This is a genomic window from Paenibacillus sp. FSL E2-0190 (assembly GCF_037992965.1).
GTDB lineage: Bacteria > Bacillota > Bacilli > Paenibacillales > Paenibacillaceae > Paenibacillus_AQ > Paenibacillus_AQ odorifer.
The window spans coordinates 6,747,066-6,804,736 of record NZ_CP150306.1 but is presented as its reverse complement, the minus strand read 5'-3'; the positions used below and the strand labels follow the sequence as shown (position 1 = coordinate 6,804,736).

Here is a 57,671-nt window from a genome sequence, read left to right as displayed (position 1 = left end):
GCAATAATAGCAACAAATGCAGCACGCCAGCCGAGTTGTTGGCCAAGGAACGTACCTAGCGGAACGCCAGTAACAGTAGCTACTGTAAGTCCAGTGAACATGATGGCAATGGCACTGGCCTTACGATCCTCAGGCACGAGGTCGGCGGCAATAGTCGAAGCAATCGACATGAACAAGCCATGGGCCAGAGCGGAAATTACTCTCGCGATTAACAGCAATGTAATTCCGTCCGCAGCCGCCGCAAGACTATTGCCGATAATAAAGACGATCATAATGCTTAGCAGTAAGGTTTTGCGCGATATCGACGTGGTTAGCGACGTTAAGATGGGTGCGCCAAAAGTTACTCCTAAAGCGTATAAAGTAACGGTCAACCCGGCTGTGGTTACCGGTATATGCAGATCCGTGGCGATTAAAGGCAGCAGCCCCACACTGATAAACTCAGTGGTACCAATCGCAAAGGCACTAATGGCTAGAGCTAAGAGCGCCAAGGTGCTTCTTTTTTTATCTAAGGACATTTCTTTCACTCCTACGCTGTGTTAATCACCGGCCGGTAAGTGCTATTATGAAGAGATCTGTCCATTTAGTATAGTACGTACTTTAAAGTGCTATAGGTACTAAAAAGTACCTATAGCGCAACTCGCCAAACCGCAAAAAGCATGGGCACCCTGATCTCGTCAGGTTTGTCCATGCTTTTTTGCTATGCTTGTTATATAGTCCCAATAGGGTTAACGAGACCGTTGTTTAAGGTGGCGCCGTTTAGTTGTGCCTTTGTTAGTGGCGTGCCCACCCGATCCTCCACCAACCGCCTGCTGCTGTCTTGTTCCTGGGCTTTCAATAGCGGAGTTTGTTCCACCGGTGCTGAACGTTCCGCCTCCGCTTGCTACCTGAGTTGCGGAGGCATTCTGGCTCCGTTTAGGCAGTTTAACCGTCTGGGTATTGATAACGACCACAACTTCTTTGCGATACGGATATAATAAGAGGGGTTTAGCTTTGCCGCGTTTGTTGCCCCCACTGCCTAGGTTAGTCGCATCGCCGCCTGCGCCGACACTTTGTTGTTGGCGTGTATAGGGAGAAGCAATGGCGGCATTATTGCCGCTTGCGCTGCTGCGCCCTGCACCGCTTGCAATTTGTGTAGTGTTGGGGGCGTTCGTATATTGATTGTTGATGACAAAGACTAATCTGTCCACTCCGTGGAGTGGGGTCCTTGTAATTATGCGCCGTTTTCCTTTTTGAATAATGACAACGATCCGGTCTCTTTTATAGGCCACCCATATTCACTCTCCCATACTTTGACTTCATTAACATTAATGCAGATGGGGGGAATAAGTGATGAATACGGGCGATCTACCTCGAAAAACAATCATTTGCCTAAGTTAGCTGCCTACTAAACGGTTTATTTATTCAAAGCTATATTTGATCCCCCATTGCTCCCGGACATTGCTCATAATGTCCATGACATCCAAGGAGAGGTTGAGGGTCTCTTTATGGCTTTTATCTGCAATATACCGCTGCATATCTTCAATCTCGTATTGCAAAGCTTTGGCTGTATCTCCAGCTTCAATCGTCTCTACTGTGCCATCCAAATATTGAATGGTGGCTTTGCTGGCCCGCGGGAAATTGTCTACGGTAATAAATCCGAGCTCTCCTGCAACCACCCCCCGTTTAGGCATTTTGGAGCGCATTGTAAGGGAGATTACCGCCATTTCATCTGCCGCATTGTTAAGAATAATACCGGATTGCTCGTCCACTCCTGTCTCGAATTGTTTTACCGTAGTAAGAATCTCATGGGGCTGTTTGGACAGGAAGAATCTTGTGAAGGACAGCGCATATGTCCCAATATCCAGCAGTGCTCCGCCCGCCAGATCTTTGCTGAAGAAACGGTTGTTCACATCATATTCTTTATGGCTGCCAAAGGAGACCTGCACCATTTTGAGGCGCCCGATGATGCCGTCATCAATGAGCTGCCGCAGTTTCTTATACAGTGGCATATGGTAGATGGTCATAGCTTCGGCCACAACCAGATCCTTTTCAGCGGCAAGTCGGGTGACTTCTTGAAGTTGTTTGCTGTTCACCGTGATTGCTTTTTCGCAGAGAACATGTTTGTTATTCTGTAAGCTTTCAATGATGTATTCATAATGATTGCTATGTGGCGTAGAGATGTACACTACATCAATTGCAGGATCTTGCAGCATTTCACTGTAACTGCCATAAGCTTTCGTGGCTCCATATTGATTAGCGAATTGTTGTGCTTTCTCCAAGCTTCGCGACCCAACCGCATACAACGTTCCTCCCGTTTCATTCAGCGCAGTCGCAAATTCGGCAGCTATACTTCCTGGACCGACAATTGCCCACTTTAAAGGGTTCATTTCCAGCACCTCACTTGTTTGATTTTTTGTTTTTATTTAGAGATACCTTGATTCCATCTGAACCATTCATCTTCATAAAAGTTTTGATATTAAGCACATTTGTGCAATATAATAATAAATGTGCAAAACAATCGTCTACAGTATAGCGGGGGGGTCTAAATCCGTCAAACTGTTGAATACGCGGGGGCGTTGTAACATGGATCGAAAAGAAGATAAGAAGCTGCTTATTAAAATAGCACAAATGTATTATGAACAGAATTTAACGCAGAGTGAAATCTCCAGCCAACTTGGTATATATCGTACCACCATCAGCAGGATGCTAAAGAGGGTACGTGAAGAAGGGATCGTTACAATAACTATTAATTACGATACTGGCGATCATTTTACATTGGAGCAGGAGCTGAAGGAGCGGTTCGGGCTACGGGAAGCCGTTGTTGTGGAGGTAGATCCTGCACAGTCCAGCACGATTAAACGCAAAGCTATAGGACAAGCCTGTGCGAGATGGCTCGAGCAAGTGCTTCTCCCGAAAGATACGATTGGATTTTCTTGGGGAAGCAGCTTAGCTGCCGTCGTAGATAGCCTAACACAAGCCCAGAGACCATTTGTAACCTGTGTACCTACGGTCGGCGGCCCATCAGGAAAGATGGAGAGCGGGTACCATGTAAATAACATCTGTTATCAAGCTGCTCTAAAATGGGGTGCGCGCTCGTTAATGATTGATGTTCCAGCGATCACGGAGCAAAAGGAAACTAGAGATCAACTGATGAATTCGCAGTATTATCAGACCATTGCCAAGGCGTGGGACCATCTGGATATCGCTGTGTTCGGCATCGGATCGCCGGAAATGAAAGGGGAAGAGGCGTGGCGCGGTTTTTATGGTGATGCAGTGATTGCTGAGCTGGAGAATGGAAAGGTCGCTGGTGATATCTGTTCACGATTCTATGATGGCAACGGGATTCCCGTGCATACCGGAATATCGGATCGAACACTGACCATTGAGCTGGAGCAAATTAAGCAAGCACGGTATTCAATTGGTGTAGCGGAGTCACTTGAGAAGGTAACGGGGATCCTTGGGGCACTAAATGGGGGTTATATGAATGTACTTGTAACGACCCAAGAAACAGCGCAGAAGATATTGGAGTAGTAACTACTAAATGTAAACAATTGAATTTCGTGAAAATAACCTGAAAATGGCATGCAAATTGCTTAAAATTTTGCTTGTAAGCACCAGACAGAGCGTGTAAGATATACAAGGTATTCATATTGAACATTTATAAAAATATAAGTTTCACATTATACATTATCCTTATATTTGCTTGTCAACTCATATAATCTTGGGAATATGGCCCATAAGTTTCTACCGGATAACCAATGTAATTATCCGACTATGAGTGAAATAGCGCATCTAGGGTTCCGCTTCCTGACTATGGAAGGACTGGACCGAGCGATGCGGACACTATGCAGTGTTACACCACTAAGGGACAAAAACCCAGAAGGACAAATTCACTTGAGAGAAACGACTCAAGGGATTTGTCCTTTTTTTGTTTTTAATTCAGAAGGAGAGATCAAGTTTACTATGAAGGTACTTCAAGAGCGCATCAGACAAGAGGGTCTTATTTTATCAGATACGGTACTAAAGGTAGATTCATTTCTGAATCATCAGGTGGATACGGAGCTTGCCTTACAAATTGGACAGGAGTTCAAGCGGTTGTTCGGACATTTGCCTATCACTAAAATCATCACTATTGAAGCGAGTGGCATTCAATTTGCCATGGCTACGGCCATCGCCTTAGGCGTACCGTTTGTATATGCGAAGAAAAAGAAAGCAGTGACCTTATCTGAAGCGGTCTATTCCGCGCCGGTACATTCTTTTACACGCAAAGAGGATTATATGGTTAGTGTCTCGCAAAAATATATCGGACCAAGTGATAAGGTGCTTATTGTAGATGACTTTTTGGCTACTGGTGCTGCTCTTGTTGGACTGGTTGATATCGTGAAAGAGGCTGGCGCTGAACTCCTTGGCGTTGGTTGTGTGATTGAAAAATGCTTCCAAGAAGGCCGGAGTCTACTCGAGGATAGAGGGATAGAAGTCCATGCTTTAGCCCGGATTACATCTATGTCACCAGGTGAAATTCACTTCATTGATAATGAAAGTTCAAAAGAGCCAATCAAGGAGAGTGCGAGATGTTAAGCAAGAAAAAAGTATTTGCGTTAGGATTTCAGCATGTACTGGCGATGTATGCCGGAGCAGTTGTTGTTCCGCTGATCGTAGGGAACGCGCTGAACCTGAATGCCACCCAAATGGCCTATCTTATCGCAGCTGATTTGTTTACTTGCGGGTTAGCTACTTTGCTGCAGATTATGGGCACTAAGTATTTTGGCAGCAGGCTGCCGGTTATTCTTGGATGTACCTTTACGGCAGTAGGGCCGATTATCGCTATCGGCAGTGCCAACAATTTGGCGACGGTGTACGGAGCAATTATTTTATCTGGTTTATTCGTGGTACTGGCGGCCCCCCTTTATGGGAAGCTACTGAGGTTTTTCCCAACGATAGTAACGGGCTCAGTCGTGACCATTATTGGGTTATCTCTTATTCCTGTAGCTATGAATAGCGTAGCTGGCGGAGAAGGCAGCGCTGATTTTGGGAATCCCCGCAATTTGTTGCTTGCACTGATCACGCTGCTGGTCATTTTAGCGGTTAACCGTTTTACTACAGGATTTCTTCGCTCGGTCTCTGTCTTGATAGGTCTTTTAGTGGGTACAATTATTGCTTATGGAATGGGCATTGTTAGTTTCTCTACAGTAGGTGAAGCCTCTTGGGTAAGTGTTGCACAGCCTTTCTACTTCGGATGGCCTCAGTTCAATCTTACGGCTATTTTCACTATGATCATTGTTAATATTGTTAGTATGGTGGAGTCCACAGGTGTTTACTTTGCGATTGGTAAAGTGACGGATCAGAAAGTGGAACAAAAGCAGATCGTAAACGGGCTGCGTTCGGAAGGTTTGGCGATTATGCTGGGCGGGATCTTTAATGCATTTCCGTACACAGCATTTTCGCAAAATGTAGGTCTGGTCTCGCTGACTCGGGTCAAAACTCGGAATGTTATTTTTGCAGCCGGCGGGATTATGGTTGTGCTTGGACTACTGCCTAAATTGGCGGCTCTGACAACAGTTATTCCCAATGCCGTACTGGGCGGAGCGATGATCGTGATGTTCGGATCGGTTGCTGTTTCCGGGATGTCGATTCTGTCAGAGGTAGATCTGCGCAAGGATGGTAATCTGCTGATTGCCGCTTGTAGTATCGCTGTTGGATTGGGTTCGGCAACAGTACCTGCAATGTTCGATCAATTGCCTGAATTCGCTCGGATGCTGCTGCAAAACGGTATCGTATCCGGTTCCCTTACAGCGATTGTGCTGAATATCTTCCTCTCCAAGACAAAGGATAATGTTCTGGCAGAAGATCCTGCTGCCCCTGTTCTAACGAAAGAAACTCAAGTTTCTTAATACGTCTAATTCATGTTAAAAGACCAAGCTCTGGTGTGCTGAAACCTAAGCTTGGTCTTTTTCTCATGCTCAGAGCTTGTGCATATGCACAAAAAAATAGGTTGTCCCGTCAATATTATTGGGTTTGTAAGCGCAGTATACTCAGTTTAGAAAGCGTTATCAAATTACACACTGTATAGTGTCAAATTCTTATACTAGGGGGCAACTAGAGATGGAAGGCACAGTAATTAACTGGATGGGCGCGATTGCGGGATTGATTCTGGCCGTCGTATTGATTTTCAAAAAGGTTAACCCGGTCTACGCACTTTTTTTAGGCGCGATTGCCGGAGGAATATTAGGCGGGGCATCCATTGCAGAGACAGTACAATATGTCATCGACGGAACGAATAGTGTTATGGGTGCAGTTGTACGTGTTCTCGCAGCTGGTGTGCTGGCCGGGGTATTGATTGAATCAGGGGCAGCCGAACGAATGGCCGAGACCATAGTAGATAAGCTTGGCGAAAAGAAAGCGTTATTATCTATAGCGCTGGCAACTATGATTATTACAGCGGTAGGCGTATTCATCACAGTCGCTATCATTATTGTCGCTCCAATCGCTTTGTCCGTAGGTAAGAAGATCGGCATTTCCAAAACCGCTTTGCTGCTCGCACTGGTCGGTGGCGGTAAAGCCGGTAACATTATTTCACCGAACCCGAACACCATTGCCGTAGCTAAAGGCTTTGATGTAGATTTGGCTCAGGTCATGATTCATGGATTCATCCCAGCCATTGCGGGTCTGATTGTCACTGTTATTATTGCTAATCTGCTGGTCAACAAAGGTGTGAAAATTGCAGAGGGCGACGTTGTAACTAAAGAGGAAGACAGTACTAAGGTTAAACCTAGCTTTGGCCGTGCCATCGTCGCTCCAGTTTTCGCTATTTTACTTCTAGCCATTAACCCAATCGGAAATATTCTAAATATTGAATTGCTGAAATCATTTAAAGTCGATTCTATGATCATCTTGCCTCTTGCCGGCATTATTGGATTGATTGCTATGAAACAAACGAAGAACATCATTTCTTTTACAACCTCAGGGTTAAATAAAATGACAGGTACAGCCATTATCCTGATTGGTGCTGGTGCTATCGCTGGTATTATCTCGAAATCGGATTTGAGTGCTACTGTTGTAGATGCAATAACGGCTATGGGGATTTCCGGAACGTTCCTTGCGCCAATTGCAGGGATCCTGATGGCGGCTGCTACAGCATCAACCTCTACGGCTTCTATCGTGGCTGCCGGATCATTTGGTCCCGCTATTCTTTCGATGGGCACAGCGCCGCTAAATGCAGCAATTATGGTGCACACCGGGGCTACAGTTATTGACCATCTGCCACACGGTAACTTCTTCCACGTGACCGCTGATTCCGTTAAGATGAACATTAAGGACCGGATGTCACTGATTCCTTATGAAAGTCTCGTGGGTCTGACGATGGCTATCGTCGCCACTATATTATACGGCTTCATCCTATAATTTATATTTGCAACTAGAAGGGACGGATATTCTATGAATAAAGACTTTGTCATCGTATTGGCACCGGATTCTTTCAAGGAAAGCATGACAGCCAAAGAAGCTTGTGAAGCCATGGAAAAAGGCATTCACAAAGTAAATTCTAATATTACTTGTATTCATGTACCCATGGCAGATGGCGGCGAAGGAACGATGCAGTCCTTGGTCGATGCAACGGAAGGTACAGTATATATAACAAAAGTTAAAGGGCCACTGGGCAATGAAGTTAGCGCATCCTACGGAATCACAGGAGACGGGCTGACAGGGGTGCTGGAAATGGCTAGTGCGAGTGGTATTCAGCTGGTATCCCCTGAGACACGTAACCCGTTGATTACAACCACCTACGGGACAGGACAATTAATCAAAGCATGTCTGGATCGTGGGGTCAGCAAGCTGCTGATCGGTATCGGTGGCAGTGCCACCAATGACGGAGGCGCCGGGATGGTGCAGGCATTAGGCGGCAGGCTGCTGGATGCCGAAGGCAATGAGCTGTTGTTTGGTGGTGGTGAGCTCGGCAGATTAGCCCGTATTGATCTGAGTGGATTTGACCCTCGCCTTAAGGAAGTACAGGTTGAAGTGGCTTGCGACGTTACGAATCCATTATGTGGTCCGACCGGGGCCTCCAATGTATTTGGTCCGCAAAAAGGGGCTACTTCGGATATGATCAAACAGCTGGACAGCAATCTGCATCATTATGCGAGTGTCATCAAAGAGCAATTGGGTTTCGATATTATAGATATGCCTGGTGCTGGTGCAGCGGGTGGCCTTGGGGCAGGACTGGTGGTGTTCTTAAACGGAATATTAAAAAAAGGCATTGAGCTTGTGATCGACTATACTGGACTTGAAGAAAAAGTGCAGCAGGCGGACATGGTGTGGACCGGGGAAGGAAGCATCGATTTCCAGACCCAATATGGCAAGACTCCGCTTGGCGTTGCTGAGGTAGCTAAGAAATATAATAAACCTGTGCTGGCTTTTGCGGGACGGATCGGCGATCAGACGGAAGTGCTGTATGATAAAGGGATTGATGCTATTTTTGGGATCATGCCAGGTGCAGCTTCATTGGAGGATGCCTTGAATAAAGGGCAAGAGAATCTGGAAAGAACGGCTGAGAATGTGGCTAGGTTAGTCATGTTGAACCAAGGAAGCTGATTGAATTATACAAAGTGATAGAGGGGCTGACTGAACGGAGTCAGCCCCTTTTTCTTTTTTAAGGTAGAAGCTTTCTGAGTAGAATATAAAGGGACAGGAGGTACAGACATGAAGATATCGAAATCACTTGCAGGACAAATAGCACAAGAAATGATGAGCGTAGTTCCTTATAACATTAATGTTATGGATGAGAGCGGCTTTATTGTGGGGAGCGGAGATCTGAAACGGGTCGGAACCTTACATGAGGGAGCGAGAATAGCCATTCAAAGTGGGCATGTCTTTGAAGTGTACGAGGATGGCAGCGGCATGAAGCCGGGGGTGAATGAACCCATTATTATAGATCATAAAGTTTTGGGTGTGGTAGGTATTACGGGACATCCAGATGAGGTTAGGCCGTTTAGTAAGCTGGTCAGAGTCACTACTATATTACTTATTGAGCAGGAAGCAAGGAACAAGCTGGAACAGGATGAGCGAGTAAAACGTGTGAAATTTTATCATGAATTGTCTTATCGTAAAGAAGCATATGATCTTGAGTTTCTGGAACGGGCGGGCAGCTATGGGCTTGATCTTAAGAAAAAATGCTGGGCGATCCTAGTGGAAGGCGATGTGAACGGAAAAGAATTCAAAAATGTATTTAGGTCCTATCCACATTACTGGAATTTGGAGAATGATAAGGCGGTTTTTTTTATAACGGATGTTTTTCTTTATAAAGAGCTCATAGGAAAACTAAATTCATGTGCGAATGTGGGGCGAATAGGTTCTGGCGAAGCAGAGGAGTTAGCTGCTTATTCACTTGAACAGGCCCAGGCGGCGATTAGTGTTGGTAGTAGAGTCGACCCGCTCAAGATACTGTACACTTATGAAGAACTAAGATTCTTAATTCATCTCTCCTATGACGGGGCAGAACGGCCCGGGACGATTTATGCTCTACTGGATCAGTCGGGCGATAAGACAGGCCTGATTGAAACACTGCAAGTATTTATTGCTGAGAATGGGGACCATAATCGTACTGTACAGAAGCTGAATATTCACCGAAATACACTGAACTACCGGCTTAATCGCATTCATACATTAACGGGCAAAAATCCACGCAACTACATGGAGTTGTTTGAATTGTTGTGCGGATTGATGTGGCGTAAGTAGTCTAAATCCCCCTATTCCAATTGCCATCCTGATTTTATAGGCATAAACTTAGATAAGCTTGTATAGATAAATTAGGACAGGGATGGATAGGAATGAATGAGAAAGTAGTAATGAATGATAAAGTAGTCATGCCATTATGGACCATGTGCCTTTTTATCGTAGTGATGAACACAACGATGTTTAATGTATCACTTCCAACCATTATTCAGGATCTCCAAATTTCTGCTGATCTAGGTTCATGGGTAATTTCGAGCTATTCGATTGGATATGCTTTATCGACGGTTATTTATAGCCGCTTATCAGACGTGGTGCCGATTCGGAGACTTTTGACCGTTGGCTTAATTACTCTCGGGTTGGCCTCAGTGTTTGGATTATTTGCGCATGACTTTAATACATTATTGATAACGAGAATAGTACAATCTGCTGGCGCGGGTGCGATGGCTGGATTGGGTCTCGTACTGGCTAGCCGTTATGTGCCTATTGAAAGACGTGGTGCGGCTATCGCCATGATCTCCGCAGGGAGTGCAATGGCCTTTGGTTTGGGCCCGATTTTTGGTGGTGTCATCAGTCAGTATTTTGGCTGGAACGGGTTATTCGGAATTACTTGCCTTGTGCTTGTTGTATTGCCAGTACTGCTGCGGTTATTACCTAAGGAACAGCCGAAGCCTGCAAGCTTTGACGTTATTGGGGCGGCGCTGACCGTTGTAAATGCAGCAAGTCTGCTGGTAGCAGTAACCACCCAATCTCTGGTATGGTTGGCAGTGGGCGTAGTGTCTATTATCGTGCACGCTTGGTATTTGAAGAAGGCGAAGGAATCCTTTATTAACCCGCAGCTGCTAAAAATGCCGGGATACTTGAAGCTAGTTACCATAGGCTTTTGTATTCTGGTGCTGAACTTGGGGAATTTGTTCCTGATGCCGCTTGTGCTCGCTAATCTGTTTGGTAAATCCGCGTTGATGATTGGTTTGTTTATCGCACCAGGTGCGTTATTATCCGCATTTCTTACCCGTTTTGTTGGACGTTTTATTGACCGGTATGGCAACTTGCGCTTCTTAATCATAGGGCATTGTATTCTTGCCGCTGTTATGGCTGCATTTGCGCTGAACCTTTCTGTATCTCCTGTAGTTCTTCTGCTTGGTTATCTTTGCTTCTCTCCGGCCTTCTCGGCGACAATGGCATCCTTAAATAATGAAGCTTCTCGGGTTCTTCCGCGAACTTGGATTGGTTCAGGTATGGGGCTTTTACAACTGATTCAGTTCTTTGGAGGTTCTGTATCTGTTGCGGTCTGTGGGCTGTTGCTGCATGCTCAGCGTGATCTTGCGCCGGCAAAAGCCTATGAGCATGTATACGGACTGTTGCTCCTTGTCAGCTTGTGTTCGTTAGGAGTTCTCCTTTTATATAGACGTTCTTATTCCAAAAGTAATGCTGGGCAATCTATACAAGCTTAGAACTGAAACGAAAAGGTGATAAAAACGTATCAGATGCTATAGCAGATATAAGGAAGGAATGGTAATAATGGATAACGGGATGAGTGTAGTTTTAATCGAAAAAATGCCAGAAGGTGATCTACGAGTGATTGAAGAGCGTACGTGGAGCATGAATATGATAACTGCACTTGAACATGTCAATTATATAGTGGTGGGCAGTAAGGAATATGAGGCGGTTGAAGGACGACTGAATGTGGATGAGGGCAAGCTGGAGCTTTTGCTTGTTCCGATGCACACTGAGGGATAGAAGATCATCAGGGAAGGAGAACCTTACGATGGCTAAAGAAGAAAGGGATAAGGAATTGCCTGCATCAAAATTATTTACCGCAGATGGCAAACCCATCCGTGTATTATCAACATCGCTAGGCATAGCCTTATTAGCGAATGCTATGTTTATTCCTGGCGGAGCGGGGGCTAGCGCGAATACTTCTGCGGGCGAACCACAGCTAGTCTCTTGGTCTAATGAAGAGGTTAAAGCTTATTTTGATAAAAATGTGGATTGGAATATTCCCTACCCCGAAGAAGGTACGAAAGAGGTAGAGGAGCAAGGCCAAGGCGTAGTAACTTCAAACGGAACAACGGTAGTGAATAACTATGGCGGTTATCATTCAGGTTTTGGCTGGACGGATTTGCTTCTGTATCACATGTTGTTTAACAGCGGTGCCAATTACTCCTCCAGAGGATGGGCTAAGGACCGTCCTACCTATTATGGAGGCACGAGAACCACTTATAAACCACCTACTTATAGCAGCGAAAAGTTCCAGAATAAAAAGGTGCCCGGTTCTGTAGTGAAACCTAAAACCTCAACCTCATCCACGGGTTCCATCACGAGAAGAGGTTCCTCTTCAAAGAACGGAATCGGTGGCACTTCCAGTGGCTTAAACTCTTCGAAGAACTCTAAATCAAGCTCAGGCTCGAAATCTTCATCGAGATCTGGTTCCAGCAAGAGTGGTTTCGGCGGATGAGTGATCAGCAGAGCGTGTTTGAGATTCTGGATTTGTCTGATCTGGAGCGGGGCCCACGGGTACAAGCGCTGCATGAGCTTGGGTTCACTTGGGCAGATCTAGAGGAAGAAGAGTACTGGATGGATGCAATAGCTGTGATGCGCAGCGACATTTATAAAGAGCTTGAGGAAGCCTCCGCAAAGCTGTGGGCTATCCTCGATAAAGCGGTTCGGTATATACATCTAAAACGCGATTTGTATGAGCTGCTGGGCATTCCTCCTGTTCTTTGGGAGATGCTTGATGGGTTTCCTATTCCGGAAGAAGGTCTAATCAGTCGGTATGCAAGGTTCGATTTTGCGATAGCTAATGATGGAACCATCAAGCTTCTGGAACTGAATGCCGATACACCTACAGGTTATGTGGAGGCTTCCATAGCAACACCTTGGATCTGTGAACAGGCGGGTGTGACTAGTCCAAATCATGCGATGAAGGAACAACTTGCCGCAGCCTGGCAGATAGAACGACCAGATACCGCAGCTTGTGTTGCTTATGGCTCTCATCTTGAAGATTCGGGTACGATTGAAGCCTTGGCCAGACATAGCGGGCTTACTATTCAGTGTGTGGACTGTCTCGACCTGTGGGTCGATGAGGGCATTCTGAAGGACGGGGAGGACCGGGTGATAAAGCGGATGTTCGCCCTATATCCTAAAGAGTGGATGGCCGTCGATGAGGGTGGAGATGCACTTGCCTATGCTGTTGAACAGGGAAATCTTCAGCTTTTTAATGGACCGCACAGTATCCTGTTGCAGTCTAAGGGATTGATTGCAGCTGTGTGGGGAATGTATGAGCTTGGCTTATTATTTGACAATGAAGAGCGTGAGGCGATCTCACGTTATATTTTGCCTACTTATAATAAGCCTGTGTTCTCTGGCAGCTTTGTGTCCAAATCTGTATTTGGCCGCGAAGGCGGTTCTGTACGTCTCTTTGACGATAGTGGAACTCTAGAAATTGAGGACGAAGAGGGTTATGATAGCAGTCAGCTTTTTCCCTCTGTATATCAAAAAAGAGCTGAACTAGCCCGAATACACACCGCCGAAGGTGAATTCCACCTACTGACAGGCATGTTCGTCATTAATGGGAAGCCGTGTGGGCTGCTCGGCCGGGCTGGCGGACTGATTACGGGCAATGCCAGTCATTTTATCGCGTTGGGAGTGAGATAGTTGGATAAAAGTAAGGCTATAAACAAGTCGTCTACCAGATTAGTAAAGGCCCGGATCGGGGCTTTATGTATGATGCTTCTAACGGTATTGCTGCTTAGTGCATGTTCCAGTAATCAGGGGAGTGTGTTTGATTCAGGCACTGCTGAAACTTCTGACAGTGTTGCACGGGTACCTTGGGATTACCGGGTTGTGGAGAGTACTGTAGGTGATCTAATTGGTAGCGATATGACGGTGTTGCCGGATAATGAGCTGCTGCCGAATGATGAGAATTATGCTACTGGCGATAAAATATGGACACTGCAGTTCATGGACGCTGAGCTGATCACAGATGCCGACCAACGCAATGAAGTCCGCCTCTCTTCCTGGACGACCATTAAATCGTATCCCGATGAAAAAACAGCAGTCGAGGATCTTACCAACCTTAAGGTATCGGTAACTACAGATGTTGATCTTGTAGGAGTATACAAGACAAAATATAATGAGAAGACAAGAAACTTTGCCGTCCTCGAGCTGCCTTCCGGCAACCGGATCAAGCAGCCGATAGACGATGAGCGTTATGCAGCATTAGAGAAAGAAAAGACCGCTTCCGTAGTCCTTGAGGAAGTACATGATTTCGCCGATTATGACTCGGCATATGCGAAATTTCGGGGGTGGGCAAAGTGACGATTGTTGTTAATTTAATAGTCAGTATATTTGTGATTATTCTTCTGCAATTGTTGGGTATGGTTATCTTTGGCTTGATGACCCCGTTCAAGGATATGGAAGAGCTGAAAAAAGGGAATGTGGCTGTAGCTCTAGCGCTTGGCGGCAAATTTCTCGCTACAGCAATTATCATTGGAGTAGCGGCGTATACGAATACCTCTATTCTGCATATGATCATTTGGTTTGCTGTCGGTTATGTATGCCTCATCGCTGCTTACTGGATTTTTGAATTGGCGACCCCAAGCTTTAAAATTTCAGAACATCTGGAAAAAGGCAATGTGGCAGTAGGCACTATGCTCTGCTTGGTGTTTATCGGCACAGCATTTGCAGTCAGCAGTTTGATTGTTTAGTTCACAAATCGCAGATGGACATTAATAAGGCTGCCCTCAGTAATAACCTCGAGAGGCAGCTTTATTAATGTGAGGAAGGGATGGCAGATGCATTTTTTTCTGAGAATATCCACCAGGATGATGCGTTTACGCAAACGGTCGATCGGTCTGATTATTTTGATCTTTATAATTCTTAGCGCATCGATAGCTTACCTGCTTGAACCGAGTACATTCCACAACTGGTTTAATGCCTTCTATTGGGTCATGACAACGATGGCCACCGTTGGGTATGGGGATTATTTTGCCGAGACGGTAGTTGGTAAGCTATTCACCATGTTTCTATATATTTTTGGGATTGGTCTTCTCAGCTTGGTTATTGGCAAGGTTATTGACTCTATTGCAGAGGTGCAGAGAAGGAGAGGAGCAGGAACATTGAGCTTCCGGGGAAAGGATCATGTGATATTAATCAATTGGAGTAAGAAAGCGCAAGCTGCGGTAGATGAGGTGTTATGCTATTCACCTAAATGTCATATCGTCATCATTGATGAGATAGGACGGCATCCGCTGGAGCATATGGAACAGGTCCACTTTGTAAGCGGTGATGCTTCCAGCGATGAGATTCTCCTTAAAGCTAACATACACGAAGCCAGGGCAGCCATTGTGTTCGGAGACACACGGATTGATGAAGCATCGCTAATTGACGGGAAATCTCTGCTTATCGCCTCCAGCATTGAGCGCATAGCGCCACAAGTACATACTACCGTAGAAATTATGCAGGAGAAGAATATACAGAATTTCAGGCATGTTCAGGTCAATGAATTCGTTCTGTCGCATGATGCCATTTCTAGATTGGCAGTCCGATCCGCTCTGCAAGAGGGGAATTCAGAGGTGATTACGCAGCTGCTGAGCCGCCAGTATGGGGATGATATTTATGAGATTCCAGTGAATAGTGCATGGAAGACCTATGGGCAGGCGTTTCAGGAATTGCTCCTTCAAGGTGCAACTTTACTCTCGGATCGTAGTGACCTTAGCATCAATCGCAAGCTGGACCAGCCTATTCCTAAAGAGGCTAGATTATATATTGTTTCGGATGAAGAGACGTATCGGAGAATTAAAGGTTAGGTCAGTGATAAGCGAGTAAAGCGGATTTTCGGGAGAATGGCTTCTCGGAATTCCGCTTCTTTTTGTTTGCCGTTCCTTCCTTAAGGGTAAGAGATGAATATTATCGTTACTCTACCTTTCGGAAGGAGCCATTGTTAATGAGTGAACAGCAAAAAGTGAACGGAAATAGCAAAAATGAGCAACTGGAACAGTTTCGCAGTAAGGACGAAGGTCACGCTTTAACAACCAATCAGGGATTGAAAGTGTCCGAGGATGAGTTCTCCCTAAAAGCCGGTGACCGGGGGCCAACCTTGCTGGAGGATTTTCATTTTCGGGAAAAAATGACCCATTTCGATCACGAGCGGATTCCTGAGCGGATCGTGCATGCACGCGGATTTGCCGCCCACGGGGAGTTTGAAGTATATAAATCGTTGAAAGAATATACGAAGGCGAAATTCCTTCAAGATCCGTCCGTGAAGACCCCGGTGTTTGTCAGGTTCTCAACGGTAGCAGGATCACGGGGTTCGGCCGAAACTGTGCGGGATGCCCGGGGCTTCTCGACCAAATTTTATACCGAAGAAGGCAATTATGATTTGGTAGGCAATAATATGCCGGTCTTTTTTATACAGGATGCGATTAAGTTCCCTGATTTAGTGCATGCGCTTAAGCCGGAGCCGCATAATGAAATGCCTCAGGCAGCATCAGCCCATGATACCTTCTGGGATTTCATCGCCAATAATCAGGAATCGGCCCATATGGCGATGTGGCTGATGTCTGACCGCGCCATTCCGCGAAGCTTCCGGATGATGGAAGGGTTTGGAGTTCACACCTTCCGTCTGATCAATGAACAGGGGAAAGCGCATTTTGTTAAATTCCATTGGAAACCAGTACTTGGTGTACATTCTTTGGTGTGGGACGAAGCACAGAAAATATCTGGAGCGGACCCTGACTTTCACCGCCGTGATCTATGGGAATCGATTGAAGCCGGCAACTTTCCGGAATACGAGCTGGGCATTCAGCTTCTTAGTGAAGAAGACGAATTCAAGTTTGATTTCGATGTGCTGGACCCTACAAAGCTATGGCCAGAGGAAGACGTGCCCGTGCAGATCGTTGGGAAAATGACCTTGAACCGCAACGTGGATAATGTTTTTGCCGAAACGGAGCAGGTGGCTTTCCACCCTGGACATGTAGTGCCAGGGATTGATTTCACCAATGACCCGCTACTTCAGGGCAGATTGTTCTCTTATACGGATACCCAGCTGATTCGGCTTGGGGGTCCTAACTTTCATGAACTGCCGATTAATAGACCGGTGTGTCCTTTCCACAACAACCAGCGTGACGGATATGGGCGGCAGACGATTAATCAGGGCACTGTGAGTTATCATAATAATTCTCTGGCCCAAAACACGCCGAGACCTGTCCCAGAGGCTGAAGGCGGTTATGTGCATTATCAAGAAAAGGTTGAGGGCCGTAAGGTACGGAGCCGGAGTAAAAGCTTTGAGGATCATTTTTCACAAGCCAAGTTATTCTGGAATAGTATGAGCCCTCCGGAACAATTGCATATTATCGAAGCTTATTCTTTTGAGCTTGGAAAGGTTAAGAGTAAGTCGGTCCGACAGCAGGTCGTAAATATGCTTGCTAACATTACCTCCGAGCTTGCTGTACCTGTGGCAGAAGCCATTGGAGTAGCGGCTCCAGAAGTTGGCGGTTCCGAGGTCACTCAAGCTTCCCCTGCCTTAAGTCAGGCTAATACGAAAAAACATCCCAACACGCGGAAAGTAGGCGTGATTATCGGAGATGGTTTTGATGAAGCTGCGGTAATGCCTGTGTTGGACACGCTTATGGGAGCTGGGATACAACCGGAGCTAATCAGTGATAAGCTTGGATTTATTAAAGGCTCAAGCGGCACAGAGCTTGAAGTCATCCATACCTTGTCCACTACAGATTCGGTGCTCTTCGATGCGATTTATGCGGCTGGTGGAAATGCGGAACGCAAGAAATTCCATAAAGATGCAGCGTTATTCCTCAACCAAGCCTATGCACATTTTAAACCTATCGCGATGACGACAATACTTGCTGAGCTGCTTGCAACAGATGAACATAGAAGCAGTCCGGGAGTCATAATAGGCGATGGTGGGGAAGTTTTCGCGGCTAGCTTCGTTGCAGCCATTACTGCCCATCGTTTTTGGGAACGTATGGAATAAAGTAAGTAGATGACAGAAAAAGGAGGATCTGCTCGTCAGAAGGCGTGTGGATGCCTCTTTTTTTTCATCTAATGGTTTCATAAATTTAACATTTGGATTAAGGATGTGATGTATATTACCGTTATAGATAATACTAGGCAATATAAGCAGATGCTTAGAGAGGTGATTTTTTGAGGAAAGAGATAGCTGTTGCTATAGTGGTACTTACAGGTTTTACAGCATTAACAGCATGCGAGCAAACAGCAATGCCGGCATCAACACCCTCGCCCTCCGCGAATGTTCATACAACAGAGCCACCGAATCCTACGGGTTCGGCTAATAATGATATGGGGGACCCTTCACAGGAATTGGATGCTTTAGAGCAATTTATTGTTACGAAGCTTACCAGCTCGTCCGGTGTTTATACGAATTTAATTGAAACAGAGCAATCCGGGGAAGCAGCAAGCGGCCATGAGATTCTAAGTGAGTCTGCCTCTCTGAGGATGCTGGCAGCCGTACGGAGTGGTGAGAAAGAGCGATTTGCAGAAGAATGGGCGCTGGCTAAGCAAACCTTTGATATGAAGGGTGGTTTTAGCTACCGATATAGCCCTAAACAGCAGAAATTATATCCTGTGAATGCTGCCGTTGATGACTTACGTATCATTCGTGCGCTTTATGAAGCGGGGGATACGTTTAGAGATAAACAGTATACAGAAGAAGCGGCTAAGTATGGTGAGAGGTTTTATAACTATAATGTAAAAAATGGATATATGTATGACTTCTATGATGAAAATTACAAAAAAACCAACACATTCGTTACTTTATGTTATATTGATTTAGGTACAATGCAAAAATTGTCGGTTTCTGGAGAATCTCGTGACTTTTTGTTGAATAATATGAGCGTTATTCTGAAAGATGGATATTTATCAGATGAGTTTCCCTTCTATGAAACAAGGTTTAATTATGAGAGTGGAACCTATAGTTCGGAGAATATCAATACAGTAGAATCGCTACTGTCTATTCTGGCTTTGGCAGAGGTAGACCAGCAGAAATCCTCCAGCATTAATTTTATCAAGCAGCAGGTCGAGGCTGGCACATTATATGGACAATATTCGCGTGAGGGAAAGCCGCTTAACGATATTCGCTCAACAGCCATTTACGCCATTACGGCTATGATTGGTGCCGAGACCGGAGACGATGCACTCTATCGCAAAAGCATTGAAAGAATGAACGAGTTCAGAATAACCGATGCCGGCAGCTCACTGTATGGAGGCTTCGGCGATGTAGCTAGTGGCCAAGCCTATTCCTTTGACAATCTGATGGCATCATTGGCCTATGTCTATTAATTTAAACCTATAGTAACGAAGGTGAATCTGCATGATAAACAACACGGTGAAATCACCTCTGAGGCAGGGGATGTCACTCGCTAACCTACCGTTGCCATTGTCCCCGGCTTTTATCACTGCTTTTGGAGTGTTGCTTATAACCATCATCGCCTTATTTACCGCCCCGTATGTCGGAATGGCGGATAATGGTGATTTTTTTCGCAGCATCTATAGTAACGGAATTTATTTCAATCTGCCGGATTATGACGAGCAATACTTTGGTTATTTTGTAAAGCAATATGGAATCTTTCAGTATTTTAATGAGAATGGCGCGACATTATTTTCTTCACAGTCCCTATTTATTCAGCTGGCCATTGGACTTAATAAGCTGTTTTTTAGCAGCGAGGTTTTCGATATCCGGTTTCAAGCAGTCATTTACACGATTTTATATGCTGCGGCGATCTACTTATTAATAGAGGCTATTACATGGGGGATGACCCGCAAGCAGGGATGGGTCACTGCAGGTATTGCTATTTTTATATTTGGAGATACCGGGTATACCGCTTATTTCAACTCCTTTTACGGCGAGAGCGTCGTGATGATCACGATGATTACTATGTTCGCAGCTTGGTTGTTGTTATATCAAAAAAGATACAATGACTACGTGCTGCTGGCCCTGTTCTTGATCAGTACGATTATCCTGACTACTTCCAAGCAGCAAAATGCGCCAGTGGGTATAATCATTGCGGTTCTGGGGTGTTCAATCCTTTGGATTCGCAGGGATAAGATCTTTCGTATTCTGACCCTGGTTTCCCTTGCTTTGATCCTGTTCGCAGGTGTGTTCACTTATTTGAATATCTCGGATGAGTTCGTGAATATTAACCAGTTCCATGCCATGACCCGAGGGGTGCTGAAGGATTCCTCCGATCCGGAGAAGGCACTGAAGTCATTCGATATTGATGAACAATATGCCATCTTGAAAAATAGCATTTACTACGAGAAATACGGAACTATTGATGTGAATTCGCCGATCCTCCAAGAGAACTTTTACAGTCGTTACGGATTTGTTTCGATCCTTAAATACTATATATCGAATCCGGATCAGCTTAACTCGATTCTTAATGTAGCTGCTCAAAGTGCATTCTCGATTAAACCAGCGGCGATGGGCAATTACGAGCAATCTGTTGGGAAGGAATTTCGAGCACAGAGTCACTTTTTTACTGGATACAGTCAGCTGAAAAAGGCTTTAGCACCACGAACGATAGGTTTTATCTTCCTTTGGACAGTGCTTGTCATCGGTCTGTATATGCCTTCCTTCGTAACAGCCATTAAGGCACGCAATTTTAGAGGATTGCAGCGGATGGTATTGATTGTCGCTACGATAGGCATTGGTCTTTCAGGCATTTTTGTATCGATTATCGGTGCCGGTGATGCCGACATTTCCAAGCATGAATTCTTGTTCACCTTATCTTTTGATTTGGTGACCTTTTTGACAGTATCTAGTGTGATCGGACGCAGATTCTCCAAAAATCGCAAAAAGCCGGTTAACGAGAGCCCCACCATGTCTAGTCCATTTACAAAGCCTCAAAAGGATGTGAGTGTTTGAAGCGCAGAGGGATCTTATACTGTATATTGCTGCTGACGCTGAGCTTAACCATCCTATTGCTGCCCGCCACTCCTGTTCAATCTGCTGCATCGCCACAACAAGTCTTACTACTCTATGACAGCCTTGCCAAGGGGACCTTTAAGGATGGAAATGTGACTGAACTTCAACGTCTGCTGGCAGCTTACTCGACAAAGGTTACACTTCGAAGCCTAGATCAATACGAGCAGGGGATGCTGAAAAATTACTCCAGAGTGATCATGGTCCGTAACGAAGCGGATATTTCGATCACGAATAAATCCTATATAGAGGATTGGGAGTATTATCAGGGGCAGTATTTGCATATCGGGTACAACCCACCCGCTAGTCTAACGAAGGCGTTACAGCTAACCACTGATGTGATCTATGACGGGAGTGCTGAGCTCGAAATCGGACAGTTCTCCGGAATTCAAGTTAAGGTGCAGGATATGCCTTATATTGTAGCGAGTCAGGCGGTCAAATCCCTTGGGAAACTCTCTTTTGCGGAGGAGGGTCTGCAAGCACCGTACGCTGTGAGTAAGGGGAATGATACATATGCCCCATATTTTGAACAAGGGAATGTCAGTACGCTGGGGATGGCGTATGTTCTGAAGGATTGGCTCCATATCACTGCTGCTCCTAAAATGTACTTTGCGATCAAAGAAATCTATCCTTTCTCCGATCTGCAACTGCTGGCAGAAACGGGTGAGCGGCTGTATCAACTGGGGATTCCGTTTCTTGCAAGTGTGCGGCCTGTGTTCAGCAATACCGATTATCCGGCCATGCAGCGTTATTTAGTGGCTATGAAAAGTGTGCAATCCAGCAATGGAAGCATTCTGGTCAATGCCCCAGTGGTGATGCCAACGATAAGCTCCAGTGACCATACGCTTAAAGGAAAGATGAATGATTTCATCAATCTGTTGGCCGAAAACGGGCTTGGGCCGCTTGGAGTCGGAGCGGAAATGCATTGGTCGTATGACAAAGAGTATTCAGAAGCGGGGATGAGCTTTTTTGATTCTGTGGTGTTATATCCGGATGAACAGATTGATTATATGGAGCAGAGCGACACCTCTAAATCCTTTCCATCCTCTTTATATAGCGTTCCGCTGGAATTTCTTCAAGCTTTGCATACATCCAATAAAGTGATACCGCAATTGCCGATGGATACTGTAATCACCGTCGACATGCCCGAGGATGAGCGTCAGCTTGAAGAAATGCTGCAAAGTCTGGAACGGAATTGGGTTTCTTTTGCCGATTATAAGCAAGAAGAGCATCAGGTCGTTACTGATCAGAACACAATCTCCTCATTAGATGGAATGATTTCTATTAATGGACAACCTCTAAGCCTGGACTATACACCGGAAACAGTGGATAGCGATTATCGCTACACAGAGGAGCAGCAAAAGAGCTTCACCCGACTTTTTAATATTCAGAATCAATTTTTTATTGTTGTGATCATGATTTCTCTGCTGCTGTTTGGCGGATTGTTAATGATCGGATACCGGTTATATCGCAGAAAGTTTTTGAAATGAGACAACTAATCGTGATTTGGAGGACCCTATGACGATTTCAGACGTGCTGATGGTGATTGCGGTGATCTGTATTTGGTCTCTGCTGCTGGTGAATGTGACCCTCATTATCGCGGGCTATCTATATTACATTAAATCCGAAAATGAGGATATACCAGAGATAGAGGGCGAATATCCTTTTGTTTCAATTATGGTTCCCGCTCACAATGAGGGGGTAGTGATTTGTAAGACGGTTGAATCTCTGCTGGCGCTGGATTATCCGCAAGATCGGTATGAGATTATTGTGATTAATGATAACTCCTCTGATAACAGTGCCGAGCTGCTTGCGGGCATACAATCCCGAAATCCGGGGCGTCAGCTGGTAGTCATTAATACGGATGCAGTTACAGGAGGCAAAGGCAAATCCAATGCCTTGAATATAGGCTTTACCAGCTGTAAAGGGGAGCTAATCGCCATTTATGATGCCGACAATACTCCGGAGAAAACAGCTTTGCGTTATCTGGTTGCTGAGATCATGCATGATTCCAGCCTCGGTGCGGTGATTGGGAAGTTCCGGACCCGTAATCGTGATGCAAGTTTACTGACCCGGTTCATTAATATTGAGACCTTATCCTTTCAATGGATGGCTCAAGCGGGACGCTGGAAGCTGTTCAAGCTTTGCACTATTCCGGGAACCAATTTCATTATGCGCAGGTCAATTGTGGAAAGCATCGGTGGTTGGGATGTTAAAGCGATAGCCGAGGATACAGAAATCAGCTTCCGGATTTATATGATGGGTTACCAAATCAAGTTCCAGCCGAAATCCGTCACGTGGGAGCAGGAACCACAGACCTTGAAGGTCTGGTTCAAGCAGCGAACCCGCTGGGCGAAGGGCAATATTTATGTCATTGTCAAAAATATTCCGCTGCTGTTCAATAAATCGGCCGCAAAGGTCCGGTTCGATATTCTTTATTTTCTATCCATTTACTTCTTGTTGCTGCTGTCGTTAATCACCTCAGATGTGCTGCTGATCCTGCATGCTTTGGGTTATGTGCATACTACTATTGCAGGTCTTAGTAATTTCTTATGGCTGCTCGCTATTATTCTTTTCGTTGTGGGGACCTTCATCACGCTAACGACAGAAAAGGGCGAGATGAGCTTGTCCAATCTAGGGATTGTAATGTTGATGTATGTGTCTTATTGCCAGCTGTGGATGGTTGTCGCGGCTAACGGATTATATCTATATCTGAAAGACCTCATCTTCAAAAGAGAAGCCAAATGGTATAAGACGGAGCGCTACTAACGAGGCACCAAAAAGTCATATGAGAAAAATGTAATCACAGGAGAAACAGAACATGAAGATAAAAAAACAGCTGGTTATACTGTTAACCTGCCTCTCCCTTTTGTTAATTCCAATCCATCCTGCTGCCGCAGAGACGTTGCCGCAGGATCATAAGTCCACTTACACAACCTCATTTACGGGAACGGACTCGTCCTTAACAGGTTCGAGTGCCCAGCAGCAATATTTTGAGGTTCTGGATTATTGGAATGTGGATCAAGTAAAGATCAAACTGCATTTTCAAATTTCACAAATTACCGAAGAGCAGATTTCTAGTGTTACCTTAACGCTAAACGGCAGCCCGTTCTATACGTTTCGTCCGTCACTACAAGACAACGGCGAACAGCTGTTGACCCTTGTGGCGCCCAAGGGGTTTCTGAAAAAAGGGACGAATACGCTGGGCATTCAGGGCTATTTAAAGACAGATCGTCAAGATGACCTCTTTTGTTCGGTCGATGAAACGTCGGATAATTGGCTGCATCTGTTCAATACGTCCAGTATTAACGTGATTTATACCGCAAAGCCCTTGAGTGGAGGGATCAGTGACTTCAGCGAGCGATTCGCCGGGATAGATACCTTAACGAAGAATCAGAGTATTCTGACTGTACCGGACAAAAGCACAGCGGCAGAAATGGAAGCAGCCACTTATGCTCTCTCCGGGCTTGTTAAGGGGATTACGTTAAATGATAAGACTATTCCCTTGCTTCCCTACCGGTCAGACACTGTGCAGAATAAGGCCGCAGTTGTACTGGTAGCTATGTATGACAGAGTACCAAGCGGGCTGAAAGCTCAGCTAAGCTCCACTGAAGATTTGGGTACGCACGCGCTGCTCCAGCTAGTGAATAAGGATACCCAGCCCACCTTGGTTGTAACCTCGAAGGATGAGAACTTGCTGATTAAAGCGGGTCGTTTGATTGCTAATCCAGAGCTGATCGGGCAGATCACTAGTGATCTGAAAACAGTAACGGATGCTACAGAAGTATCAGCACCTGCGCTTTCGATTAGCTCTAACATCACGTTCACTGAGACAGGTGATAAACTGACCGGGGCACATCATCAGGAGCAGACGTATTTTATTTCATTGCCAGCGAACCGCTCGATTGCCGATTCCGGTAAAATCAGCCTGGATTTCCGTTATGCACAGAATTTGGATTTTACTCGTTCATTGGTTACCGTGAGCATCAACAATACTCCGATTGGCAGTAAGAAGCTGACTAAGGAACTGGCGAATGGCGATATTCTTAATCTCTCGGTGCCTCAGAACTTGAATATCTCCGGAAATTTCTCGGTGACAGTGGCTTTTGATTTGGAGATCGAAGGAGCCAGATGTATTATCGATCGGGACCAAATGCCGTGGGCTTATATCAGTAAAGATTCTGTAATGCAGCTGAATACGAAGGATCGCACGGATCTCTTATTTAATAACTATCCATATCCGTTCATTCGCGATGGGATCTATAATCATGTGGCGGTTGTACTGCCCGAACAAATGGATGATTACGCCTATTTAAGTGTATCGAATATCTTTAATCTGCTTGGTAAATATGCCAGCGGAAATATAGGGAATATCCAGTTCTATACCGATTCTGTCAGCGCCGATCATTTGAAAAATAATAATATCATCGCTATTGGTGCTTATAAGAATAATAAGGTGATCCGTGATCAGAATACTAAGCTTTATTTTCAATATAACGGAGATGGAACCACAATTCGCTCCAATGAGAAAATGAGTATTGAAGAGCAATACGGCGCACGAATCGGAACACTGCAGCTGATTGATTCGCCATTTGAGGCGGGACGTGCATTGCTCGCGGTTACAGGGGTCAGCTCGGAAGAGTATTACTTAGGATCTAAACTGCTCGCTACAGAACGGGACAAGTGGAAGGTGTTTGGCGATGGTGCAATCGTTGATAAAGACGGTAATGTCAGCGCACACCGCTTCAAAACAATCACTGGAGCAGCCGAGGACTCTGTGGCCCAGAAAATAATGGAACGGTCGGATGTACTCAGTTTTATCATCGTGATTTTACTGGTGCTGACGCTGGTAGTTCTATCGCTGATCCTGCTGCTTCGCAAACACATGAAGAAACGTGGTGATAAGCGTGAGACGTAATCGCAGCTTAGTGTCGGACATCGCTCTCTTATCATTCCTGGTGTTATCGTTCCTCTGTATCGTCTTTATTGCAGGTGCACCGGATGATTACCTCCAGAATATTATCATTTTAACGGTGGCTTTTATTCTGGCCATTGTTACGTATTTTACGACGGTCACTGCGGGTCTGGTCTTGAATCTGGTGTTTATCTTTGCTTACGGATTCTACACGATGTACCAGACGATAACGCTGGGGGAAACGATTAGCCTAAATACTTATTTCTGGTTAATTATGACTCCGCTATTAACGGTCGTTCTATGGGTATTCACTTTAAGCAGCCGTGATTTGCAGGTGGAGAATGAGCAGCTACGCAAAAAGACTGCCAATATGGCTATCGTCGATGAAAACACAAATTTGCGGAACAGTATTTCTTTTCAGACGGATGCTACATTATTTACAAGCATTTCGACTCGCTATCAGATTCCGCTCACCCTGCTAGTGGTGAAGGTGAAGTATTGGAAAGAGATCAGACGGATCATTCCTGAAGATCAGCTGGCAGAAGCTATCTATGACGTGTCTCAGCTTAGTCAGGCGAGTATTCGTACCAATGATGCACTCTATCTGCTAGATAAGGATGAAGCAACATGGGGCCTGCTGCTGTTCACGGACAGCGATGGGGCGAAGATTGTGATCGAGCGGATTAAGCTCAAGCTTCAGGAGTTGAATGACAATAATTTCTCCAGAAAATATAAGGTCAGCCTGGGTCTTAAGATTGGGGCGGTCGAATACCAAGCCGGCACGATTGAGAATCCGCTGGATTTCATTGTTCAGGCCAAAAAACAGCTGGAGTACGACGTGTAGACCAGCTTAAAAATCAACAGTTTCACTATCAGCCTCTGTATGGATGGCGATGAGCACGCTTGCCGGCTCATCGCCTTTATTTATGACCAGATGTGGCACACAGGCATTCCAGCTAAAGGAATCCCCCGCTTGGAACATCCCGAAATCTTCACCTTGCTCCGCATAAACCTCACCTTTTATTACTAAATGGACCTCTTTGCCTTCGTGCGTCTGCGGAGTTTCACCCGTAGAAGTACCCGGAGGGAAATGGACAAGCACCATTCGTACACCACCTGCCGAGCTTAAATGCTCAACTTGCAGTCGATCACTTCCGCTACTGGTGATTTGCCGCTCCTCGGATCGTACCACCTGCATCCGCTCTTCCTTTTTTAACAGCAAATAAGCCAACGGAACGTTCAGCGCATCCGCAATCAGGCTAAGGGTTGCGATCGAGGGAGAGGTCTTATTAGTCTCAACCTGGCTCATAAAACCCTGTGACAGGCCAGTAGTTTCACAGATTTGGGCAATCGTTATATGTTTTCTTTTACGGATTGTACGAATGTTTGAACCTATATTCATTAGTAAAGCTCCTTTTAATATTAGTAATAACAAATATATTTTTATATTAACAAATTATTAATTGACATACTAGCCAGAGGTTTATAATATTATTCTTACAAATATTATTTTTGTATTACAAATATTTTGAAGGAGTGTTTAGTATGAAGGCACCTTATATATATGATGTCAGTCTACCTTCCGGTTACGATGAGAATCGGGTTTATCCGGTTATCTTCACCTTGCATGGCAAAGGTTCCAATGAGAAGAATATGTTCGGGCTTGTTGAGTCCTTGTCTGAAGAGTTTATTATTATCGGGATTCGGGGAAATATGATTTTAGGGGCAGGATTTCAATATTATGATCTCAAAAGTCTAGGTCATCCCATCCGCGAGCAGTTTGATCAGGTTGTATCGCAATTGCAGCAGTTTATCGAATACGCCACCGACAAATACCCTATAGATGCTAAACACCGTTATCTGCTTGGCTTCAGTCAAGGAGCCATTTTGTCCATGACTCTCGCGCTTACAATGGGGAATTTGCTTCGGGGAATTGTAGCGCTGAACGGTTATGTTCCGGGGTTTGTGAAGACGGATTATGAGCTGAAGAGTGTGCAGGAGTTATCGGTCTTCATCTCGCATGGTGAATATGACTCTGTATTTCCAATTTCAGTGGGGACAGAAACAGCCGCTTATTTCGAAGGTCTAACCCCATTATTAACCTTTAAAGCTTATCCTTCGGATCATGGGGTATTACCGCAGAATCAGCAGGACCTGATCGCTTGGTTACGGCAGAACTTAGGGAGTGATAAACTATGATACCTTCTTACTTTATTGCCCATGGTGCTCCTTCTCTGGTACTTGATAACAATGCATATACGAAATTTCTTGGGGAGCTCGCTGAGAGGAATGTCAAACCGAAAGCGATTGTTGTATTTTCTGCACATTTCGAAGAACACACACAATCGGTTGGAGTTATGGAGACTTTCGACACCATCTATGATTTCTATGGCTTCCCAGATGAGATGTATCGAATGACTTATCCTGCCAAAGGGGACAATGAGGTTGCACAGCAAATTATGTCTTTGTTCCACAAGAATGGGATTGTCAGCAAATTTAATACAGAGCGTGGACTAGATCACGGAGCTTGGGCTATTCTTAAATTAATCTATCCGAATGCAGATATTCCTGTCGTGTCTTTGTCAGTTAATCGAGAGCTGTCCAATGAACAGCAATATTTAATGGGTAAGGCTTTATCTGAGCTGCGTGAGCAGGATATTATGATTATTGGCAGCGGTGGAACCGTCCATAATTTGCGTAGCGTGAAGTGGGGAATGGAGAACGTCGAGAAATGGGCGGAGACATTCGATGACTGGCTGCAGCACAGGTTGGAAGCTTGGGATACAGAGTCGCTATTTAACTATCAGGAGCTTGCTCCTTATGGCGTTGATGCAGTGCCGACTAATGAGCACTTTATCCCTCTGATAATAGCTATGGGAGCTGGCGATAAAGGGAAAGAAGCGAAGCTGCTGCACCGAAGTTATCAGTATGGCAATTTAAGTCTTAGCTGTTGGGAGTTTAATTAAGAAGGAGGCATTAATGATGGACTTGGGACTTCGTGGGAAATCAGTTTTTGTAGCCGCAGCAAGTAAAGGATTAGGACTCGCAACTGCGCTGGAGTATGCCCGTGAGGGAGCGAAGGTAATGATCGCCAGCAGGAGTATGGAGCAGCTTGTAGACGCACAGAAAGAGATTCAGGCAGCCACAGGACAGCAGGTGAACATGGTTCAGATGGATGTGACTGTCCCAGAGGATATCGTACATGCTATTCAAACGGCTGTAGCCCTAAACGGTGGGCTTGATATTGTAGTGACCAATGCGGGGGGGCCTCATGGCGGAGGTTTCGCTGATATGGAAGACGCGGATTGGAACCAGGGGTTTGAGCTCACACTGATGAGCACTATTCGTTTGATCCGTGAATCACTGCCGCATCTGCGCTCTTCTGGGGCAGGGCGAATCGTTAATATAAGCTCGATTTCTATCAAGCAGCCTATTGAGGGGTTAATTCTTTCCAATGTTTTTCGCGCTGGCGTGTATGCCTTGACCAAGAGCTTGGCTACTGAGCTGGCTGCGGACCGCATTTTAATTAATACGATAGCACCAGGGCGTATTGCAACCGACCGGATTCTTCAACTAGACGGCAAACGTGCACAAGCAGAGGGGATCCCTATGGAGCAGATTCAAGAGGAAGCGCTGCTGCAAATCCCGTTAGGAAGATTGGGCACGCCCGAAGAATTCGGCAAGGCTGCTGTTTTTCTAGGCTCTTTTGCGAATACTTATGTTACGGGACAATCTCTTTTAGTCGATGGAGGAATGGTGAAATCGCTCTAACCTCCGGCATTATGGGTAGGCTTTGAAAGATTATGGAAAAATTAGTAATTTGAATATTAGTTGCTTTGTGCTCTAAATAAGCGTATGATGGAGCGGTGGTCTAAATCGTAAGATTTACGAATTTTCCTACGTTTATTAGGTTATTCTATATATAAACCTACAGATCATTTGGATAATTTACCATAAAGGCTCCACGAATTTATTCAGAAGGAGGACGATCAGAATGAGAGAAGGCATACATCCTAAGTACAACCAAGTGATTTTCTTGGATGCAAGCGTAGGCTTCAAATTCTTGAGTGCATCTACTAAATCATCCAATGAAACTATGGAATGGGAAGACGGCAACACTTACCCAGTGCTCCGTGTGGACGCAAGTTCCGCATCCCACCCATTTTACACTGGTAAACAAAGAGATACAGAACAAGGCGGCCGTGTTGACAAGTTCAAACAACGTCTTGCACAAAAGAAATAAGAATCCTTACGGATTGAAGAGGGACAACCCATGTAGAAGCAATCGCTTCGGGGATGTCCCTTTTTTGTGTTCAGGCATGTTAAAATGAGATGAATTTAAAAATATACATGGCGTCGAGGGAGCGATCAGTGATGGAAAATGTAATAAAAGTAGATACAGTCCTAAAGAGTGAAGACGTTCAGGAGTTTAACTTATGGTTCAGCTTGAATAGCCGGATTATACTCAACTCTTTTAGCGTAGTCGCTTACTTTATGATTTTGTTATTAATTACTAAGGATTACAGTACTCAAAGCATCTCAATCCTGGCTGTGACTGCTATAATTCTTGCCGCTGTCTTATGGTATATGACCAAGGCAAGCTTGATCAAAAAATCGAAAAAGGCGTTCAAAACAGATAACCTAATTCAGCAACCGCAAAATTATACGATTTCAGATGAAGGCATATCTTATCTTTCCGAAGCGGGCACTGGGCAAGTGAAGTGGGAAGAGATACATAAGATAGGTGAAACTACGAACTTGTTTGTGTTTTTTGTGTCCACACAGAGAGCGCTGATTATCCCTAAACGTTTCTTTGAATCGGCACAAGATAAAATAACATTTAAGGATTTAGCCAGAAAATATATGTTCTCCAATCGGGTGAAATTTAAAGCATAAGATGTGCTGTTATTGTTGATTCATTTGTACCAAGGATTAGGCTATAATGATAGGAGCGACTTGAAAAATAGGAGAAATATGGCATGCCATGGATTCAGGGATATCCGTATTACTTATTAATGGGCAGTGTTCTAAGTCTGTACATGGGCGTCAGCTCCTATCGGCACCGTAAGTTAGCAGGGAGACGCTATTTGTGGATCTTAATGCTGTTAGTCAGCCTTATATTTGTTGCAACGGCGGGAGAGATTATGTCACCCTCTTTTCAGTCTAAGTTGTGGTGGAAGAATGTACAGCAGGCTCCGCTTTTTTTTAGTGCGCTCTTTACTTATGCTGTGGTAAAAGAATACGTATCTCCTTCCACAGGGCGCCTGCCCGTGAAGCTTGCCATCTTCTCTATCCCTATTGTTATGGATGTACTTCTTATTTTTACGGATAGCTATCATCATCTGATGCGCAGTGAAGTGTCCGTCCTGACGGTCGCGGGTGTTAGTGGAATTGCTGTAAAGCCTACGCTCCTTAGTATGGCTTTTATTGCGTATGATCAGCTTTTTGGGCTATATGCGGTCTGCTTGCTGGCAGTTTCCCTACTGAATACCCCGAGAGTTTATTTGCGGACTAATATCCTGCTGTTGGCGGGTTTGCTGGTTCCGGTTATTTCCGTCTTTTTACTTCCCCTCTTGAAGATTACCATTACAGGTTTTACGGCGTTTACTTATTTGCCTGCGATTATAGCGGCTTATTTCGCACTTTTTGTTAGCTCCAAATTAACCATCTTCCCTCTAACCAAAAACAAAATTCTAGAGCACATGAAAGACGGCGTAGTTCTGACTGACCGTTATGATAATATCATTGGCATAAACGATGCGGCGACTGCTATTTTATACGACATTACCCGAATAGCGAACGATAACTGGATGGGAAAAAATATTGATCTTTTTATGAAATCTCACAAAGACATTGCAGCTCATTACAATCAGAGGACGGAAGGACAGTTTGAGGTAGTTTGTTCTGGCGCAGAGGAGCTCTGTTATGGGGTTTCTTTAATTGCTACGGAACATGCGGCAACAGAGAATAAGGGTATGCTTATTGTGTTTAGTGATCATAGTGAGAAAAAGCGATATGAGCGTGAACTGGTCTATCAGGCAACGGTTGACGATCTGACAGGGCTTTATAATCGCAGGCATTTCATGCAAAGGGTCCAGAATCAAACGATCCCGGATGGATTAGGGTTGGCTCTGCTGCTATTTGACATCGATGATTTTAAATTAATTAATGATACTTATGGTCATTTAGCGGGCGATCAGGCGTTAGTTGATTTCTCGAATAAAATCCTTCAGGTATACCAGAATAAAGGTATTGCTGGAAGAGTGGGTGGCGAGGAGTTTGCCGTATGCTTTTTCGCTGAAGATAAAAGTGCAGCCTTAAAAGAAGCAGAGGATTTTCGTACAATGATGAGTGATTACACGATAATCTTGAATGAACAGGATAGCATTCATCTTACCGCAAGTATCGGAATCTCTTTTACGGAGCGTAGAGAGGTGACTTTTGAAGATTTATATCGGGAAGCGGATGAAGCATTATATCACTCTAAGAATACAGGGAAGAACAGAGTTACGTTAGGTCGTGAACCGATCATAAGAGAAACAGTAAAGGGATAAGAACATTGAAGATAAAGGAGTGTCCTAATGAATCTGACTGTTGATGAAGTGATGAGCAAGCTTGAGGAGATGGGTACAGAGCAGACGAAACATACCTTCTTACGACATGGCGCAGTGGAACCTTTATTTGGAGTAAAGGTAGGGGATATGAAGAAGCTGGTTAAGGATGTGAAAAAAGATCAGAGTCTGGCAAGGGCTTTGTATCAGACAGGCAATTACGATGCAATGTATTTGGCTGGGCTAACGGTCAATCCTAAGACTATGACGAAGGAAGAGCTTCAAAGCTGGGCTTCGGCGGCCAGTTGGCATGCGGTAGTGGAATATATAGTATCCCCTCTCGCCGCAGAGAGTCCATATGGATTGGAACTTGCGAGAGAGTGGATTCGTTCCTCGGATGAACTAATAGCCATTTGCGGCTGGAGCACTTATGCCAATTACATTTCAATTACACCGGATGATAAGCTGGACATCGCTGAAATTAGGGAGTTGTTACAACAAGTAGGCGCTACTATTCATCGGGAGCGGAATCGTGTCCGTTATACGATGAATACTTTCTTAATTATGGTGGGCAGCAGTATCACAGAACTGCATGAGGAGGCAGCAAAGATCGCAGCAGGTATAGGTAAGGTCCAGGTGAACATGGGACAAACCGCTTGTAAAGTTCCTATGGCTGTTGATTATATTGCTAAGATTGAACAAGCTGGGAAGCTTGGTGTGAAGAAGAAAACTTGTATTTGCTAAGTTAGATATTTAGGTAACCCTTCAAGGTGAAAGGCACTTGTGGGGTTTTTTTTATTCCGGGAAAAACAAGTGTTTCAACCCTGCGGAAATTGTTTAAATTAGCAGCAGTCAAAATTTACATAGAAGAATTAATGAAGCCTTATTCAAGTAATCTTTTACAATGATGTAGAATAGAAAGGGGTTTATAGTTAGAAGACAGGACGGAGGCTAGTTGTGAACAAACGCCGATTCACTTTGCAGTATAAAATACTGTCAATTACAGTTTTAATCGTGATCTGTCTATTAGGATTCGTTTTTGTCATGCATGGAAGAATCAATGCTCTACAGCGGGAAACCAGCTTCATCTCTCATCAGGATCGAGAGATTACTAATTTAGCTAATCTAATTGAGAAGAATATTTTGGATATGGAAACCGGACAACGCGGATATGTCATCACCGGCGATAACAAGTATCTGGAGCCCTACAATTTGGGTAAGGCTGAATGGGAGGCTAATTATGATAAGCTCTACGTGCTGACTGCTAATGATTCTTTACAGCTACAGCGTCTGTTGGGTATTGAAAGTAAAATTAAGCAATGGATCGAACAGTCCGGAAATTATGTGATCCAGTTGAAAAAAGAGGGACAGGACGTTGAGCTCCTAAGATACTTTAATTCCGACGATGGCAAAGATCAAATGGATCGGATTCGTAATCAGATCAGCACTTACCGCGAGACGATGAAAGAGAACACCAACAGTCTGATAGCTAGACAAGCAGACAAGAATAAATTATTGCTAGAGCTTCTTTATATTGCTTGGGCAATTATAGCGGTTACCGCGATGGTCGCTTCGTGGATCAATTCACGCTCCATCGTTAGTACGGTTCGTAAAGTTACCCATACGATTGCAGAATTGAAATCTGACGAAGATATGAAGACAAGGATAGAGATCACCACGAATGATGAGATCAGGGATCTGAGCGTAGCTACGAATCATCTGATAGACACGCAACAAGAACGGATATGGATTCAGGCTAACGCAAACGAACTGTTGGCGAGGTATCAGGGCATCACACATATCTCGCAACTGGGCGATATTTTTCTTGGCAAAACCGCAGAAGTGATCAATTATCCATATGGATCCTTATATGTTCGAACACAGGATCATGATCGGGATTTCTTTAAGAGAGTCTCTATTTTTGGCGGAAGCAGTAACATTCCAGATCAGCGGGCATTCCAGACCGGAGAAGGTCTAGTTGGACAATGTGCTAAAGAGGCGCGTTTGATGCAAATACAGGATCTGCCGGAGGATTATATTAGCATACAGTCTGGGCTGGGTGTTTCTGCGCCGAAGGCGCTTCTGTTAATGCCGATTTCTTTTTCGGGTGAGGTAGTTGCTGTGGTGGAAATCGCCGCCTTTGCTCCACTTACGGAATTGCAGGTTAAGTTCCTAGGGTCTATTTCGAATGCCTTTGGCTCTGCAATTAACAGCACGATTAACAGTATGAAGATTGACCAACTTCTGGCACAATCTCAGCGTCTAAACGAAGAACTACAGGTATATACCGAGGAACTACAGACTCAGTCTGAGGAGCTGCAGATCCAAACGGAGTCACTGCATGCAACAAATAGAAAGCTGGAGGATAAGAATCTGCTGGCGGAACAAAAGTCATTGGAGGCGGAAAGAGCTCAAATGGAGCTTAGTGAATACACAGAGTTATTGCAGCAAAGCTCACAATATAAATCTGAGTTTCTGGCTAATATGTCTCATGAACTGCGAACTCCGCTGAACGGCATTCTGCTGCTCTCCGAATTTCTTATGGAGAACCAGTCGGGAGCTCTAAGCGAAGAGGATATTGAATTCTCAAAAGCCATTCATTCTTCGGGACAAGATCTGCTGGCGCTGATTAACGACATTCTGGATTTGTCCAAGGTTGAGGCAGGAAAGCTGAATATTGAAATTGAAGCGATAAATATATCGGAGATTCCGGAGGCAATGATCCAGAACTTCAGTCAGCTTTCCCGCAAAAAAGAGATTCCTTTGCAAATACAGCTCGGAGAGGACTTACCCCCGCTGTTTTATTCGGATGCTCAAAGAGTACGGCAAATTATTATAAATTTGCTGTCCAATGCGTTTAAGTTTACAGCGGAAGGCGCAGTCACTCTGGAAATCCGTTTAGCAACTAAGGACGAGTTGCTGGATTTGGCAGGTTCGTATACAGGGGAATTTATTGCCTTCGCCATCAAAGATACTGGAATTGGGATTTCAGAAGACAAACAGTCAATTATCTTCGAAGCATTTCAACAGGCGAATGGAAATACAGAACGTCAATATGGGGGAACTGGGCTTGGTTTATCCATATCCAGAGAGCTGGCAACATTACTTGGTGGTAGAATTACGCTGGAGAGCCAAGAGGGTGTGGGCAGTGTCTTTACAGTGTATTTGCCTTTGCAGCTTGAGGCTCCAAGCCTTGAGGAAGTGGCTGATCAAGCGACTGTTATTCAAGAGATCGGGAGTGGAGTGGTACTTGCCGCTACAACGGCTGAGGATACACGTACTGACTTCACTTCTCTGAATCAAAAGCATGTACTTATCGTGGATGATGATGAACGGAATTTGTTCGCTTTATCAAATACCCTAAGAAAGCGCGGGCTGCATGTAACTACAGCTACTAACGGAGAGAGCGGCCTGTATGAACTGGAGCAAGCGGCTTCTATAGATATCGTTCTTATGGATATTATGATGCCAGTGATGAACGGGTATGAGGCAATCAATCGGATCAGACAAATGCCCGCAAAGAAGGATATTCCCATCATTGCACTGACTGCAAAAGCGATGAAGGAAGATAAGGCTAAAATCCTACAGGCTGGGGCAACAGATTATCTCAGTAAGCCTGTTAACTTGGAGCGTTTATTAGCGTTGATGCAATTGATACTGGCTAGCGATTCATGAGCTAGACCTCCAACTTCGGACAACTCGAGTGAAGTTGCGCGAACGAAGTAACTATAATCTGCTCTGCTATCGGACACAGCTGACCGTTAACGCAGCTTTTTACCACATTTGTAATTCTAACGGACCCCACTGACGCTATTGGCATAAAAAACATCGAATATGCCCCTCTTTTTAATGAATAGTGGCGCTGGAGTCCGAAACGCTGCTCTGAAGGCAGAAAATTCGCAAATAAAGTCAGCTGGGTCCGTAAGGCTCGCGATTATGATCATCCCAAACTCTGCAGCAAGGCAAGTAAAAGTGTGACCAAGCGTTCAGCCGGCTTTCGTTTACCTCACAAATCGGCTGAAGCGAGTCAGCCAACCTATAGTCTATAACGCAAAACAGCGATCCTCCCATAACGGAAGGATCGCTGTTTTAATGTCTCTTTGGAATCTTTTTAATAAGATTCCAGTCTCTCTCTTATTGTTGTGCAGAATCTACTACAACTTTGACAGCTGTGCCGATGGGTGGCAGGCTTCTGGTCAGCACTGGGCTGTAGAATCCGATAACTTTTGTGCCTTTAACAAGCTCGCTGCTTTTAACAGCTTCGCCGTCTTTGTTAATGAGCACTGTGTCTTCGCTAATGCGCAGTACTACTTCTTTTTGTGACAATTCGCTCAGGCCACTACCTTTAACAGTGATACTGATATTTCCCTTATCGTCTTTTTGAACTTCTTCAATAGTACCAGCAGTACCTAGAAGATCATCTTGTTTTTGCTTATCCAGAACGGTGATTTTGTAAGTTGGTGTTTGTGGCGGAAGACTCATAGTCATGACCATGGAGTGTTCTGCTTTTACTGTCATCCCGATATGGAGATCTTTGAGTGCAATTTTAGTGCCGTCAGCCATCTCAATAGCCGTATCTTCCCCTACATTTAATACGATTCCATCCGTACCTACACCTTGGATTTGAACGGATTGGTATTTACCACCATCATAGACTGCTGTAATCACACCAGTCTTAGTCATGTGCTGCTCGGCGGCCTTTGTGTTGATCACAATGGAATCTCCCTTCACAGTCATGTTTTGATGAATTACTTCGCTTAAAAAGGAAGCTGGGACATACAAAGTGGAGTCAACCAATTGTGGTGCAGTTCCAAGTGTTGTATTCATTTTGTTGATACTATAACGATCTTCTCCAGCTTTCACTGTAGTGAATACAGCGCCATTGATAAGTTCAACGGATTTATTCTGTGCATTCCAGGTTAATTCAAATCCAAGGGCTTCAGTAATTGAACGTAGTGGTACCATCGGCTCTTTACCGCTTGTGCTTTGGAAGCCTGTTTCTTTAATAGTCGATCCGTTGATTTCAATCGCAAACGTCTTTTGATTAACGCTAGCGGAGGTTTGTTTAGCCTCATTTTTAGCAGAAGTTGTGGTGGGTGCAGCATAAGCTGCTCCTGTAGAAAGTGCTAGGGACAAAGTTAAAAGAACTGTACTTGTTTTTAAAATGTTGTTCATGGTTGTGAGCTCCTTTTAAAATCTTTTGTTAGTGTTGTTATTATTCTGACGGGACACCCCTCCAAAATGTTGCAGTTTTTTTGCATCCCGATTGTAATCTTCATTCACTGCAAATATAAAAAAAGCATAAGACCCCCCAGCTATATGTAGTAATATGTAAGTATTAACAATCGCTCACATAAGGAGGCGCTATGGAGTCATTCAAAGATCGACTGAGATTCATGAAGGTACAGCAGGACGGGCTGATTAAGGAATATGAGGCTCTGATCGCGGAATATGAAAGTCACGATCTGGTCAACGAGAATGAATACTTGAAGAAGCAATATGAGAAGCATAAGCTCGCTTTGGTCGAGCTAAAGACTCAGGTAGGTAAGCTTCAAGAAGAGAATACTGAGCTAAGAGTTGCGCTAACGGAACAAATTTTAGATGAAAAGCTGGGCATTCTTAAAGTGTCGAGGCAGAAGCTGCAGACTTATTTTGCCTCTAGAAGCCACGCTCATACGGATCGGCTGACGGCTTTTGAAGTGGAGACGAAACGCCATATTCAGCAGCTGTACCACACAGCCTCCAGGCAGCTGGGTGAGGAACAAGCAGAGATATCCAGTCGACTCGGGGCGTTGGCGGCAGAATTAAATGAGCGTGTGCTGGCACAGCGGCAGAGACTGAGGGAAGCGGAGCTTCGCCTCAACTCGGGCATGGATAATGGATTACATGATTTTGCTTCGGAAGAGATCAGTGAAGAGGTGCTTAAGCGCCGAAGAAAACAAAATCAGATCGAAATGAAGATTGGACTAAGCTGGATTAACAAGCTGGGCATTCTGCTGTTGATTTTGGCGGTGGGGGCAGGCTTCCGGTATACCTATTCCAACTGGTTCACAGGTTATATGAAGGGAAGCGCTTTTTTTCTACTGGGGTTATTGATGCTGGGAGGCGGGGAGTGGCTATACCGCAAAGGAAAAGGCACCTTCGCTTTAGGGCTGCTTGGCGGCGGGATTTCGGTGCTGTATGGCTCTATTTTTTATAGCTATTTTCTGCTTGATATTATTAGTATATATGTAGGGTTATCCTTGTCTGTACTCGTTACTTTAACTGCGGTACTCCTGTCTTTAAGGTATGAATCACGGAGTATTTGTGCGCTGGGCTTAATCGGAGGATATCTGCCCTTATACTCTTATCTGGGGGCGTTTGGCCTTTCGGGCAACGCGGTTTATGTGGCTATGGGTTACTTGTTTCTATTGAATTTATTCATCTTATTGATTTCTTTCCGCAAACGCTGGAACGTTGTCAATTATATCAGCTACTTATTTAATACACCCTCCATGCTCATATTAATAGCTTTGTCGGATAGCAACGGAATTAATATGTGTTATGCTGTTTTGACTTTTGCGATGTATCTGGGAATTACCTTGTGGTACCCGTTCAAATATCGTTCCAAGCTGTCCTGGTGGGATTTCTCTCTCTTAGGATGTAATACGTTTATTAGCTGTCTCACCTTGTATATTTTATTTATGGATGCAGGACTGAAGGATTACAATGGTGCACTGGCGTTGCTTTTCTGCCTGCTGTATCTCGGTCTGGGTCGAGGGCTTGAGAAGCTGATGCCACAGGAAAAAGAAAGCATGCTGCTGTTCTATGCCACTTCACTGACCTTCGGCATATTGATGATTCCATTTCAATTTGGAGCGGCTTGGTGGTCCATCGGTTGGCTGATTGAGGGCGTCGTTCTTACGCTGTATGGCAATCTGAACCGCTTTAAGGGGATGGAAAGGGCGGGCTGGGGCATTATGATGCTCTGCCTTGTAGTATTCTTCTGTCTAAATGTACCGACGCAGTGGGTTGCAGACTATCAATGGACGAATTTTAGTGATGTCTACTTCCCGCTAAAATATGTCTTTATCACAGCAGGCATGCTGATTGTCGCGGTGTTGTATGCTGTTCAGCATAACCGTAAGGATGCTCTTCAGCGCAGCGAACCTTATGAAATCACCTTAGCGTTGTGGTTCAAATATGCGGCGTTATTAAATTTCTGGATCTACGGCTTGTATGAATCGGGAAGATTGTATCATCTGGTTGTACCGGAGGATTTTGCGCATAGAACCTTCTATAATTTGCTGCTGTCCGCTGTATGGACCTTGGTTCTGGCTTACGTGCTGCCAAAGGTGAAGGTGCTGTATGACACGATTGTTAAATATTTTGTGAGACTTCTGTTTGGGATTGGCTACGTCATTTGTATAGTGATTACAGTAGGACTGCCAAGTCTGCAAAATAATTTCGCGCAAAATACAGCAGCTGATTATATCGCACTGGCCGTACTGATTATCTTTAATATCTTTGTTTGGTTTAGCGGACGTGATCTGCTGATTGCAGCGCTGAATCGTCAGTTTAAGAGTATGGAGATCTATCCTGTTTTCATGGCGATTTATTTACTTGGCATTATCACCGCTTTCTTAGGAGTGCAATTGCAATTGAGTGATGCAGGGTTAATTTTTAGTCTCATTTATCTACTGTTAGCCGTTCTATTTATCATGTATGGCTTCCGCAAAAGGTATGTGTACATCCGGCGCTTCGGCCTTGGATTAACGCTGCTGGCCACGGGCAAGCTGCTGCTCTATGATTTGGGTCTGCTGAATACTGGCAGCAAAATCATAGCCTATGCCAGCTTTGGTATCTGCTTGCTCGGCATCTCCTATCTCTATCAAAAGGTGTCAAACCGGATGGAGGAGGGCCAGACAACCACCGACAATGGCAATGGCAATGGTACTAAGGGATAAAACACAGAGAGAATAATAGGAAGGAAGACGGTGGATGTACGAGACTTATATTTTCGACCTGTATGGCACATTAATCGATATTCAGACAGATGAGGAGAAGCAGGAGGTATGGGATCGATTATCGCTCCATTTCGGATATCAGGGGATGTCCATAACAGGAAGTGAGCTACAGGCACAATTTCTGCGGGAGAGGGATTTACAGCTCGCCGAAGCCGCACGGAATTGTCAGTATCCAGATTTCGTAATGGAGGATGTGTTTCGTTCTGTGGCCCGTCAATTGGGTGGGGAACCGGATCAAGCGTGGTTACATGAAACGGTTAGATGGCTGCGGACATTATCGATGATCCATATCTCACTTTATGAGGGTGTGGTTGAAATTCTGCAAACATTAAGAGAACGTGGCAAAAAGGTGTTTTTGCTCTCCAATGGCCAGAAAACCTTTATAGAAGCAGAATTAATGATGCTGGGTATTCTTCCTTTATTCGATGGCATTGCCATTTCCTCCGAAGCAGGAGTGAGTAAGCCGGATCCGCTATTTTATCGTTATTTAGTTGAACATTATGGAGCGGATTTGCGTTCAGCCATCATGATCGGGAATGATCCCCGTACCGATATTGCAGGGGCGCTAACGATAGGAATAGATTCCTGTTACATTCGTACGGCTTCTTCACCCCACGATACGACTGTGGAGAGTACTCAATCGATTTGGGACGGGGATTTGCGGAAGATCCCCGGATGGAACGCTTAGACACACAAAAAGTCCCCGTAACCGGATTCTTGCTGACCGGTTACGGGGACTTTTGTATGTCGGGCGTTCGTGACTAGAGCGCCGGTAATTTATTTAGATTACACCTTCAGCCAGCATAGCGTCGGCCACTTTTTTGAATCCAGCGATGTTCGCTCCTGCAACAAGGTTGCCGGACTGTCCATATTGCTCGGATGCATTTACAGATTGTTCGTAGATGGAAACCATGATTTCATGCAGCTTCGTATCTACTTCTTCAAAGCTCCAGGACAACCGCATGCTGTTTTGTGCCATTTCAAGCGCAGAGACAGCTACGCCGCCAGCATTAGCAGCTTTAGCAGGTGCGAATAGTACGCCAGCTTGTTGGAACTGATGAATAGCTTCAAGGGTGGACGGCATATTGGCACCTTCGCCTACTGCTTTTACACCATTCTCAATCAGTTTCAATGCCATGGCTTCATCAATCTCATTCTGAGTAGCACTCGGAAGGGCGATATCACAAGGAATGGTCCAAATTTGCGTGGAATCTTCAGTATACACAGCGTTAGGATGTTCATTCACATATTCACTAATCCGTTTTCTTTCGACTTCTTTCAGGCGGCGGACAGTTTCGAGGTTAATCCCATTTTCGTCATAGATATATCCGGCGGAATCACTACAAGCTACGACTTTAGCGCCTAGCTGTACAGCTTTTTCGATCGCATAGATCGCTACGTTACCAGAACCGGAAACAACAACGCGGCTTCCTTCAAAGGAAAGGCCTTTTGCTTTCAGCATCTCGTTTACGAAATAAACTGTACCGTAACCAGTAGCCTCTGTCCGAGCCTGACTTCCGCCGTAACCAATACCTTTACCAGTCAATACGCCAGCCGGATATCCTCCGCGGATCCGCTTGTATTGTCCGTACATGTAGCCGATCTCACGACCACCTACACCGATATCTCCTGCAGGAACGTCTTGGTCAGGACCGATGTAATTTTGCAATTCAGTCATGAAGCTTTGTGCAAAACGCATGATTTCGCCTTCGGATTTACCTTTAGGATCAAAGTCGGATCCGCCTTTACCTCCGCCGATGTGTTGGCCGGTAAGAGCATTTTTGAAGATTTGCTCGAAACCAAGGAATTTGATAATACTAGCATTAACGGATGGGTGAAAACGAAGTCCACCTTTGTAAGGTCCAATTGCACTGCTGAACTGTACACGATATCCACGGTTAACTCTGACCTTACCTTGATCGTCTGTCCAAGGAACACGGAACATAATCAAACGTTCTGGCTCAACCAATCTTTCCAGAATGGCATTTTCCTGATACTTAGGTTCAGCAGCGAGGATTGGAAGCAAAGATTCAAGGATTTCCTTTACGGCCTGATGAAATTCGGGCTCAAAAGGATTACGCGCAACAACCTGTGCGTATACGTCTTCGATATAACGATGTGCCTTGTTGCTGTTTGTGTCTAATTGCTGGGTAGATACAGAGCTCATGAATTCAACCGCCTTTTCTAGTATTCATTTGGTCCAACACTTTTTTTATATTTTGGCACAAGTCAATGTTCCTCACAACTGTTTTTATTAAATAACTTACTTCAAGTGGAACGTTATAGACGCTGGGATGATAAGAAAAGTGTGAATAAACCGCGGTATACTTCGCGTAATGACGCGTTAAAGCGCGAAATATGCTACAATGATTGTGTAATAATTGTAAGGAGATGAAATTTAAAAAATGAGTGACAAAGTAAATGAGCAGGAGCTAGTAAATGTATTATCTGCCAAAACCAAAGTGGATCCGCAAATCATCCGCTTAGTATTGAAGCATGAACAGACCTTTATCAATAAGGCCAAGGCGAACGCCAAGGGTGAGGTAGACATCGACAGCGATGATCTGGTCGACTATGTCACTGCCCAACGTGATGTGAAGCTGGATGAAATCACAGTAGAGACCATTCTTGATGCAGAAATGGATTACTTGATGGATAAAGGATTGGCAGGTTATATCGACTAACATGGGTGTTCGTCCGGCTCGGCTGCTGCTGTTTATAGGCAATAAGAGCCGGAGTGAAAATTAAATAGGCATACGCATTGCTTTTAGTGATTTAGTGTGGTACAATGAAATCAATCATAAATTTAACCCTTAATTCACATATTGTAAAAGGTTATCATTTGTGCGTATGAGTCCTTTTCCAATGTGTGAATTTTTATTTGTTCGTACACTACGTAGGAATAAAAGGACATGTGTTAAATAAAATATTGGAGGTAATATCATGCAAACAGGTACAGTGAAATGGTTTAACGCAGACAAAGGATTCGGTTTTATCGAGGTTGAAGGTGGAAGCGACGTATTCGTACACTTCTCCGCAATCACAGGCGACGGATTTAAATCTTTGGACGAAGGCCAACGCGTTGAGTTCAACGTAACTCAAGGCGCTCGTGGACCACAAGCCGAAAACGTTGTAAAACTGTAGTTTAAAAATCAGGCTGCCCTTAACACAAGTTGAGGGCAGCTTTTTTTATTTTCATAGTATGAATCTGCCCCTAATAGGGTAGCGATATCGTCTCGATTCGATCCAAGGAGGGGTACTTATGTATTTTCGTAAAAAAGCACTGGAGGAACTTCCGCAAGAAGACACAGCTATTTGGTCCTGTACCAAGGAAGGTTGCACAGGTTGGATGCGCGATAATTTCGCCTTTCAATATGTACCTACCTGCTGGCAATGCAACTCTCCCATGACTAGAAGTATGAAGATACTGCCAACGCTTGTGAATACGAATGCAGACATGAAGGCCATGAAGAAGGGCATTTCGATTAAGTAATCGAAGAAGCTAATATACTCAAACAGCTGGACCCTTGGACGGGAGCAGCTGTTTTTTTGTTTGAGTATTTTATTTACTGTGCAGTAATTTCTCCCATTCCGTTAAGGTTATGTTCTCTGAAATAGGCTTCAGATGTTCAGGAACCTCTACGTGGCACATAAATTCCAAGCTGTTGCCGTCAGGGTCGTTGAAGTAGACAGAAGCATTTCCTTGATAAGCCCGGATAAAAGGCTCAACAGAAGTCCGGTTGCGGAACGGAACAGCCTCTACCCCAATCGATTCCAGCCATTGCAGTGATTGCTTCAAGTCCTCGTAAGTGATACGGAAGGCAATATGCCGCAAGGACGGATGGTATGGGGTTTGAACCTCCTGGCCTTCCCAAAGACCAATCCAGCTCCGACCTTCCTCGATCCAGAAGAATACAGTTTCTTCATCCCGCCAAGCCATTTTCAGACCTAATTTCTCATAAAATTCGATGGATACTTCAAGATTGCTTACTGGTAAATGTGCTTCATATAGTCCTTTGATCATTGGATAGCACCTGCCGGTCTGCCGATTTTGCGGGCTAAGTTCAGGAATGCTTCTAATACTAGGTGGATGCGATCTTCGATTTCTTGCCCACCCTCGTATCCGTCGTACCCGACCTCGAACCGCTTGCGTTGCAGTCCACCGATGGAGATCCAGTCTGGTGTATTGATGCCGTGCAGGTTGCGTACGATGGCTTGCAATTGAAGTAATGAGCTTATCCCTACCGCTCCCCCGGCTGAACTGGCGGATAACACAACTTTACCATTGAAATGCGCCTGGCCTAGATGATCAATCGCATTTTTTAATACGCCACTTACCGAGCCGTGATATTCCGGAGTAACCAAGATTACTGCATCCGCTGCTAACATCTCTTGTTTAAGCTCGTTTAAATGTTCATGCTCTGTGTAAATCTCGTCTGGTGAATAAAAGGGAAGTGGGCGTTTGTAGAGATCAAACACGGTAACCTTTTCCCCATGCTGACTAATGAAATGGGCAGCATGTTCTGCCAGCTTCGTGCTGGTTGCTTCTTTTCGATTACTGCCTGTCAGGATCATCACTTTCATCTGTATCCACTCCTATGTGAGGTCAATTGCTATAAACCAATGATAGTTGAATCGGCCTCTGTTAACATCAGCACATGGAATGAACATACATAATAAAAACGCTCAGCCATTGTGCTGAGCGTCTAAGGCTAAAGTTGTAGAGGAGTTTTGATTCTAGGCGTTATAGCCGCCTTTCAATGCGAAAATGGCAGCCTGAGTCCGATCCGCTAAGTTTAGCTTTCCGAGAACGTGGCTGACATGGGTCTTAACGGTTTTTTCGGTGATGACCAGCTTGCTGGCAATCTCTTTGTTACTCATACCGAGCGCAATCAGGTCTAATACTTCTTGCTCGCGTGGGGTAAGAAGCTCTAATCCGGTGATCGCAGCAGGTGTTGTGTTTGGGCCGTTCGGATCGGAAGTATTAAGTTCCATTTGCTCTAGTGTAGAAGTCGCCATTAGATTCATCAGTTGGCTGGCAGCCTCGGAATGTAGCTCCACTTGCCCGTTATGTACCTTACGGATCGCAACTACTAGCGCTTCTGGTTCTATATCTTTAAGCAAATAGCCTTTGATTCCTACGCGGATAGCCGGGAGTACATGATCCTGATCCGAAAAGGAGGTCAATACAATGACCTTGACCTGCGGGTGGGAGATCCTCAGCGCTTGAGCGGTCTCAATGCCGTCCATAATGGGCATATGCAAATCCATTAATACGACATCCGGGTTCAATTCGGCTGTTCTTTCCAGTGCCTCGCGGCCGTTGGAGGCCTCCCCGATAACCTTGATATCGGGTTGTGTGGAGAGAAATACTTGCAGCCCACGGCGTACCATTGCATGGTCGTCTACTAATAATAAGCTTATCGTCATTTATGATCACCCGACTTCATGTAGATTGGATGGGCAGAGGTATGGTTGCCTCAACCGTTGTGCCCTGATTTTCCACACTGTGGATATGAATACGACCGGAGAGAGCTTCTGCTCTTTCCTTCATAATATGCAGACCAAGAGATTCATTAGTGTCTGTGTTAGAACGCCGTTTGGCTCCGCCTTTACCTTGGTCGGCAACGCTCAGTACCACCTCGGCTGCATTCAGATGCAGAGATACCTCCGCTTTAGAGGTTCCGGAATGCTTTCGTACATTATTGAGCGCTTCTTGGCCGATGCGCCACAGCCCTTCCTCCACGTTGCGGGGAAGTTCGTGAACACCACTCCGTTGCGTCTGTATCAGCAGCCCTAGCTGCTGGCCATGAGCCTGCAGCGCAGTCAATAAACCGGCTTCCAGTCCGGCAGGCCGAAGCTGCATAATTAATGCACGCATTTCTTTGAGTGCAGACTGGGATAAAGCTTGAATATCGCGGACAGCCTCAGTAGCAGGATGGGAGATATGCTCCTGCTTCAGCATACTTTCCACGCCTTTGGCGGTCATTGAGAGGGAGAAGAGGATCTGGTTCACGGAGTCGTGCAGGTCACGGGCCAGACGATTCCGCTCGTCAAGACGCGCAATTTCGCGGCGTTTCTCTCCAAGCTGAGCACTTTCCAATGTAGCGGAAATATGCTCAGCGACAGCCTCAAGCACCTCTCCATCCGCAGTTGCGGAAGCTAGTGCTTTGGGTGAGGTGATCAGTAGAATTCCTGCACCTTGTGCGGCAATCTGCCGAAAGGGCACAGCGAGCATCACGACACGCTCCGCGACAGGTTGTTCAGAACAGCAGGACTTCGTAATTTCCTGCTCTTCATCAGGGGTTAATGTCGCAAAGCGTTGTCCTTTTGTGATATCTCCTAGACGTACTTTAAAAGAATCCGAGAGCTCGAAGGGAACTATTTCCGGCGTTATATTAGCCGCATAGGCAGCATGGACTTCGAATTGTCCCTCATGCTGCCCGATAATCGCTGCAAAGGGCCAATCGAAAAAGTCGCCAATCAGGGCGGCGCTTTTCTCGATCAGAATACTGGGCGAGATACATTGGTTGGCGGTTAGATTTAAAGCTGCGCTGAATTCGCCTAATTTGGCGTACAGATTCGCGCGGCGCTGCTCGGTGCTATATAACTGCATCCGTTCTATAGCACTGCCAATTTGCAAAGCCACGGATTGCAGCAAAGCCAGCTCGCTGTCGGCGTAATGTGCTTTGCCTGGTGCGGCCACATTCATAAGTCCCAAGTAACGCTCACCTGAATGCAGCGGGACGGTGGCGTGGTGGGTGATGCCCAGCGTGTCGCCCCAGTTATACTGCCTGGCGTTACTCAGCCGCTTGCAGCTTAGAATGTTAACGGCATGCTCGAGCCGACCGTCCCATAGGCGGCTTAGGCACCAGCAGCTTCCGCACTGCATTGGTTGTTTATTGTCGCGCTGTAGTGCAGGTGGCAGGCCTCGATCAGCGGCACACTCATATTCCATGTATTCTTCGCTCAGGAAGATCCAGCCTGCAGTGTTTCCGGTTAACTCAAGCAGCTTGCCCATGACTGTGTCGAGCATGGGTCTGAGCTCATTGGAACTGTTTAAAGTCTCCGCAATCGTTTTGAGCGTCAGTAACTCATGGATTCCGGTTTCCTCCGGCATGAAGTTCTCTCCTTTAGCTTTGTGAATTATGTTCTATCTATTGTAACGTAGAATGGTTCCTTCATTCTCAAATTTTATGTAATGTTGGCGTAAATAAATAGAAGGTTCCTTAAGATCTGATATGACCTTAAAGAACCCTCTGTATATACATATTAATTTACAGCTGCAGGAGTAGCGGAAGGTGTACAGTGTTCTGGAGCTTCGTGTTCGATAAGTCCATGTTTCTCCCAAGCTCGGCTCTTCCAGCGGAAATACATAATGACGGCTCTTACCCACTCATCGACCGCAGTAGCAATCCACACGCCGGCTAACCCGAGATCAAGTTGGAACACCAGGAAATAACCAAGAGGTAAGCTCATGCAGACCATGGAGATCAGTCCCATATATACAGGGAATTTGGCATCGCCCGAGGCGCGTAAAGAGTTAATGATAACCAGATTGGTTGTGCGCCCGGTTTCCAGGAAGAAGCTAAGCAATATGACCTGCGCCCCCATCCTAATGATGTTCTCATTGTCTGTGAAAAGCCCGAATAGCGGTACCCGGAAGAAAATCACCACAGCATCTATTATTACGGTAACCAGCAACGCCCACTTTACACTGGTGAATACACGCTTATAGGCTTCATCAGGTCGTCTAGCTCCCACGAGATGTCCTACAACGATGGAAGTTCCCATAGAGACAGCTACACTGAATAAATAAATATAATTGGAAATATTAAGCGCGTACTGGCGGGTAGCCATAGCTTCAGCGCCTAAATAAGTAATATACAGTGTGAATACAAGCTGGCACGACTGATAAGTGATGGATTCAAAAGCGGACGGGATGCCGATTTTGAGAATTTGCAGCACGTATTTTTTAGAAAGATGAATGTAATAGGTTACTTTCACCCGTACCTCCATCACTCTGTAGAGCAGCAGGAAGAATAGGATCAGGCAGATAAAGCGACTCATCACTGTTGAGATAGCCGCACCCTCCACACCTAACGCCGGAAGTCCGAAATGACCATAAATGAGCAGGTAGTTGCCCACCACGTGAATGATATTCATCAGCAAGGATACGACCATCGTCTGTTTGGTGAAACCGTGAGTACGGATAGTAGTCGCCAGAGCATTAATTAATGCTTGCAGAAAAATACCGCCTCCAACAATATTCATATAGGCTTTGGCGTAAATGAGGATATCCCCTTTTACATTCAGCGCAGTCAGTAGCGACCCTCCGAATATCAGCAAAAACGTACTTAGGAGAATGCCGACTAACAGGTTTAGGGTAATGGCATTGCCGGTCACTTGAGCGGCTTCCAGAGGTTTTTTGGAACCGAGATATTGGGAGACCACAATAGCTGCGCCGTTACCAATTACACTGAGGACTAAAATTGCTATCGCAATGATCTGATTCGCTGCGCCGACACCAGACACGGCATCGTCCGACACTGAACTGATCATAAAAGTATCCACACTGCCCATGAGCATAAAGAGGAATAGCTCGAGGAAAATCGGCCAGGTCAGTTTGACCAGGTTGAATTCCTGGTGATTATTTTGCTTCATTGTGCACCTTCTTATATTATGATGTACTTCCTAAAATTTCATAAACAAACTGTAATATTAGCACAGCTTTCATGGAAATGCAGTATTTTTACAGAAAAATGACAAAACGTTTTTAATTTAAGTCGAAAAGAGCCCTTTAACCGCACATTAGTATCCTCCAGGTAACTACATCACAATAAAGTGCCTACTTCCCTAAAGGGATGTAAGGAACTACAATTTGTACATGACTTACTAAAATATATTAATAAGGAGTGCAAATAAATATGAAATTACAATTAGCGTTAGATTTAGTGGACATTGCGGGAGCGAAAGAGGTTGTCTCAAAAGTTGCCGAATTTATAGATATCGTTGAAATTGGAACACCTATCGTTATAAATGAAGGGTTACATGCAGTGAAGGCAATCAAAGAGGCTTTTCCAGCTTTGACTGTGTTGGCGGATTTGAAAATCATGGACGCAGGTGGATATGAAGTGATGAAGGCTGTGGAAGCGGGCGCGGATATCGTTACTGTACTTGGTGTTTCTGATGATTCTACCATTAGAGGTGCAGTGGAGGAAGCGAAGAAAACCAATAAAGAGATTCTAGTTGATCTGATTAATGTGAAGGATATCCAAACAAGAGCGGCTGAAGTAGACGCACTTGGCGTAGACTATATCTGTGTACACTCTGGATATGACCATCAAGCGGAAGGTAAAAATTCTTTTGCAGATTTAAATGCGATTAAGAGTGTGGTTAAGCAGGCCAAAACAGCTATCGCTGGAGGGATCAAGCTAAGCACACTTCCAGAAGTGATCGCCGCGAACCCTGATCTTGTCATCGTTGGCGGAGGCATCACAGGTGAAGCGGATCAAAAGGCTGCCGCAGCAGAAATGAAACGTCTAGTTAGTCAGGCTTAAGATTACAATGAAATATGCGCAGCAAATTATAGAGGAGCTCCAGCGCTCCATATCTCAGCTTGATGAAGAAGAGACTGAGCGAATGGCTGAGCTGCTGCTTCAGTCCAACAAGATCTTCGTGGCTGGAGCGGGCAGATCTGGATTGATGGGACGGGCCTTTGCTATGCGGTTAATGCATGTTGGTAAAGAGGCTTACGTTGTAGGCGAAACGGTGACTCCGGGGATTGAACAGGGGGATGTGTTAGTCCTCGGTTCCGGTTCCGGTGAGACAAAAGGGTTGATCTCTATGGCTGAGAAAGCCAAAGGGGTAGGCGCAGAAGTTGTTGCCGTTACCATTGCGCCGGATTCGACGGTTGGACGTTTAGCGGGCTACACAGTGAAGCTGCCGGGATCTCCAAAAGATCCGGCCAGTGGAAGCTACAGCACGATCCAGCCGATGGCTTCTTTATTCGAACAGACGATGTTGGTCTTTTATGATGCTATTATTCTGCGAATGATGGAGAAGACGGGGCAGACGAATCAGCAAATGTTCGGCAAGCATGCTAATTTAGAGTGAACGTACAGAAACGAATGCCTTCCAATGAGGAGGTTATTCGTTTTTGTGTTAGTATGATAACAGGAGAGAGGAGGCGCTTTAGGTATGGCAACCGAGATTAAAGATCGCATAAACTTGAAGGAAATTAACTGTGAGAAGGAATTGACGCTTGCGGTGATCGGAGGGAAATGGAAGCTGATTATCCTCTGGCATCTAGGGCTTGAAGGGACAAAGCGATTCAGCGAGCTGAAGAAGCTAATTCCTCATATCACGCAAAAAATGTTGACCAATCAGCTTCGCGAGCTCGAAGAGGACCAGCTGGTTCTAAGAAAAGTGTACGCTGAGGTTCCGCCAAAAGTAGAGTATTCCCTGACATCATATGGCCAAAGTCTGCTTCCTGTCCTTCGATTGATGTATGATTGGGGTAAAAATTACGGAGAAAACGTGATCTGGAAGGACACGCCGCCGGAAGAAAGATGCTAATCGAATAGCCTATGAACATTAATAATCCCTGAGAGGTCTGGATCGGCCTCTACAGGGATTTTTTGGTGTTTTAAAGGAGTGATGCGGATAATGCTTTAGGCTTTCTGTTCGAATAGCTTAGCAATCTCCACGATAACATTTACCGCTTTTACCATATTGTCCGCAGACGCATATTCGAATTTGCCATGGAAATTCTCGCCTCCGGTGAAAATATTAGGTGTCGGCAAGCCCATGTAGGAAAGCTGCGAGCCATCTGTACCTCCGCGAATCGGGCGGATGATCGGTGTGATGTTAAGGTTCTCCATCGCCTCATGGGCAATATCGACGATATGACGCACTGGCTCGATTTTTTCACGCATATTGTAATATTGGTCCTTCATTTCAAGCACGATGTTCTCTTTACCATGGATGCTTTTGAATTCTTCTACGACAGCTGAGAGATATGCTTTACGTGCCTCGAATTTCTCACGGTCGAAGTCGCGGATGATATATTGCAGCTTGCTGAATTCAGGTGTGCCTTCTATAGAGCTTAGGTGATAAAAGCCTTCATAACCGTCTGTATATTCGGGCGCTTCCTCAGCAGGGAGTCTGAGATGAAGTGCCATGGCGATTTTGGCGGAATGAATCATCTTTCCTTTTGCAGTCCCAGGGTGAACATTAACGCCGTAGACTGAGATTTTGGCAGACGCAGCATTAAAGCTTTCATACTCTAATTCTCCGAGTGGACCTCCGTCTACAGTGTAAGCATAGGAAGCATTAAAAGCGGCTACGTCAAATTTATGAGGCCCGCGGCCGATTTCTTCGTCTGGTGTGAAGGCAACTCTAATCTTGCCGTGTTTGATTTCTGAATGTTGAATGAGGTAATGCATGGCGGTCATAATCTCAGCAATACCGGCTTTATTATCTGCGCCAAGCAGGGTCGTGCCGTCGGTTGTAATTAAGGTGTGGCCTTTGTATTCCGCCAGCTCCGGAAAGCTCGCTGTGGATAATACAACATTCAGCTCTTTATTCAAAAGAATATCTTGACCATCATAGTTCTCGATAATCTGTGGCTTCACATTCGTTCCGGTAAAATCAGTCGCTGTATCCAAATGGGCTAAAAAACCAATGGTCGGAACATCCTTGTCCGTATTCGCAGGGAGTGTCGCCATAACATAGCCATGCTCGTCCACCTGGACTTCCTCCATGCCGATTTCCTTAAGCTCTTCAACCAGCTTGTGGGCTAGAACCATCTGTCCCGGAGTGGATGGGCAAGTCTCATTATCTTCATTCGATTGGGTATCCATTTGTGCATACGAAATAAACCGTTCTACAACCTCTTTCTTCACCTTGGGTCATCTCCTCTTTACTATTGTATATATATAGTATCACTTTCCATATAAGGTCTCATCCCTGAGGAAGAAGATTGAGGTAATATTTAAGTTTAATGCGGCAATATTTCTTGTTTCACTAACTTCGCTGAAAGTAAATAACGGTCCGGTGCAGATCCCACATATGAAAAGGGATAACAGGTAATCAATGTGAGGATGGCCTTATCACTTGGCTTTATAGCACCACGTTCGTCCCCGTCAACAATTGTGCTGCCTGTTACTTCATAGGTAAAAGTCCCATCGGTACTTTCCAGCTCGATAAGATCTCCAGCGACGAGTTCTCCCAGATTACGGAACACTGTATCGCGGTGGCCTGCGAGCACACTGTTGCCGGTGGCACCGATAGCTGCGCTGCCTTTATAATGTCCGGCTCCCTTTTTTAGCTCGGGGCTTTCCGTGCCTTCTAGCACTGCGATCTTTTTGTTTAATTTGGGGAAACGAATCTCTCCTATGATTTCACCTTCTGAATAGGAATGAGCGGGGTGCGGCTGTTCCTTGGCTGAACTGATCATTCCCATGGGAAGAGGGATTTCTTCGGCAGAAAGGGGGCGGGCGACAGCTTCCTCCCTCTTTTTTGCCCAATCATTTAAAGCCTGTTTAGCTTCGAGCGGTGCTTTGACCACTTGTACAACCGAGTAAATCAACACAACTAAAGAGAGTATGAAGATTAGCTTCACGGCTAGCAAGACACCATTACGCTTCTTCATACTCTCTCACCTCCAGACTTATGCTGCAAAATGTGGTTATTTCTTCGATTTCAATCTGCGCATGATAATCACGCTGAGTACCGCAATGGCTAAGCTGGCAAGAATCAAGTTATACCAAGGCTCAGCGGTATTTGGAAGCTTGTTGCCAACCTCTGGTGCTCCCAGTGGAAGCTCATCATCAGGCAGGGCGATTTCATTGCTTGGCTGCGGTGTTGCACTGGTAGTTTGGCTGCCGGCACTTGGTGATGCTGTCGGCTCATTATCGCCTCCACCCAGTGGGATCGGCGCTTCAGTGACACTAATTTCATCTACTACTGGTGAAGCTGTAGGTATTGGCGATGGTGTTGGTGTCGTTGATTGCCCTGGTGTGGCGGCTGCTGTTGCCGTTGGCGAAGTAGCCGTCGGTATATTTGTAGGTGCCGCAGTTGGTGAAGCTGTAGTCGGCGGATCTGTAGGTGTCGTGGTTGGCGAAGCTGTTGCGGTCGGCGAAGCTTCAGGTGTCGCTGTAGCCGTGGCAGTAGGTGTCGTAGTTGGCGCTACAGTAGGTGTAGCAGTCGCTGTAGGTGATGGCTCCGGTGTGGGCTGAGCTGTGGCCGTCGCTGTCGGTGAAGGACTAGGTTGAGCGGATGGCTCCGGTCCTCCAGAAGCGGAGAACTCAAAGGCTACAGTGGTGGTTTTCCCTTGATATTCGTTCCCTGCTTCCCACGGGAAAATTACATCCATTTGGATTACACTTTGTTCTCCCCCGGCAAGTGAACCGATGGCAACTCTTCCGGCAGCCTCACTCATCACCCCTGAATAGATGATTACTCCCTCTTTTTCGAGTGTCATTTGGAGAATATCGTATAATTCTGCGTCTCCAGAGATGAATTTGAAGTCCACATAGTAATTAAAGCCCTCACTACCTGCGTTAATAATTGTGTATTCTGAGTTCGTTTCATCACCAGGCTGCATATTGTTCATGGTGGCTGTGCTTGTAGTATGCGAATTCACCGTAAGCTTAATGGTATCTTGCGCACTAACTCCGCCAGCATGCCAGATGACTCCTGCTAGAATAGTCAGGATATAAGCAGCTATGAAAGCCGAGCGATATTTCTTCTTCACTTTACTCGCTCCTTTCTCCTGAACCCCATATTAAATTTTGTAGACATCATTTGCGGGCTTCCGGCAAATTCTTCTCTTCTAATCGGATTTTCCATCAAACATTGTCGAAATAAGTAGTATCTCACAGAACCACTTTCTTGTGCGTATACAGGAATCTCCGTGAAAGTGGAAGGAGAGGGTAGAGATATACCGCCAATTCGTTCGTTATAGCGAATAACTAAAGTATAATCAAAATAATATCTAAACAAAAATGGGATATTACAAGGAAATCCATCATATTTGATCAAATATCAATTATATTAATGGTTTTACACCAGTTTTCTCTATTTAACTCTTTATTTTTATGTAATTCATTGTTTTTATTGTGTTTTATTGAGAACGATTATGAATGCAAAATAAAAAGGCAAGACATACATATGGAATAGGGCTCAAACCCCGATACCAGACCTATCGTCTTGCCTTAATTATGATGATAAATTAGATTTCCTTCATAGCGTCGGCTACAATCTCATAAGAGCGTAGACGAGCGTTAGGATCATAAATTCCACCAGAAACAATCAATTCATCGGCCTGTGTCTCTTGCAGGATTTCTTGAAGCCGTTCTTTAATTGCTGCTTTATCACCAGCGAAAGAGTAACGCTGTTTCTCAAGCATGGCTGCTTTTTCTTGCATCGTCCATAGCCCCTCCATACTATCAACCGGTGGTTGTAACTTCCCCGTACGTCCGCGGATGATATTAAGGAATTGCTGCTGCTGCGAGGTAGCCAGTCGTCTTGCCTCATTCACGGTATCGGCTGCTGTAATGCCAACTCCGACCATCACATAAGGCTTGTCGAGTGCTGCTGAAGGACGGAAATTACTATGATAGATGTGTAAAGCCTGTAGTAAATATTCTGGTGCGAAATGGCTGGCGAAAGCAAAAGGTAAACCTAGCTTCCCTGCCAGCTGAGCACTAAAACCGCTGGAGCCCAGCAGCCAGATGGGGATATTCAAGCCTTCACCAGGAACAGCACGAACCCCAGCCGGTCGTGATCCTGCACCTGCAGGATCGAAGTAGGCTCTGAGCTCACTTAACTGCTCGGGGAAGTCACTGCCGTTGCTTCCGAGACCACGGCGTAGCGCACGGGAAGCCGGTTGATCGGATCCTGGGGCTCTGCCCAGTCCTAAATCAATCCGTCCTGGATATAGGGATTCGAGGGTCCCGAATTGTTCCGCAATGACAAGTGGTGCGTGGTTGGACAACATGATGCCTCCAGAGCCTACGCGTATGCTTTTTGTGCCGCCAGCAATGTGGCCAATTAAGAGTGAGGTAGCAGAACTGGCAACACCAATCATGTTGTGATGCTCAGCAAACCAATACCGGTGATAGCCCCATGCCTCAGCATGTTGAGCTAAAGCTAAAGAGTTATGAAAAGAGTCTGCCGCTGTGCCACCCTCCACAATAGAGGCTAAGTCCAGTACGGAGAATCGAATATCGCGCTGTTGCTTCAATGTAATCCCTCCTATAATAAACGCTCAGATAGTCTAGAGCAGTATTTGTAGCTGCGAATAATGCTACTCGCCTAGTATACCATGTAATAAAACTATATACACACTTTAAGTAAGTTATACGCGCTTTGTAATGATTAGATAAGGAATAAGTATGTCTTTAAAATAAAATGTAAGCGCTTTAAAAAATCTGTTGTTATTTCTTAACGGGCTTGCTATAATCACATCGAAAAGTTACCTGAAAAAAAGGAAGTTATCGTTATGAAGCCAACCATAAGAGATGTTGCCAGAATGGCGGAGGTGTCGATCAGCACCGTATCGCGTGTTATGAATGCACCGAATACGGTCGTAGAGAGCAAACGGAATCGAGTGATGGAGGCTGTAGAACGTTTGCAATATCAACCAAATGCGTTTGCACGCGGCCTGATCTACAAGAAGTCTTTTACACTGGGCCTGCTGATTCCGGATATTGAGAACCTGTATTTCGCAGGGGTTATTCGGGGAATGCAGGATGCATGCATCAAGCTCGGATACAGTTTAATGATCTGCAATACGGACCGCGACAAAGAACGGATGCTGTCTTACATCGATAACTTTCATGAGAAGCAGGTGGATGGGATCGTGTTCGCCAGTGATGTCCTTTATCCTGAGACACATGACAAATTAGTCGGTTGTAGAATTCCTTTTGTGTTGGTATCCTCGCATTCTGATGAGTACGACATTCCATCTGTGGAGGTGGATGATGAACAGGCGGCTTACGATGCGGTAAAGTTTCTGATTGATTTAGGGCATAAGGACATTGGCATGATTGGTTTTAACCATGATAACTCCGTATCCGGCCCGCCTCGTTATGAGGGTTTTGTAAGAGCATTAACAGAGTTTGGACTACAGCAGAATATTGTGAAGAGCAAATATGCCAATCACAGATTCGAACACGCTTATCAAGCTGCGCATGAGTTGTTTACTGATTATCCCGAGCTGACCGCCGTTTTCTGTGTTGCTGACGAATTTGCAATGGGGACGATTTCTTATCTGAAGGATCGTAATATTCTAGTTCCGGGTCAGGTATCTGTGATTGGATTTGATAATTTGCGGATGTCGAGTATGTTCATTCCAAAGCTGACCACGATTGCGCAGCCGATTTATGAGTTAGGGTATCGTGCGGCGGAGATGCTGCATGAATTGCTCACAACAGGTGGTGTCCAGGTATTGAATGAAAAGATGGAGCATAAGCTGATTGTGCGGGAATCCACGCGGGAAAAATAAAGGCTCTTTATTTTTGTGACCTTCTTCTGAAAAGCTTTTCAGAGCCATGTATCGGTCTTAATTAAAATTTAAATGTTAGGATAGAAAATAGTATGAATTCTTATGAAAAACATCTCATTTTCCGATTGGAAACGGTTACTAATTATGATAATATAAAAAATGTAAGCGCTATTATTAAATTACATTTGTGATGGAGTTTGATTTTAGGATATTTACCTGTCTTCTGAAAAGCTTTGCAAGGAGGTGATCTGCTACAAGCTGCTAATACATGCCAGGGTGCCCGGATGATTGAATAAGATGTTATCTCTATAACCATTAAAGGGGATGTACAAAAGATGAAGAAGATCTCAGGACGTAAAAAGTCGTTGGCTTTAGTACTGTGTTTATCCTTCACAATGACGCTGAGCGCATGCGGCGGAGGCAACAATAATGCGGCGCCTACAGATCCACCGGCGGCAACAGTCAGCCCAACAGCAGATAACACCGAGAAATCGACAAATGCACCTATTGCTGAACCTTCGGGTTCCCCGTTAGATTTAGCGATGAAAGGTGAATATAAAGGGACTAAAGTAACCATGTTTGGACCCTTCGTAGATGCTGACCAAGTGAAATTTGAGAGCAGCATTAAAGAATTTGAAGAGAAGACAGGGATCGATATTCAATACGAGGGCTCCAAGGAGTTCGAAGCAACAATAAATATTAGGGTGGACGGCGGAAATGCTCCTGATATCGCTGACTTCCCGCAGCCGGGATTGCTGGCATCGATTGCTAAGACGGGCAAGGTTATCGATTTAACCGGTGTGCTGGATCAAGACAAATTGACGGCTAATTACAACAAGAGCTGGCTCGATATGTCTACGATGGACGGAAAAGACGGGAAGATCATGGCGGGGATTTGGAACCGCAGTAATGTAAAGAGCTTGGTATGGTATCCAAAGAAACAATTTGATGATGCAGGTTACAAGGTTCCTGAAACTTGGGATGAGCTGATGGCACTCACTGAACAAATTGCCAAGGATGGCGA

At 45.1% G+C, this 57,671-nt stretch carries 53 protein-coding genes and 1 riboswitch (2 of these 54 cut by a window edge); of the genes, 38 read left to right on the top strand and 15 right to left on the bottom strand.

The features are described from left to right. The 3 genes from NST25_RS29900 to NST25_RS29890 all read right to left on the bottom strand — a co-directional run. Positions 1–515: the 5' end (the start) of an MFS transporter gene (locus NST25_RS29900; protein ID WP_076105088.1), read on the bottom strand. 694 nt of this gene lie to the left of the window's left edge; only the first 515 of its 1,209 coding nucleotides appear in the window; the start codon lies at positions 513–515; the stop codon falls past the left edge of the window. Positions 516–725: 210 nt separating this feature from the next. After that, positions 726–1,238: a hypothetical protein gene (locus NST25_RS29895; protein WP_254847727.1), complete on the bottom strand. Its 513-nt coding sequence runs from the start codon at positions 1,236–1,238 to the stop codon at positions 726–728. A 159-nt stretch (positions 1,239–1,397) separates the two neighbouring features. After that, entirely contained in the window at positions 1,398–2,366 is a 969-nt protein-coding gene (locus tag NST25_RS29890; RefSeq protein WP_339188909.1) for a Gfo/Idh/MocA family oxidoreductase, read from the bottom strand. Between the two features lie 196 nt (positions 2,367–2,562). Here NST25_RS29890 and NST25_RS29885 point away from each other — a divergent pair, with 196 nt between their 5' ends. The 20 genes from NST25_RS29885 (at position 2,563) to NST25_RS29790 (ending at position 26,421) form a co-directional block, all read left to right on the top strand. After that, complete coding sequence (locus NST25_RS29885) at positions 2,563–3,510, top strand: sugar-binding transcriptional regulator (RefSeq protein ID WP_339188907.1); 948 nt, start codon at positions 2,563–2,565, stop codon at positions 3,508–3,510. A gap of 160 nt (positions 3,511–3,670) precedes the next feature. Further along, positions 3,671–3,774: riboswitch (purine riboswitch) on the top strand. 168 nt (positions 3,775–3,942) lie between these two features. Further along, a complete protein-coding gene (locus NST25_RS29880) occupies positions 3,943–4,557 on the top strand; it encodes a xanthine phosphoribosyltransferase (protein ID WP_076181891.1) in 615 nt (204 codons plus the stop codon). Next, positions 4,551–5,870: a nucleobase:cation symporter-2 family protein gene (locus NST25_RS29875; RefSeq protein ID WP_036682206.1), complete on the top strand. Its 1,320-nt coding sequence runs from the start codon at positions 4,551–4,553 to the stop codon at positions 5,868–5,870. The genes NST25_RS29880 and NST25_RS29875 overlap by 7 nt, the downstream gene beginning before the upstream one ends. 211 nt (positions 5,871–6,081) lie before the next feature. Beyond that, the gene (locus NST25_RS29870) at positions 6,082–7,380 is read left to right on the top strand and encodes an SLC13 family permease (RefSeq protein WP_339188904.1); all 1,299 of its coding nucleotides are present in this window, start codon (positions 6,082–6,084) and stop codon (positions 7,378–7,380) included. A 33-nt stretch (positions 7,381–7,413) separates the two neighbouring features. Further along, a complete protein-coding gene (locus tag NST25_RS29865; RefSeq protein ID WP_076222377.1) occupies positions 7,414–8,565 on the top strand; it encodes a glycerate kinase in 1,152 nt (383 codons plus the stop codon). Between the two features lie 108 nt (positions 8,566–8,673). Further along, positions 8,674–9,708, top strand: coding sequence for a sugar diacid recognition domain-containing protein (locus tag NST25_RS29860; protein ID WP_076181893.1), 1,035 nt, complete (start codon positions 8,674–8,676; stop codon positions 9,706–9,708). 92 nt (positions 9,709–9,800) lie between these two features. Further along, positions 9,801–11,156, top strand: coding sequence for an MFS transporter (locus tag NST25_RS29855; RefSeq protein ID WP_254848694.1), 1,356 nt, complete (start codon positions 9,801–9,803; stop codon positions 11,154–11,156). A 67-nt stretch (positions 11,157–11,223) separates the two neighbouring features. Further along, entirely contained in the window at positions 11,224–11,442 is a 219-nt protein-coding gene (locus NST25_RS29850; RefSeq protein WP_036682196.1) for a hypothetical protein, read from the top strand. A 28-nt stretch (positions 11,443–11,470) separates the two neighbouring features. After that, complete coding sequence (locus NST25_RS29845; protein WP_076124098.1) at positions 11,471–12,160, top strand: hypothetical protein; 690 nt, start codon at positions 11,471–11,473, stop codon at positions 12,158–12,160. Continuing rightward, positions 12,157–13,359 carry a glutathionylspermidine synthase family protein gene (locus tag NST25_RS29840; RefSeq protein ID WP_076181895.1) on the top strand — a complete coding sequence of 401 codons (1,203 nt, stop codon included), beginning with the start codon at positions 12,157–12,159 and terminating at the stop codon, positions 13,357–13,359. Before NST25_RS29845 ends, NST25_RS29840 begins: the two co-directional genes overlap by 4 nt. A 69-nt stretch (positions 13,360–13,428) precedes the next feature. After that, positions 13,429–14,022: a hypothetical protein gene (locus tag NST25_RS29835; protein WP_232061559.1), complete on the top strand. Its 594-nt coding sequence runs from the start codon at positions 13,429–13,431 to the stop codon at positions 14,020–14,022. After that, positions 14,019–14,411 (top strand): DUF350 domain-containing protein, encoded by a 393-nt coding sequence (locus tag NST25_RS29830; protein ID WP_038573772.1) that lies wholly within the window; start codon positions 14,019–14,021, stop codon positions 14,409–14,411. The genes NST25_RS29835 and NST25_RS29830 overlap by 4 nt, the downstream gene beginning before the upstream one ends. Positions 14,412–14,498: 87 nt before the next feature. Then, positions 14,499–15,512, top strand: a complete 1,014-nt coding sequence (locus tag NST25_RS29825; protein ID WP_076181897.1) for a potassium channel family protein — start codon at positions 14,499–14,501, stop codon at positions 15,510–15,512. Positions 15,513–15,649: 137 nt separating this feature from the next. Then, positions 15,650–17,695, top strand: a complete 2,046-nt coding sequence (locus NST25_RS29820) for a catalase (RefSeq protein WP_076218254.1) — start codon at positions 15,650–15,652, stop codon at positions 17,693–17,695. A gap of 170 nt (positions 17,696–17,865) precedes the next feature. Continuing rightward, positions 17,866–19,020 (top strand): glycosyl hydrolase family 8, encoded by a 1,155-nt coding sequence (locus tag NST25_RS29815; protein ID WP_340393092.1) that lies wholly within the window; start codon positions 17,866–17,868, stop codon positions 19,018–19,020. 31 nt (positions 19,021–19,051) lie between these two features. Further along, positions 19,052–20,605 carry a hypothetical protein gene (locus tag NST25_RS29810; protein ID WP_340393090.1) on the top strand — a complete coding sequence of 518 codons (1,554 nt, stop codon included), beginning with the start codon at positions 19,052–19,054 and terminating at the stop codon, positions 20,603–20,605. After that, positions 20,602–22,152 carry a hypothetical protein gene (locus tag NST25_RS29805; protein WP_340393088.1) on the top strand — a complete coding sequence of 517 codons (1,551 nt, stop codon included), beginning with the start codon at positions 20,602–20,604 and terminating at the stop codon, positions 22,150–22,152. Before NST25_RS29810 ends, NST25_RS29805 begins: the two co-directional genes overlap by 4 nt. Positions 22,153–22,180: 28 nt before the next feature. Further along, positions 22,181–23,431 (top strand): glycosyltransferase family 2 protein, encoded by a 1,251-nt coding sequence (locus NST25_RS29800; RefSeq protein WP_036682179.1) that lies wholly within the window; start codon positions 22,181–22,183, stop codon positions 23,429–23,431. Between the two features lie 52 nt (positions 23,432–23,483). Then, the gene (locus tag NST25_RS29795) at positions 23,484–25,580 is read left to right on the top strand and encodes a cellulose biosynthesis cyclic di-GMP-binding regulatory protein BcsB (protein ID WP_340393086.1); all 2,097 of its coding nucleotides are present in this window, start codon (positions 23,484–23,486) and stop codon (positions 25,578–25,580) included. Further along, positions 25,570–26,421, top strand: a complete 852-nt coding sequence (locus NST25_RS29790; protein WP_036682174.1) for a diguanylate cyclase — start codon at positions 25,570–25,572, stop codon at positions 26,419–26,421. Before NST25_RS29795 ends, NST25_RS29790 begins: the two co-directional genes overlap by 11 nt. A 6-nt stretch (positions 26,422–26,427) precedes the next feature. Here the strand turns inward: NST25_RS29790 and NST25_RS29785 are convergent, their stop codons facing one another. Beyond that, a complete protein-coding gene (locus NST25_RS29785; RefSeq protein ID WP_340393084.1) occupies positions 26,428–26,979 on the bottom strand; it encodes a cupin domain-containing protein in 552 nt (183 codons plus the stop codon). Between the two features lie 143 nt (positions 26,980–27,122). On the opposite strand from NST25_RS29785, the gene NST25_RS29780 reads away from it, so the two are divergent. The 8 genes from NST25_RS29780 to NST25_RS29745 all read left to right on the top strand — a co-directional run bounded on the left by NST25_RS29780 (position 27,123) and on the right by NST25_RS29745 (position 35,803). Further along, positions 27,123–27,776 (top strand): esterase, encoded by a 654-nt coding sequence (locus NST25_RS29780; protein WP_340393082.1) that lies wholly within the window; start codon positions 27,123–27,125, stop codon positions 27,774–27,776. Next, positions 27,773–28,543, top strand: a complete 771-nt coding sequence (locus NST25_RS29775) for a class III extradiol ring-cleavage dioxygenase (protein WP_280753201.1) — start codon at positions 27,773–27,775, stop codon at positions 28,541–28,543. The genes NST25_RS29780 and NST25_RS29775 overlap by 4 nt, the downstream gene beginning before the upstream one ends. 16 nt (positions 28,544–28,559) lie before the next feature. Next, complete coding sequence (locus tag NST25_RS29770) at positions 28,560–29,348, top strand: SDR family oxidoreductase (protein WP_076181913.1); 789 nt, start codon at positions 28,560–28,562, stop codon at positions 29,346–29,348. 223 nt (positions 29,349–29,571) lie between these two features. After that, positions 29,572–29,820 carry a type B 50S ribosomal protein L31 gene (locus NST25_RS29765; protein WP_036682161.1) on the top strand — a complete coding sequence of 83 codons (249 nt, stop codon included), beginning with the start codon at positions 29,572–29,574 and terminating at the stop codon, positions 29,818–29,820. Between the two features lie 131 nt (positions 29,821–29,951). Continuing rightward, a complete protein-coding gene (locus tag NST25_RS29760; protein WP_076124082.1) occupies positions 29,952–30,473 on the top strand; it encodes a YcxB family protein in 522 nt (173 codons plus the stop codon). Between the two features lie 83 nt (positions 30,474–30,556). Continuing rightward, positions 30,557–32,131: a diguanylate cyclase gene (locus NST25_RS29755; RefSeq protein ID WP_076124081.1), complete on the top strand. Its 1,575-nt coding sequence runs from the start codon at positions 30,557–30,559 to the stop codon at positions 32,129–32,131. A 33-nt stretch (positions 32,132–32,164) separates the two neighbouring features. Continuing rightward, positions 32,165–32,872 carry a DNA alkylation repair protein gene (locus NST25_RS29750; protein ID WP_340394481.1) on the top strand — a complete coding sequence of 236 codons (708 nt, stop codon included), beginning with the start codon at positions 32,165–32,167 and terminating at the stop codon, positions 32,870–32,872. A 213-nt stretch (positions 32,873–33,085) separates the two neighbouring features. Continuing rightward, the gene (locus tag NST25_RS29745) at positions 33,086–35,803 is read left to right on the top strand and encodes a CHASE3 domain-containing protein (protein ID WP_081393515.1); all 2,718 of its coding nucleotides are present in this window, start codon (positions 33,086–33,088) and stop codon (positions 35,801–35,803) included. A 459-nt stretch (positions 35,804–36,262) separates the two neighbouring features. Here the strand turns inward: NST25_RS29745 and NST25_RS29740 are convergent, their stop codons facing one another. After that, complete coding sequence (locus NST25_RS29740; RefSeq protein WP_340393079.1) at positions 36,263–37,303, bottom strand: copper amine oxidase N-terminal domain-containing protein; 1,041 nt, start codon at positions 37,301–37,303, stop codon at positions 36,263–36,265. 191 nt (positions 37,304–37,494) lie between these two features. On the opposite strand from NST25_RS29740, the gene NST25_RS29735 reads away from it, so the two are divergent. Continuing rightward, positions 37,495–40,074 (top strand): DUF2339 domain-containing protein, encoded by a 2,580-nt coding sequence (locus NST25_RS29735; protein WP_340393077.1) that lies wholly within the window; start codon positions 37,495–37,497, stop codon positions 40,072–40,074. A 34-nt stretch (positions 40,075–40,108) separates the two neighbouring features. Next, complete coding sequence (locus NST25_RS29730; RefSeq protein WP_076278268.1) at positions 40,109–40,822, top strand: HAD family hydrolase; 714 nt, start codon at positions 40,109–40,111, stop codon at positions 40,820–40,822. Between the two features lie 93 nt (positions 40,823–40,915). Here NST25_RS29730 and gdhA read toward each other — a convergent pair whose 3' ends face one another. Then, on the bottom strand, positions 40,916–42,301 hold the full coding sequence (gdhA, locus tag NST25_RS29725; RefSeq protein ID WP_036682144.1) for an NADP-specific glutamate dehydrogenase: 1,386 nt from the start codon (positions 42,299–42,301) through the stop codon (positions 40,916–40,918). A gap of 238 nt (positions 42,302–42,539) precedes the next feature. Between gdhA and NST25_RS29720 the strand changes: the two genes are divergently transcribed. The 3 genes from NST25_RS29720 (at position 42,540) to NST25_RS29710 (ending at position 43,627) form a co-directional block, all read left to right on the top strand. Continuing rightward, positions 42,540–42,818 carry a hypothetical protein gene (locus NST25_RS29720; RefSeq protein WP_038573758.1) on the top strand — a complete coding sequence of 93 codons (279 nt, stop codon included), beginning with the start codon at positions 42,540–42,542 and terminating at the stop codon, positions 42,816–42,818. A gap of 259 nt (positions 42,819–43,077) precedes the next feature. Continuing rightward, positions 43,078–43,278, top strand: a complete 201-nt coding sequence (locus NST25_RS29715; RefSeq protein WP_019914790.1) for a cold-shock protein — start codon at positions 43,078–43,080, stop codon at positions 43,276–43,278. 118 nt (positions 43,279–43,396) lie between these two features. After that, positions 43,397–43,627, top strand: coding sequence for a cold-shock protein (locus NST25_RS29710; RefSeq protein ID WP_036682139.1), 231 nt, complete (start codon positions 43,397–43,399; stop codon positions 43,625–43,627). 69 nt (positions 43,628–43,696) lie between these two features. Here NST25_RS29710 and NST25_RS29705 read toward each other — a convergent pair whose 3' ends face one another. The 5 genes from NST25_RS29705 to NST25_RS29685 form a co-directional block, all read right to left on the bottom strand. Continuing rightward, on the bottom strand, positions 43,697–44,158 hold the full coding sequence (locus NST25_RS29705; protein WP_076278269.1) for a VOC family protein: 462 nt from the start codon (positions 44,156–44,158) through the stop codon (positions 43,697–43,699). After that, the gene (locus NST25_RS29700; protein ID WP_340393074.1) at positions 44,155–44,718 is read right to left on the bottom strand and encodes an NADPH-dependent FMN reductase; all 564 of its coding nucleotides are present in this window, start codon (positions 44,716–44,718) and stop codon (positions 44,155–44,157) included. Before NST25_RS29700 ends, NST25_RS29705 begins: the two co-directional genes overlap by 4 nt. 153 nt (positions 44,719–44,871) lie before the next feature. Beyond that, on the bottom strand, positions 44,872–45,564 hold the full coding sequence (locus tag NST25_RS29695) for a response regulator transcription factor (protein WP_248548937.1): 693 nt from the start codon (positions 45,562–45,564) through the stop codon (positions 44,872–44,874). 16 nt (positions 45,565–45,580) lie between these two features. After that, complete coding sequence (locus NST25_RS29690) at positions 45,581–47,254, bottom strand: GAF domain-containing sensor histidine kinase (protein WP_340393072.1); 1,674 nt, start codon at positions 47,252–47,254, stop codon at positions 45,581–45,583. Positions 47,255–47,406: 152 nt separating this feature from the next. Continuing rightward, the gene (locus NST25_RS29685; RefSeq protein ID WP_076124068.1) at positions 47,407–48,798 is read right to left on the bottom strand and encodes an MATE family efflux transporter; all 1,392 of its coding nucleotides are present in this window, start codon (positions 48,796–48,798) and stop codon (positions 47,407–47,409) included. 263 nt (positions 48,799–49,061) lie between these two features. Here NST25_RS29685 and hxlA point away from each other — a divergent pair, with 263 nt between their 5' ends. From hxlA to NST25_RS29670, 3 genes are all read left to right on the top strand, one after another. Next, a complete protein-coding gene (gene hxlA / locus NST25_RS29680; RefSeq protein WP_036682127.1) occupies positions 49,062–49,694 on the top strand; it encodes a 3-hexulose-6-phosphate synthase in 633 nt (210 codons plus the stop codon). A 7-nt stretch (positions 49,695–49,701) separates the two neighbouring features. After that, positions 49,702–50,250: a 6-phospho-3-hexuloisomerase gene (gene hxlB / locus NST25_RS29675; RefSeq protein ID WP_076191679.1), complete on the top strand. Its 549-nt coding sequence runs from the start codon at positions 49,702–49,704 to the stop codon at positions 50,248–50,250. Between the two features lie 84 nt (positions 50,251–50,334). Further along, positions 50,335–50,712, top strand: a complete 378-nt coding sequence (locus tag NST25_RS29670) for a helix-turn-helix domain-containing protein (RefSeq protein ID WP_036682121.1) — start codon at positions 50,335–50,337, stop codon at positions 50,710–50,712. A 95-nt stretch (positions 50,713–50,807) separates the two neighbouring features. On the opposite strand, the gene pepT is transcribed toward NST25_RS29670, so the two are convergent. The 4 genes from pepT to NST25_RS29650 all read right to left on the bottom strand — a co-directional run bounded on the left by pepT (position 50,808) and on the right by NST25_RS29650 (position 55,384). Further along, entirely contained in the window at positions 50,808–52,040 is a 1,233-nt protein-coding gene (gene pepT, locus NST25_RS29665) for a peptidase T (RefSeq protein ID WP_340393069.1), read from the bottom strand. Between the two features lie 95 nt (positions 52,041–52,135). Then, positions 52,136–52,789 (bottom strand): sortase, encoded by a 654-nt coding sequence (locus NST25_RS29660; RefSeq protein WP_076124065.1) that lies wholly within the window; start codon positions 52,787–52,789, stop codon positions 52,136–52,138. Between the two features lie 36 nt (positions 52,790–52,825). Continuing rightward, positions 52,826–53,893 (bottom strand): hypothetical protein, encoded by a 1,068-nt coding sequence (locus NST25_RS29655; RefSeq protein WP_340393067.1) that lies wholly within the window; start codon positions 53,891–53,893, stop codon positions 52,826–52,828. A 477-nt stretch (positions 53,894–54,370) separates the two neighbouring features. After that, positions 54,371–55,384 carry an LLM class flavin-dependent oxidoreductase gene (locus tag NST25_RS29650; RefSeq protein ID WP_081387072.1) on the bottom strand — a complete coding sequence of 338 codons (1,014 nt, stop codon included), beginning with the start codon at positions 55,382–55,384 and terminating at the stop codon, positions 54,371–54,373. A gap of 258 nt (positions 55,385–55,642) precedes the next feature. On the opposite strand from NST25_RS29650, the gene NST25_RS29645 reads away from it, so the two are divergent. Together NST25_RS29645 and NST25_RS29640 are read left to right on the top strand one after the other, a co-directional pair. Then, positions 55,643–56,647: a LacI family DNA-binding transcriptional regulator gene (locus NST25_RS29645; RefSeq protein ID WP_036682112.1), complete on the top strand. Its 1,005-nt coding sequence runs from the start codon at positions 55,643–55,645 to the stop codon at positions 56,645–56,647. 335 nt (positions 56,648–56,982) lie between these two features. Continuing rightward, positions 56,983–57,671 carry the 5' portion of an ABC transporter substrate-binding protein gene (locus NST25_RS29640; RefSeq protein WP_340393065.1) on the top strand. 733 nt of this gene lie beyond the right edge of the window, so 689 of the gene's 1,422 nt are visible here — the first part of the coding sequence; it begins with the start codon at positions 56,983–56,985; the stop codon falls past the right edge of the window.

Bases quoted from the DNA above. Each gene is read 5' to 3' on its own strand.
- NST25_RS29785 (WP_340393084.1), bottom strand. From the start codon at position 26,979: ATGAATATAGGTTCAAACATTCGTACAATCCGTAAAAGAAAACATATA.
- NST25_RS29865 (WP_076222377.1), top strand. From the start codon at position 7,414: ATGAATAAAGACTTTGTCATCGTATTGGCACCGGATTCTTTCAAGGAA.
- NST25_RS29740 (WP_340393079.1), bottom strand. From the start codon at position 37,303: ATGAACAACATTTTAAAAACAAGTACAGTTCTTTTAACTTTGTCCCTA.
- NST25_RS29645 (WP_036682112.1), top strand. From the start codon at position 55,643: ATGAAGCCAACCATAAGAGATGTTGCCAGAATGGCGGAGGTGTCGATC.
- NST25_RS29795 (WP_340393086.1), top strand. From the start codon at position 23,484: ATGAAGATAAAAAAACAGCTGGTTATACTGTTAACCTGCCTCTCCCTT.
- NST25_RS29850 (WP_036682196.1), top strand. From the start codon at position 11,224: ATGGATAACGGGATGAGTGTAGTTTTAATCGAAAAAATGCCAGAAGGT.
- NST25_RS29685 (WP_076124068.1), bottom strand. From the start codon at position 48,798: ATGAAGCAAAATAATCACCAGGAATTCAACCTGGTCAAACTGACCTGG.
- NST25_RS29670 (WP_036682121.1), top strand. From the start codon at position 50,335: ATGGCAACCGAGATTAAAGATCGCATAAACTTGAAGGAAATTAACTGT.
- NST25_RS29660 (WP_076124065.1), bottom strand. From the start codon at position 52,789: ATGAAGAAGCGTAATGGTGTCTTGCTAGCCGTGAAGCTAATCTTCATA.
- NST25_RS29875 (WP_036682206.1), top strand. From the start codon at position 4,551: ATGTTAAGCAAGAAAAAAGTATTTGCGTTAGGATTTCAGCATGTACTG.
- NST25_RS29855 (WP_254848694.1), top strand. From the start codon at position 9,801: ATGAATGAGAAAGTAGTAATGAATGATAAAGTAGTCATGCCATTATGG.
- NST25_RS29730 (WP_076278268.1), top strand. From the start codon at position 40,109: ATGTACGAGACTTATATTTTCGACCTGTATGGCACATTAATCGATATT.
- NST25_RS29690 (WP_340393072.1), bottom strand. From the start codon at position 47,254: ATGCCGGAGGAAACCGGAATCCATGAGTTACTGACGCTCAAAACGATT.
- NST25_RS29710 (WP_036682139.1), top strand. From the start codon at position 43,397: ATGTATTTTCGTAAAAAAGCACTGGAGGAACTTCCGCAAGAAGACACA.
- NST25_RS29715 (WP_019914790.1), top strand. From the start codon at position 43,078: ATGCAAACAGGTACAGTGAAATGGTTTAACGCAGACAAAGGATTCGGT.
- NST25_RS29810 (WP_340393090.1), top strand. From the start codon at position 19,052: ATGATAAACAACACGGTGAAATCACCTCTGAGGCAGGGGATGTCACTC.
- hxlB (WP_076191679.1), top strand. From the start codon at position 49,702: ATGAAATATGCGCAGCAAATTATAGAGGAGCTCCAGCGCTCCATATCT.
- gdhA (WP_036682144.1), bottom strand. From the start codon at position 42,301: ATGAGCTCTGTATCTACCCAGCAATTAGACACAAACAGCAACAAGGCA.
- NST25_RS29825 (WP_076181897.1), top strand. From the start codon at position 14,499: ATGCATTTTTTTCTGAGAATATCCACCAGGATGATGCGTTTACGCAAA.
- NST25_RS29870 (WP_339188904.1), top strand. From the start codon at position 6,082: ATGGAAGGCACAGTAATTAACTGGATGGGCGCGATTGCGGGATTGATT.
- NST25_RS29800 (WP_036682179.1), top strand. From the start codon at position 22,181: ATGACGATTTCAGACGTGCTGATGGTGATTGCGGTGATCTGTATTTGG.
- NST25_RS29890 (WP_339188909.1), bottom strand. From the start codon at position 2,366: ATGAACCCTTTAAAGTGGGCAATTGTCGGTCCAGGAAGTATAGCTGCC.
- NST25_RS29705 (WP_076278269.1), bottom strand. From the start codon at position 44,158: ATGATCAAAGGACTATATGAAGCACATTTACCAGTAAGCAATCTTGAA.
- NST25_RS29860 (WP_076181893.1), top strand. From the start codon at position 8,674: ATGAAGATATCGAAATCACTTGCAGGACAAATAGCACAAGAAATGATG.
- NST25_RS29765 (WP_036682161.1), top strand. From the start codon at position 29,572: ATGAGAGAAGGCATACATCCTAAGTACAACCAAGTGATTTTCTTGGAT.
- NST25_RS29885 (WP_339188907.1), top strand. From the start codon at position 2,563: ATGGATCGAAAAGAAGATAAGAAGCTGCTTATTAAAATAGCACAAATG.
- NST25_RS29840 (WP_076181895.1), top strand. From the start codon at position 12,157: ATGAGTGATCAGCAGAGCGTGTTTGAGATTCTGGATTTGTCTGATCTG.
- NST25_RS29700 (WP_340393074.1), bottom strand. From the start codon at position 44,718: ATGAAAGTGATGATCCTGACAGGCAGTAATCGAAAAGAAGCAACCAGC.
- NST25_RS29845 (WP_076124098.1), top strand. From the start codon at position 11,471: ATGGCTAAAGAAGAAAGGGATAAGGAATTGCCTGCATCAAAATTATTT.
- NST25_RS29770 (WP_076181913.1), top strand. From the start codon at position 28,560: ATGGACTTGGGACTTCGTGGGAAATCAGTTTTTGTAGCCGCAGCAAGT.
- NST25_RS29720 (WP_038573758.1), top strand. From the start codon at position 42,540: ATGAGTGACAAAGTAAATGAGCAGGAGCTAGTAAATGTATTATCTGCC.
- NST25_RS29735 (WP_340393077.1), top strand. From the start codon at position 37,495: ATGGAGTCATTCAAAGATCGACTGAGATTCATGAAGGTACAGCAGGAC.
- NST25_RS29820 (WP_076218254.1), top strand. From the start codon at position 15,650: ATGAGTGAACAGCAAAAAGTGAACGGAAATAGCAAAAATGAGCAACTG.
- NST25_RS29880 (WP_076181891.1), top strand. From the start codon at position 3,943: ATGAAGGTACTTCAAGAGCGCATCAGACAAGAGGGTCTTATTTTATCA.
- NST25_RS29835 (WP_232061559.1), top strand. From the start codon at position 13,429: ATGATGCTTCTAACGGTATTGCTGCTTAGTGCATGTTCCAGTAATCAG.
- NST25_RS29760 (WP_076124082.1), top strand. From the start codon at position 29,952: ATGGAAAATGTAATAAAAGTAGATACAGTCCTAAAGAGTGAAGACGTT.
- NST25_RS29780 (WP_340393082.1), top strand. From the start codon at position 27,123: ATGAAGGCACCTTATATATATGATGTCAGTCTACCTTCCGGTTACGAT.
- NST25_RS29775 (WP_280753201.1), top strand. From the start codon at position 27,773: ATGATACCTTCTTACTTTATTGCCCATGGTGCTCCTTCTCTGGTACTT.
- NST25_RS29695 (WP_248548937.1), bottom strand. From the start codon at position 45,564: ATGACGATAAGCTTATTATTAGTAGACGACCATGCAATGGTACGCCGT.
- hxlA (WP_036682127.1), top strand. From the start codon at position 49,062: ATGAAATTACAATTAGCGTTAGATTTAGTGGACATTGCGGGAGCGAAA.
- NST25_RS29755 (WP_076124081.1), top strand. From the start codon at position 30,557: ATGCCATGGATTCAGGGATATCCGTATTACTTATTAATGGGCAGTGTT.